The organism is Ferrimonas balearica, assembly GCF_019802055.1.
GTDB lineage: Bacteria > Pseudomonadota > Gammaproteobacteria > Enterobacterales > Shewanellaceae > Ferrimonas > Ferrimonas balearica_A.
Genome location: NZ_JAHVHW010000007.1, coordinates 975403 through 1032159 on the forward strand (window position 1 = coordinate 975403; position 56757 = coordinate 1032159).

At 56.5% G+C, this 56757-nt stretch carries 54 protein-coding genes (1 of these 54 only partly in view); 36 read left to right on the forward strand and 18 right to left on the reverse strand.

Annotated elements, in window-relative coordinates; translation table 11 throughout:
* From KUV52_RS12030 to KUV52_RS12050, 5 genes are all read right to left on the reverse strand, one after another.
* Positions 1 to 996, reverse strand: the beginning of a protein-coding gene (locus KUV52_RS12030; protein WP_222526176.1) for a response regulator. Its footprint begins 1377 nt before the window's first position; only the first 996 of its 2373 coding nucleotides appear in the window; the start codon lies at positions 994 to 996; its stop codon lies off the left edge, out of view.
* Positions 993 to 1715 (reverse strand): response regulator transcription factor, encoded by a 723-nt coding sequence (locus KUV52_RS12035; RefSeq protein ID WP_222526177.1) that lies wholly within the window; start codon positions 1713 to 1715, stop codon positions 993 to 995. Before KUV52_RS12035 ends, KUV52_RS12030 begins: the two co-directional genes overlap by 4 nt.
* Before the next feature lie 20 nt (positions 1716 to 1735).
* On the reverse strand, positions 1736 to 2893 hold the full coding sequence (locus KUV52_RS12040; RefSeq protein ID WP_222526178.1) for an EAL domain-containing protein: 1158 nt from the start codon (positions 2891 to 2893) through the stop codon (positions 1736 to 1738).
* Positions 2890 to 3264, reverse strand: a complete 375-nt coding sequence (locus KUV52_RS12045) for an Hpt domain-containing protein (RefSeq protein ID WP_222526179.1) — start codon at positions 3262 to 3264, stop codon at positions 2890 to 2892. Before KUV52_RS12045 ends, KUV52_RS12040 begins: the two co-directional genes overlap by 4 nt.
* Before the next feature lie 486 nt (positions 3265 to 3750).
* Positions 3751 to 4677 carry an alpha/beta fold hydrolase gene (locus KUV52_RS12050; RefSeq protein ID WP_222526180.1) on the reverse strand — a complete coding sequence of 309 codons (927 nt, stop codon included), beginning with the start codon at positions 4675 to 4677 and terminating at the stop codon, positions 3751 to 3753.
* 337 nt (positions 4678 to 5014) lie between these two features.
* Between KUV52_RS12050 and KUV52_RS12055 the strand changes: the two genes are divergently transcribed.
* The gene (locus tag KUV52_RS12055) at positions 5015 to 5845 is read left to right on the forward strand and encodes a pirin family protein (RefSeq protein ID WP_222526181.1); all 831 of its coding nucleotides are present in this window, start codon (positions 5015 to 5017) and stop codon (positions 5843 to 5845) included.
* Here the strand turns inward: KUV52_RS12055 and KUV52_RS12060 are convergent.
* Complete coding sequence (locus KUV52_RS12060) at positions 5830 to 6711, reverse strand: LysR family transcriptional regulator (protein WP_222526182.1); 882 nt, start codon at positions 6709 to 6711, stop codon at positions 5830 to 5832. The two genes, KUV52_RS12055 and KUV52_RS12060, sit on opposite strands and share 16 nt — an antisense overlap.
* A gap of 202 nt (positions 6712 to 6913) precedes the next feature.
* Here KUV52_RS12060 and KUV52_RS12065 point away from each other — a divergent pair, with 202 nt between their 5' ends.
* The 3 genes from KUV52_RS12065 to KUV52_RS12075 all read left to right on the forward strand — a co-directional run bounded on the left by KUV52_RS12065 (position 6914) and on the right by KUV52_RS12075 (position 10399).
* Positions 6914 to 7414, forward strand: coding sequence for a lactoylglutathione lyase family protein (locus tag KUV52_RS12065; RefSeq protein ID WP_222526183.1), 501 nt, complete (start codon positions 6914 to 6916; stop codon positions 7412 to 7414).
* Positions 7415 to 7555: 141 nt separating this feature from the next.
* Positions 7556 to 9475 carry a DNA topoisomerase III gene (locus KUV52_RS12070; RefSeq protein ID WP_222526184.1) on the forward strand — a complete coding sequence of 640 codons (1920 nt, stop codon included), beginning with the start codon at positions 7556 to 7558 and terminating at the stop codon, positions 9473 to 9475.
* Positions 9476 to 9958: 483 nt separating this feature from the next.
* Positions 9959 to 10399, forward strand: coding sequence for a SixA phosphatase family protein (locus tag KUV52_RS12075; RefSeq protein WP_222526185.1), 441 nt, complete (start codon positions 9959 to 9961; stop codon positions 10397 to 10399).
* Here the strand turns inward: KUV52_RS12075 and pdxY are convergent.
* Positions 10396 to 11250: a pyridoxal kinase PdxY gene (gene pdxY / locus KUV52_RS12080; RefSeq protein WP_222526186.1), complete on the reverse strand. Its 855-nt coding sequence runs from the start codon at positions 11248 to 11250 to the stop codon at positions 10396 to 10398. The genes KUV52_RS12075 and pdxY overlap by 4 nt on opposite strands.
* Before the next feature lie 570 nt (positions 11251 to 11820).
* Here pdxY and KUV52_RS12085 point away from each other — a divergent pair.
* Positions 11821 to 12780, forward strand: coding sequence for an endonuclease/exonuclease/phosphatase family protein (locus KUV52_RS12085; protein ID WP_222526187.1), 960 nt, complete (start codon positions 11821 to 11823; stop codon positions 12778 to 12780).
* 169 nt (positions 12781 to 12949) lie between these two features.
* Positions 12950 to 14215 (forward strand): transcriptional regulator, encoded by a 1266-nt coding sequence (locus KUV52_RS12090; protein WP_222526188.1) that lies wholly within the window; start codon positions 12950 to 12952, stop codon positions 14213 to 14215.
* A 267-nt stretch (positions 14216 to 14482) separates the two neighbouring features.
* Here KUV52_RS12090 and KUV52_RS12095 read toward each other — a convergent pair whose 3' ends face one another.
* The 3 genes from KUV52_RS12095 to KUV52_RS12105 are packed head-to-tail and all read right to left on the reverse strand — an operon-like array spanning position 14483 to position 17227.
* Complete coding sequence (locus KUV52_RS12095) at positions 14483 to 15079, reverse strand: TlpA disulfide reductase family protein (RefSeq protein WP_222526189.1); 597 nt, start codon at positions 15077 to 15079, stop codon at positions 14483 to 14485.
* A gap of 3 nt (positions 15080 to 15082) precedes the next feature.
* Complete coding sequence (locus KUV52_RS12100; protein WP_222526190.1) at positions 15083 to 15460, reverse strand: cytochrome c-type biogenesis protein CcmH; 378 nt, start codon at positions 15458 to 15460, stop codon at positions 15083 to 15085.
* 3 nt (positions 15461 to 15463) lie between these two features.
* Positions 15464 to 17227, reverse strand: a complete 1764-nt coding sequence (locus KUV52_RS12105; protein WP_222526191.1) for a heme lyase CcmF/NrfE family subunit — start codon at positions 17225 to 17227, stop codon at positions 15464 to 15466.
* Positions 17228 to 17841: 614 nt separating this feature from the next.
* On the opposite strand from KUV52_RS12105, the gene KUV52_RS12110 reads away from it, so the two are divergent.
* The 23 genes from KUV52_RS12110 (at position 17842) to KUV52_RS12220 (ending at position 38039) form a co-directional block, all read left to right on the forward strand.
* The gene (locus tag KUV52_RS12110) at positions 17842 to 19860 is read left to right on the forward strand and encodes a cytochrome c3 family protein (RefSeq protein ID WP_222526192.1); all 2019 of its coding nucleotides are present in this window, start codon (positions 17842 to 17844) and stop codon (positions 19858 to 19860) included.
* A 48-nt stretch (positions 19861 to 19908) separates the two neighbouring features.
* The gene (locus KUV52_RS12115; RefSeq protein WP_222526193.1) at positions 19909 to 20331 is read left to right on the forward strand and encodes a rhodanese-like domain-containing protein; all 423 of its coding nucleotides are present in this window, start codon (positions 19909 to 19911) and stop codon (positions 20329 to 20331) included.
* Between the two features lie 28 nt (positions 20332 to 20359).
* Complete coding sequence (locus tag KUV52_RS12120; protein ID WP_222526194.1) at positions 20360 to 21112, forward strand: FKBP-type peptidyl-prolyl cis-trans isomerase; 753 nt, start codon at positions 20360 to 20362, stop codon at positions 21110 to 21112.
* Between the two features lie 45 nt (positions 21113 to 21157).
* Entirely contained in the window at positions 21158 to 21814 is a 657-nt protein-coding gene (locus KUV52_RS12125; RefSeq protein ID WP_222526195.1) for a tetratricopeptide repeat protein, read from the forward strand.
* A gap of 36 nt (positions 21815 to 21850) precedes the next feature.
* Positions 21851 to 22561, forward strand: coding sequence for a 4Fe-4S dicluster domain-containing protein (locus tag KUV52_RS12130; RefSeq protein ID WP_222526196.1), 711 nt, complete (start codon positions 21851 to 21853; stop codon positions 22559 to 22561).
* A gap of 2 nt (positions 22562 to 22563) precedes the next feature.
* A complete protein-coding gene (nrfD, locus tag KUV52_RS12135) occupies positions 22564 to 23508 on the forward strand; it encodes an NrfD/PsrC family molybdoenzyme membrane anchor subunit (protein ID WP_222526197.1) in 945 nt (314 codons plus the stop codon).
* 53 nt (positions 23509 to 23561) lie between these two features.
* On the forward strand, positions 23562 to 24062 hold the full coding sequence (locus tag KUV52_RS12140; protein ID WP_222526198.1) for a nitrous oxide reductase accessory protein NosL: 501 nt from the start codon (positions 23562 to 23564) through the stop codon (positions 24060 to 24062).
* Positions 24063 to 24541: 479 nt separating this feature from the next.
* Positions 24542 to 26560 (forward strand): multiheme c-type cytochrome, encoded by a 2019-nt coding sequence (locus tag KUV52_RS12145; RefSeq protein ID WP_222526199.1) that lies wholly within the window; start codon positions 24542 to 24544, stop codon positions 26558 to 26560.
* A gap of 48 nt (positions 26561 to 26608) precedes the next feature.
* Entirely contained in the window at positions 26609 to 27031 is a 423-nt protein-coding gene (locus KUV52_RS12150) for a rhodanese-like domain-containing protein (protein WP_222526200.1), read from the forward strand.
* 28 nt (positions 27032 to 27059) lie between these two features.
* Entirely contained in the window at positions 27060 to 27839 is a 780-nt protein-coding gene (locus KUV52_RS12155; protein ID WP_222526201.1) for an FKBP-type peptidyl-prolyl cis-trans isomerase, read from the forward strand.
* A 45-nt stretch (positions 27840 to 27884) separates the two neighbouring features.
* Positions 27885 to 28541 carry a tetratricopeptide repeat protein gene (locus KUV52_RS12160; protein WP_222526202.1) on the forward strand — a complete coding sequence of 219 codons (657 nt, stop codon included), beginning with the start codon at positions 27885 to 27887 and terminating at the stop codon, positions 28539 to 28541.
* 36 nt (positions 28542 to 28577) lie between these two features.
* On the forward strand, positions 28578 to 29288 hold the full coding sequence (locus tag KUV52_RS12165; protein WP_222526203.1) for a 4Fe-4S dicluster domain-containing protein: 711 nt from the start codon (positions 28578 to 28580) through the stop codon (positions 29286 to 29288).
* A gap of 2 nt (positions 29289 to 29290) precedes the next feature.
* The gene (gene nrfD, locus KUV52_RS12170) at positions 29291 to 30235 is read left to right on the forward strand and encodes an NrfD/PsrC family molybdoenzyme membrane anchor subunit (protein WP_222526204.1); all 945 of its coding nucleotides are present in this window, start codon (positions 29291 to 29293) and stop codon (positions 30233 to 30235) included.
* A gap of 52 nt (positions 30236 to 30287) precedes the next feature.
* Positions 30288 to 30797, forward strand: a complete 510-nt coding sequence (locus tag KUV52_RS12175; RefSeq protein ID WP_222526205.1) for a nitrous oxide reductase accessory protein NosL — start codon at positions 30288 to 30290, stop codon at positions 30795 to 30797.
* A gap of 2 nt (positions 30798 to 30799) precedes the next feature.
* Positions 30800 to 32095 (forward strand): nitrous oxide reductase family maturation protein NosD, encoded by a 1296-nt coding sequence (nosD, locus tag KUV52_RS12180; RefSeq protein ID WP_222526206.1) that lies wholly within the window; start codon positions 30800 to 30802, stop codon positions 32093 to 32095.
* Positions 32092 to 32994: an ABC transporter ATP-binding protein gene (locus tag KUV52_RS12185; protein WP_222526207.1), complete on the forward strand. Its 903-nt coding sequence runs from the start codon at positions 32092 to 32094 to the stop codon at positions 32992 to 32994. The genes nosD and KUV52_RS12185 overlap by 4 nt, the downstream gene beginning before the upstream one ends.
* Complete coding sequence (locus KUV52_RS12190; RefSeq protein ID WP_222526208.1) at positions 32991 to 33803, forward strand: ABC transporter permease; 813 nt, start codon at positions 32991 to 32993, stop codon at positions 33801 to 33803. Before KUV52_RS12185 ends, KUV52_RS12190 begins: the two co-directional genes overlap by 4 nt.
* 131 nt (positions 33804 to 33934) lie before the next feature.
* Positions 33935 to 34465, forward strand: a complete 531-nt coding sequence (gene hemG / locus KUV52_RS12195; RefSeq protein ID WP_222526209.1) for a menaquinone-dependent protoporphyrinogen IX dehydrogenase — start codon at positions 33935 to 33937, stop codon at positions 34463 to 34465.
* Positions 34462 to 34968, forward strand: coding sequence for a cytochrome b/b6 domain-containing protein (locus KUV52_RS12200; protein ID WP_222526210.1), 507 nt, complete (start codon positions 34462 to 34464; stop codon positions 34966 to 34968). The genes hemG and KUV52_RS12200 overlap by 4 nt, the downstream gene beginning before the upstream one ends.
* Before the next feature lie 144 nt (positions 34969 to 35112).
* Positions 35113 to 35496, forward strand: a complete 384-nt coding sequence (locus KUV52_RS12205) for a cytochrome b562 (RefSeq protein ID WP_222526211.1) — start codon at positions 35113 to 35115, stop codon at positions 35494 to 35496.
* A gap of 98 nt (positions 35497 to 35594) precedes the next feature.
* A complete protein-coding gene (locus KUV52_RS12210; RefSeq protein WP_222526212.1) occupies positions 35595 to 36068 on the forward strand; it encodes an FKBP-type peptidyl-prolyl cis-trans isomerase in 474 nt (157 codons plus the stop codon).
* 465 nt (positions 36069 to 36533) lie between these two features.
* On the forward strand, positions 36534 to 36971 hold the full coding sequence (locus KUV52_RS12215) for an HNH endonuclease (RefSeq protein ID WP_222526213.1): 438 nt from the start codon (positions 36534 to 36536) through the stop codon (positions 36969 to 36971).
* 216 nt (positions 36972 to 37187) lie between these two features.
* A complete protein-coding gene (locus tag KUV52_RS12220) occupies positions 37188 to 38039 on the forward strand; it encodes a mechanosensitive ion channel family protein (protein WP_222526214.1) in 852 nt (283 codons plus the stop codon).
* A 47-nt stretch (positions 38040 to 38086) separates the two neighbouring features.
* On the opposite strand, the gene KUV52_RS12225 is transcribed toward KUV52_RS12220, so the two are convergent.
* The 4 genes from KUV52_RS12225 to KUV52_RS12240 all read right to left on the reverse strand — a co-directional run bounded on the left by KUV52_RS12225 (position 38087) and on the right by KUV52_RS12240 (position 43719).
* Positions 38087 to 40078 carry a methyl-accepting chemotaxis protein gene (locus KUV52_RS12225; protein ID WP_222526215.1) on the reverse strand — a complete coding sequence of 664 codons (1992 nt, stop codon included), beginning with the start codon at positions 40076 to 40078 and terminating at the stop codon, positions 38087 to 38089.
* Between the two features lie 526 nt (positions 40079 to 40604).
* Positions 40605 to 42521 carry a monovalent cation:proton antiporter-2 (CPA2) family protein gene (locus tag KUV52_RS12230; RefSeq protein ID WP_222526216.1) on the reverse strand — a complete coding sequence of 639 codons (1917 nt, stop codon included), beginning with the start codon at positions 42519 to 42521 and terminating at the stop codon, positions 40605 to 40607.
* On the reverse strand, positions 42518 to 43132 hold the full coding sequence (locus tag KUV52_RS12235) for an NAD(P)H-dependent oxidoreductase (protein WP_222526217.1): 615 nt from the start codon (positions 43130 to 43132) through the stop codon (positions 42518 to 42520). Before KUV52_RS12235 ends, KUV52_RS12230 begins: the two co-directional genes overlap by 4 nt.
* 146 nt (positions 43133 to 43278) lie before the next feature.
* Entirely contained in the window at positions 43279 to 43719 is a 441-nt protein-coding gene (locus KUV52_RS12240) for a hypothetical protein (RefSeq protein ID WP_222526218.1), read from the reverse strand.
* Positions 43720 to 43846: 127 nt separating this feature from the next.
* On the opposite strand from KUV52_RS12240, the gene KUV52_RS12245 reads away from it, so the two are divergent.
* Complete coding sequence (locus tag KUV52_RS12245; RefSeq protein ID WP_222526219.1) at positions 43847 to 45604, forward strand: mechanosensitive ion channel family protein; 1758 nt, start codon at positions 43847 to 43849, stop codon at positions 45602 to 45604.
* A gap of 33 nt (positions 45605 to 45637) precedes the next feature.
* Here KUV52_RS12245 and KUV52_RS12250 read toward each other — a convergent pair whose 3' ends face one another.
* From KUV52_RS12250 to KUV52_RS12260, 3 genes are all read right to left on the reverse strand, one after another.
* On the reverse strand, positions 45638 to 45946 hold the full coding sequence (locus tag KUV52_RS12250) for an antibiotic biosynthesis monooxygenase family protein (RefSeq protein WP_222526220.1): 309 nt from the start codon (positions 45944 to 45946) through the stop codon (positions 45638 to 45640).
* 1 nt (position 45947) lies between these two features.
* Positions 45948 to 46973 (reverse strand): acyltransferase, encoded by a 1026-nt coding sequence (locus KUV52_RS12255; RefSeq protein WP_222526221.1) that lies wholly within the window; start codon positions 46971 to 46973, stop codon positions 45948 to 45950.
* A gap of 428 nt (positions 46974 to 47401) precedes the next feature.
* Positions 47402 to 48871 carry a methyl-accepting chemotaxis protein gene (locus KUV52_RS12260; protein ID WP_222526222.1) on the reverse strand — a complete coding sequence of 490 codons (1470 nt, stop codon included), beginning with the start codon at positions 48869 to 48871 and terminating at the stop codon, positions 47402 to 47404.
* A 136-nt stretch (positions 48872 to 49007) separates the two neighbouring features.
* Between KUV52_RS12260 and KUV52_RS12265 the strand changes: the two genes are divergently transcribed.
* The 4 genes from KUV52_RS12265 to KUV52_RS12280 all read left to right on the forward strand — a co-directional run bounded on the left by KUV52_RS12265 (position 49008) and on the right by KUV52_RS12280 (position 53787).
* The gene (locus KUV52_RS12265; protein ID WP_261390045.1) at positions 49008 to 49961 is read left to right on the forward strand and encodes an NAD(P)H-quinone oxidoreductase; all 954 of its coding nucleotides are present in this window, start codon (positions 49008 to 49010) and stop codon (positions 49959 to 49961) included.
* Positions 49962 to 50094: 133 nt separating this feature from the next.
* A complete protein-coding gene (gene pheS / locus KUV52_RS12270) occupies positions 50095 to 51078 on the forward strand; it encodes a phenylalanine--tRNA ligase subunit alpha (protein ID WP_222526224.1) in 984 nt (327 codons plus the stop codon).
* Positions 51079 to 51088: 10 nt separating this feature from the next.
* Complete coding sequence (pheT, locus tag KUV52_RS12275; protein ID WP_222526225.1) at positions 51089 to 53476, forward strand: phenylalanine--tRNA ligase subunit beta; 2388 nt, start codon at positions 51089 to 51091, stop codon at positions 53474 to 53476.
* Between the two features lie 5 nt (positions 53477 to 53481).
* Positions 53482 to 53787: an integration host factor subunit alpha gene (locus KUV52_RS12280; protein WP_222526226.1), complete on the forward strand. Its 306-nt coding sequence runs from the start codon at positions 53482 to 53484 to the stop codon at positions 53785 to 53787.
* Between the two features lie 54 nt (positions 53788 to 53841).
* Here the strand turns inward: KUV52_RS12280 and KUV52_RS12285 are convergent, their stop codons facing one another.
* A complete protein-coding gene (locus KUV52_RS12285; protein WP_222526227.1) occupies positions 53842 to 54597 on the reverse strand; it encodes a hypothetical protein in 756 nt (251 codons plus the stop codon).
* A gap of 134 nt (positions 54598 to 54731) precedes the next feature.
* On the opposite strand from KUV52_RS12285, the gene KUV52_RS12290 reads away from it, so the two are divergent.
* Together KUV52_RS12290 and KUV52_RS12295 are read left to right on the forward strand one after the other, a co-directional pair.
* Positions 54732 to 55487, forward strand: a complete 756-nt coding sequence (locus KUV52_RS12290) for a hypothetical protein (RefSeq protein WP_222526228.1) — start codon at positions 54732 to 54734, stop codon at positions 55485 to 55487.
* Between the two features lie 128 nt (positions 55488 to 55615).
* Positions 55616 to 56722, forward strand: coding sequence for a M20/M25/M40 family metallo-hydrolase (locus KUV52_RS12295; protein ID WP_222526229.1), 1107 nt, complete (start codon positions 55616 to 55618; stop codon positions 56720 to 56722).
* Positions 56723 to 56757 lie beyond the last annotated feature (35 nt).

Sequence of the window (56757 nt, forward strand, 5' to 3'; positions counted from 1 at the left end):
TCCGTTAAGGGGAGTGCGGATTTCGTGACTCATGTTGGCGAGAAAGAGCGACTTTGCCCGATTGGCATTATTGGCTTTATCGGTCAGTCGCTCGTTCTTATCTCTTTGTTCCTTGATGCTGTTGATGAGGCTTTCGTTCGACATCAAGCCATACACCATGGAGGAACACAGGTAGTTCACCTCAATAAAGTTGCTTTTAATGCGCTTGATACGCTGCAACTTCTCTTTGCTATCGGTAACTTTAACTGCCTTGGATAAGTAGGAGATCGGCTTGCTCAGGTTTCTAACGATAAGGTAGCCACCTAGCCAAAATACGAAACTGGAGATGACGACAATGGTAAGAAATATGACGTTCACTATCTTGGATAGTGACTGATGTTCCTCAAGCTGCTTAGCAACTCTTGCGGTTGCAAGAGCATCAAACTTTGCGATGGTCTCGTCTAAATCCTCTTTGAGTGTTTGGTGCTCGCTAGATGAGAAGACCTGAAGCAACGCGATGTTATTGTCCTGCTGAAGATCCAATTGCTGAATCGCTTCGAGTTCGATGTTAATGATCTTGTGTTCAATATCGATAACCTGAGTCAGCAGTATCAGCTCCTCGCTAGAGAAGTGGTTCATATGGATCAGGTCAAGGTCAGAGAAGTTGCCGACAAGAAGATTTTCGATCTTTGAATCTTCATCGTGAACCAGAAATGCCGTTATCTGATTGAGCTCCCTGGTAGATTCACCAAGTTTTACCGACAATAGTGAGTTAAAGCGAGATTTGTATTCAGGTGACATTGTCGCCAAGTAAAAGAAGGCATACTTGGTCAACTTGGTTGAATCAGCACGTAGCTTCTCGGTCAGGTAAGGGATCTCGATGCTCTCTTCAATGAGGTTCGATGTCTGCTCTGAGACCTTGATTTCGAGAAGGTAAACAACAACCAACGCATACATTAGCAGAATGGATGTCGTAAAGACGGCAAACGTAAACTTCTCAATGCGCATCTTTTTCATGGCAACTCGGTCTTTTCAATCAGTTCAGAGCCGGACTTCAACTGGTAGCCGAGGGACTGTACCGTAATAATGATCTCGTCTTTCAGTCCGAGTGCGCGGATCTTGTTCCGTATCTTGCTGACGGTAAGATCGACACTGCGGCTGATGCCGTCGAAGTCACGGCCTGTGGTGCTTTTTGTCAGCACGTCGCGGCTCAGTGTGCGGTAGGCACTCGACGTCAGAACCGACAGCGTTCGTGCTTCGATTCGAGTGAGGCTGGCCAGGTTGCCCTCAAACTCTATCGTTCGATTCAGGTAGTCGAAAACCAGCCCGCTGCTGTAGTGCCAGATTTTGTTGGTGGCAATGATATTGTGATTTTCCCGTCCGTTGCTTATCTGTTTAACGGCATGAATCAAAGGGATAAGTCCGCGATCCTTCGAGATGTACTGATCACAACCTTTGCTGTAAGCGAGCGTTTCGATATCGAAGCGTCGGAAGGAGGAAAAGACAATTAGATAGGTAGATGAGAGCAAGCGGATCTTTGATATATTGTCTAACGGCGTTTCGCAGTCAAGGTCAAGATCCAAAATAATGCACCGTGGCTGGACATTATTTAGTTTCAGCATAGCGGAACTGATGTCGGTAAAGCTTGTTACGACATAGCCATGCTTCTTGAAATATCGGCTTATTAGGTTCGAAGACATGATGTCGTCTTCAATTAGAAAAACATCTTTGTCCATTTTGAAAATTCCATAAGCAGTTAAATGATAGCTAATGCTTGTTCGATGTTTAATGGTGCATGGTAGTAATAGCCTTGAACCTTATCTGCACCAAGTCGCTTGGCTTGAAATTCGTCGTCCAAACTTTCAATGCCTTCGACCACAATCGATATTCCAAGGCGCTTACAACTCTCGCAGAAGCTTAAAAGGAGTTGAAACAATTTTTCGTCACTACCACTTTTATATAATAGTGACTTGTCGAATTTTACTTCTCTAAATGGGAAAGCGAGAAATTCGTTGATGGTCGCTTGTTTTAAATCAAAATCGTCGATTGAGATATTGATTCCAGACAGCCGAAATCTAATAAGATTTTGATAAGTTGTTTCAGAGCGACTGAACCCTGTTTCAGTTACTTCAAGTGTGACCAGGTTAAAAGGATAGTTCAGGCGCTGTAACAGACTGACGATCTCCTCAGAGAAAGTGTCTTCTTCCAAACTTTGATAATCAATATTAAAGGAGAGCGATACCGGGATCTCAGTCTTTCCCGTTATCTCTGAAATAGCCTTGTGGATAAGCTTGTGCGTGAAGGATGTGATTTTTCCACTTTCTACAAGCTGTGAGATGAACTCTGATGGCGTGTGGATATCGCCAAATTCATCCGTCATACGACCCAGCACCTCAAAGCCACAGAGCACACCGGAGTGTGCATAAAATTGAGGCTGATAGCGAGGCGTTATTCTCAGATCATTACATTGCTCGAAGAGCGATTCGGAGCCCGCGTTGAGAAAACGCTCTTCGAAAATCTGGCTTGTCTGAGTGATTTCCTGAATTTGCGATATCAGTTCCGATAATGGCTTGGATTTATTCAGGTTGAAGACCTGTTTTATTCCCGCAGAGCAAAGCAGGTTGTATACGGAACGGGTAATGTCTTCAGGGTAAGCACTGTAGACGATGGCTCCCAATAGGTTTCCCAGTTTAGCCAGGGCAGGATAGCGCTCGTAGGCGTTCCCATCCCCCCCCAAGTCCACGTCCAGAACCGCGATGAGAGCATCACGTGACGCGTAACGCGACAGGTCGTCGATATCCTCAACACCAAAGCACTTTGAAAATCCCTTTTTCCTCAACGAATTAACCAAGGTAATTCGTTGAAACCGGTCATCATTGACGATAAATACGTGGTAAGGAAACGCCGAAGTCACCGCTTGTCCTTTGAGAACTTTATGGCGGCAAGGCATTGGTCCAGTTCGGCGTTAACTTCTCTGATGGTTTTGCACACTTGATTGTGGCGGGCTTCATCGTAACGTAGCTGCTCGTCACGGAGCTGATTCTCAATCTGGGAAAGCTGATTGGCGTAATCAGTGAAGCCCAGCAAGCCGATGCTGCCGCAGGCCATATGAATTAAGCGGATAGCCTGGCCACTATCTTTTTGGTTTTTTTCAGATTGTTCCCGAAGAGAGGACAAAATTGACAAAGAGTACTCTTCGAAGGCGTTGATGGTTTGAAGCATGAAGTCGAAGTCGGAATCACAAACTTCTTTGAAAAAGTAATCAACATTGACCCTGCCTACCATAAAACCCTCGGTTTACTTTCGATTTACACGAGACGGATGATAGATACTTTCGAATTACAGTTCAATTGAACTCAAGGGTGAAAAGACAGCAATGTGTAACGCGGCTGTATCTTTCTGTGCTCGTATCTGGCAGGTGTCCGGCCGAAAGGTAACTGAAGTGTTTCAAATGTAAAGGTTGTGGTTTCTCTGGTGGTGTGGGTCAATCGCACTTCCACTGACAAATATCTCTCTGTATTTCAACACGTTCCCTATCTGAGCTCGAAAAAATTAAGCGGAAATGAGAAATCACCAAATATCGTGAGCCCGTCCAACATTAATAGATATTAATGTATGTTAACTGGTCAAATATTGTCCGCCGCATGACTAATAATGGCGTTTACTATCAAATTGAACCGCCATTGTTCGATTGCGATGGATTTTATGCCTGGTGTCAGACGACACGAAGAACCAAAAAAGCAATGACAATAGTGTCTTAGGTGAACAACCTTAAGGTAACTGGTCGGCCAATTCCGCCCAAAAGGTGAGCATTGCCAGGTTTACCTCTTCGGCTCGCTGGTAGTGCAAGGCATGACCTGTATTGGCAAGGGGCAGAAACCGAGTGCCTTCCCCGAGTTCCGAAAGCACTAAGGGGGCCTGGTTAAAAGGGAAAACGGAGTCCTGTTCGCCCCAGATCAACAGAGTGGGTTTCTCATGCCGGGCAAGTGCTTGAATGTCCGGACCGGGATCCTGCTGTAGAAAGTGTTGCGCGGTAGCGATGATGGCGTCCTCAAAGCCGTCATAGCGCATCTGCTGGTGAAACCTTTTGATCCAGTAATCCCGGTTTTCCTGCTCAACAAAATCACCGAGCTGCTGCTCTGCTAACGTCGGCAGGTAGGCCACACGGGCCAGGTAGTCCCCAAGCAGGGGCCAGGCGATTGGCCCGATCTCGACCGGCTGGTTGAAGGGCGCTAACAGCGTGACGCTGGTGACGTGGTTTGGATGGTCCGCCGCGTAAGCCGCAACAATGCCGCCTCCCATCGACACCCCAACCAGATGAACGGGTGTACTCAGATCCAGCGCCATCAGCAACTCATGCAGTTGTGACACAAAGGTGGCTCTGTCATAGGGAAGGTCTGGGCGATCAGAGTAACCTCGGCCAAACAGGTCAAAAGTCAGTACCTGATACCCTTGTGAGGCTACCGGTTCTGCATTCCTCGTCCAGGTGTAGTGGGGGACCGCAAAGCCATGAACCATAACCACGGTGGCCCCGGTTTCAGGCCCCTGCAGCAGATAATGAGTCGTCCCCTGCGACAGCGTAACAAATTGGCCGGTCGCCTCCTTTCGGGCGTCATCACCCAGAGGCCCGGTTTCCAGGCTCAGTATGGCGGGCAGGGCGAGTGCGATGGCGAGCACTATCAGGAGCGGTAGCAGCAAGTTGTTCTGCCTCTGGATCGTCTTATTTCCCAGTGGTCTGTGGGATATAGCAGCAGACCGGCTCCTTCGCCAGTACGCCTCTGTTGTGAGTGCGGATCGCGGTTTGAAAACGGACGGCGCGCACAGGCAGTCGCCAATATGCGCCTGGTGACCCTTATGGGTTGCTCCTCCTGTTGAGAACCGGCGTTCTCTGATTCATGTGTCACGGTCTCTATGCTGTGGTCAAGTACTGAATGGACCCAAAGGATTCGAATTAGGTGGACTAATCACCCAATTAATTGCAATTAACTTTCGATTTAATCGTTCGTACTCTGTGTCGAAAGCGAAGGAGGCGAAAATGAAGACTCGTAAACTGATAGCCGTGCAGGCATCCCGCCCGACCAGTGATGGAGACGGGGTAAAGATCCGTCGTGTCGCCGGCTTCCAGGATGGCCGGATGGACCCGTTTTTGATGCTCGATGAACTGAAAGCCGACAATACCAAGGACTATGTGGGCGGTTTTCCTCCGCATCCTCATCGTGGCATTGAAACGCTGACCTACATGCTTAAGGGGCATTTCCGACATGAGGATCACCTCGGCAATGTTGGTGAGCTTAAAGACGGTGGCGCCCAGTGGATGAGCGCGGGGCGGGGCGTTATCCACTCGGAGATGCCGATTATGACCGATGGCCAACTGCACGGTTTCCAGATCTGGATAAACCTGCCGAGGGCGAAGAAGATGCAGCCAGCGGACTATCGCGATTTCCAGGCACAGAGCATCCCTACGGTGGCGCTGCAGGGGGAGGGGGATTTTCGCCTTATCAGCGGCACTCTGAATGGTGAAAAGGGGCCTTTGGACCAGCCTTCTGTACCGATGCTAGTGGGGGATCTTCGTGCAGAAGGCGAAGTGAAACTGCCCATTCCCTCAGAGTTCGGCGCGGTGGCTTATCTGTATCAGGGGGCCGTTACCCTATGTGGGCAACAGATTGAAGCGGGCCATATGCTCTACTTTGACCAAGGAGACGCCATCTCCCTCACGGCGGTACCCGGCACCTCCGCAGGACTGATTGTGCTGGCGGGCAAGCCAATCCGGGAACCGGTGGTCCACTGGGGGCCATTTGTTATGAACTCTATGGCGGAGATTGAGCAGGCGATCGCGGATTACCAGAATGGTCAACTGACGGCCTGAAGCAGTTGAGACATGGCCTGGTTCACCAGCGCAAAGCGCCTTGGCAGGGTGTGGTAACGGCGTTGGACAAGGTAAACCGTTTCGCTGACCGGGCGATCCAGCGCATGGGACTGGATCGCGTCGGGGCGGGCAAAGGCCGCCACCGCGTTGGCGGGCAGGACCGTAAAGCCCAACCCCCGGGCTACCGGCTCCAGAATCAGCCCGATCTGGTTTGAAAAGCCTCGCTTAGGCAGTTGGCCGAGTTGTTCAAATTCGCTGTAGTTGGCACTGAGAAGCAAGCCAGCGTGGTGTGCACCATCGGGGTGATCGATGTAACCCAACCGCTCCAGAGTTTGCCAGGTTGGTTGCTGTACCTTTGCCGGAGTCACCAGGTAAAGCGGTTCTTCGGCAAAAGTCTGGCTGGAGAGTTCCGGCAGTTGTGCCGGGCGGGTGATCAGCCCGATATCCAATTGTCGTGCAGCCAGTTGGCGTTCAATGCTGTCGTTGGGCGCGAAGGCGTACTCAATCTCCAAACCGGGATGTTGACGCTGAAGGTCCAACAGTCCGGGGTAGAGTCGTAAACCGACACTGCCCGGGCTGGCGATCCGGCAGCGCCCCTCCACCTCACTGTCTTCCAGCAGGCTGCGCTCTAGCCTGTCCAACTGGCCTAGCGTACGTTGGGCCTGCTGATACACCCGTTCTCCCGCTTCCGTCAGAGTGAAGGATTTCCCCTCTCGCCGCAGAAGTGACTGGCCAAAATGGGTTTCCAGTTTTCGAATCTGTTGGCTGACGCCCGGTTGGGTCATCGCCAGCTTTTCAGCGGTACGGGTAAAGTGGCGGGTTTCCACCAGGGTACAGTAGGTTTGTAGCCAATCCAGGTTCAGCATAATGCGCCAGTATCAAAGGGAGAGAAGGTGATAAAGCATGCTTCTGATTATTGGGCGGGATAGGCGCTGTCTGCAAGCGTTCTACCCCTCCCAAATAATTAGAACCCGTTATCAAAAGTATCAAGGAGGATAATTTCACGTTGTCGATAGGCGGGCGTACTCTGAGCGGCGTCAAGTTAATCACTTTTGAGAGGCATCGACCATGAGTCAGCAAACCTATCCCCGTACCTTCTCTCACATCGGCATCTCCGTACCGGATCTGGAAGCGGCGGTGACGTTCTATACCGAAGTAATGGGCTGGTATCTCATTATGGCGCCCACCACCATTGAGCAGGATGACAGCGCCATCGGCGTGATGTGTGATGACGTGTTTGGCCCGGGCTGGGGCAGCTTCCGCATTGCTCACCTGGCCACCGGTGACAAGATTGGCATCGAGCTGTTTGAGTTTCGCAATGCGGCCCAGCCGGAGAACAACTTCGAGTACTGGAAAACCGGTGTGTTCCACTTCTCGGTGCAGGACCCGGATCTGGAAGGACTGGTGGAGAAGATCCTGGCGGCCGGAGGCAAACAGCGGATGCCAGTGCGGGAATACTACCCCGGTGAGAAGCCCTACCGCATGGTCTATATGGAAGACCCCTTCGGCAACATCATCGAGATCTACAGCCACAGCTATGAGCTGACCTACAGCGCTGGCGCTTACTGAGAAAAGGCCTCCATCAGGAGGCCTTTTTTCCGTTTTAACGCCTGTCTGAATTCGGGGGTCTGTACAGATATACAGTTGTTTGTTGCCTGCGGCCGAACCCCTGCGTTACCCTTGATGCACTCTCCATTCCTCGAATCGTACATGCGCCTCTATATTGCTGAAAAACCAAGCCTGGGTCGTGCTATTGCCGCCGTCCTTCCTAAGCCCCACAAATCGGGAGAGGGACATATAGTGGTGGGCAATGGCGATGTGGTGACCTGGTGCATTGGACACCTGCTGGAGCAGGTTGAGCCCGACGCCTACGACGAACGCTATAAGCGTTGGAACCTGTCGGATCTGCCTATCCAGGTTTCGGAGTGGAAGCTGAAACCCCGCAAGGGGGGCGCCAAACAGTTGCAGGTGATCCGCAAGCTGCTGAAAGACGCCGGGGAGATCGTGCACGCCGGCGACCCGGACCGCGAGGGGCAACTGTTAGTGGATGAGGTGCTGGACCACCTGAAACTGGACGCCGGGCGAAAGCAGGCGGCCAAGCGGCTGCTGATCAGTGACCTCAACGCCTCGGCGGTCAAACGGGCTTTGGATAATCTGAAGCTCAACCGTGATTTTGCGCCACTGTCGGTGTCAGCGCTTGCCCGTTCACGAGCCGATTGGCTCTATGGCATGAACCTGTCTCGGGCCTACACGCTGCTGGGACAGCAGGCTGGCTATGGCGGTGTCTTGTCGGTTGGTCGGGTGCAGACGCCGGTACTGGGTCTGGTGGTGCGACGGGATGAAGCGATTGAGGCGTTTGAGCCGAAGCCCTTTTACCAGCTGGATGCATTGATTGAGCATGACACTGGCACGATTCGTGCCCGATGGCAGCCCAGTGACGCCTGTTCCCGCTGGCTGGACGAGGAGGGGCGGCTGCTCAGTCGAGGTTTGGCGGAAAATGTGGCGGGGCGCATCGCGGGCCAACCCGCCAAGGTGCTGACCTCGGATCACAAAGAGAAACCGCAGGGCGCCCCTTTGCCATACTCGCTTTCGGCGTTGCAGATCGACGCCAACAAAGCCTTTGGCTTGAACGCTCAGGAAGTGCTGAGTGTGGCGCAGTCGCTCTACGAGAAACACAAGGCGATCACCTATCCCCGTTCCGACTGTCGACACCTTCCGGTTGAGCATCACCAGGAGGCGGGGGCGGTTTGCCAGGCCATTGCCAACGCCTCGCCTGAACTGGCCCAATTCGTGTCTGGAGCGGACCTCACCCGGCGCTCCCGCGCCTGGAATGACAGTAAGATCAGCGCGCACCATGCCATCATTCCTACGCCCAAAGCGGTGAATCCTCAAAGCCTATCCGCCAAGGAGGCGAAGGTGTATGGCCTGGTGGCACGGCAATATCTGATGCAGTTCTATCCTGCAGCGGTGTTTGCCGAGTCCAAACTCCTGTTCCAGATTGGCACCGGTGAGTTTGTGGCCAAAGGCAAGGTGCTGAGACAGGCTGGGTGGCGAGCGTTGCTGCCCAAAAGCAAGGAATCGGATGAGGCTCTGGCACTGCCCGCGTTGCCGGTGGGCAGCGAATGGCCCTGCATGGGTGGCGATATTAAGGACTGCATGACGGAACCGCCGAAACCCTTTACCGAGGCGACCCTGTTGCAGGCGATGACGGGCATTGCCCGCTTTGTGCTGGACGACACCCTGAAGGGGATACTGCGGGATACCGATGGTCTTGGGACAGAAGCGACACGGGCAGGGATATTGGAACTGCTGTGTAAGCGGGGGCTGCTAAAGCGGGAGGGGAAAGCGTTGAGATCAACCCCATCGGGTCGGGGTCTCATCCATGCGTTACCTGAAGAAGCCAGCTACCCGGATATGACCGCCCACTGGGAGCGTCAGTTGGGAGACATCGCTGATCGTCAGCAGGGTTACGGCCCTTTTATGGGGGATCTGGACACCCGATTGGCTGCGCTGATTCAGCAGGCCCAGGAGGGTGGGGTACCCACTTCACTGCGCAATCTTCCGCCGGTGCAGCGTCGCAAGCCGATACGTCGCCGGGCCAAAAGCGCAAAAAAAACGCCATCTCAATGAGATGGCGGTGAAAACGATTCAATAAATGCAGGGAGATGATGATTTCCTTGCTTAGTCAGACCCGGCCTTTCTGAGTTGGTTCCCCGCCATCCCCAAAAATTTTGCATTTTTTCCGCAGGCGTTTCGATGAGTGCCTGGCACGCAAAAAAAAGCCACCCGTAAAACGGATGGCTGGCGAACTCGTCAAAATTTTGCAGGGAGATGATGATTTCCTTGCCTGTTCAGACCCGGTGGATCCGGGTTAGTTCCCCACTTTCCAAAAAAATTCTGAATCCGTTTGCCCGGATGCCTCCGAGGGGGGAGACAGGGGCAAAAAAAAGCCACCCGATGAGCGGATGGCTGGCGAATTCGTCAAAAATTTGCAGGGAGATGATGAATTACTTAATGCTTAGGACTGCCCTGTTGGTCGGAAGTTCACTGCCGAGGCAAAAAAATCCACTTTTCTAGAGCGCTTGTTAGCGCTGGGGAGGTCGTATCAAACAGTTGCTTCTGATCCGTCATGCCAAATCCAGTTGGCGCATTGAGGACCTGGCCGATCAATACCGGCCCTTGTCCAGCAAGGGATACCGGGATGCGCCCCTGATTTGGCAGAGGCGTCCTTTTGATCCCCAACTCTGGCTCTGTTCACCCGCTATTCGTGCCTACAGCACCGCTCGATTGATGCAAGCCGCTCCCCTTGAGTTGGTCGAGCGTCTCTATCCCGGATCGCCCGAGTCCATCCTTGCGGAGGTGGCGGCGCTTGATGAAACGCTGGATCAGGTTGCTCTGGTGGGGCACAACCCGGCACTGGCTCAGTTGGCGAGTCAACTGGCCGGTGAGGTGGTTGATCTGAAAACCGCTGATATGGTCTGGCTGCAGTGGGAAGGGAGTTGGAAGGATCTGGAGAACGGGGCCCATGTGACCCCCGTTCCCCGTCCGGATTAAACCGCGTACGCCTCGAACCGATGGGCCGGGTCGACCAGTTGGTCCTGTACGGCTACCAGCAGCAGCTCGCGGCTTTGTTGTTTATGGGTCTCGTTAAACAGCGCGAACATGGCGCCTGCCACGTGCTCGAGGGCGGCCTTGAGATCCCGCTTCTCCAGGTACTTGGCCAGGAACAGTGCGGTGGTGGCATCACCGGAACCGTTCATCGGTGTGGGGAAGGTCAGGCGAGGCGTCCGAACCAGATAAGCGGCTCCCTCACTGATGGCCAGCATCTCGATGCTTTCCTCCGGGGCGTCTTCACGCAGCAGTGAAGTGATCAGTACGACTTTGGGCCCCTGAGCCAGCAGCATGCGGCCTGCTTCCAGCGCATCTTCGAGGGTGCGCAGTGTCTTTCCGGTCAGAAATTCGGTCTCAAAGTGATTCGGAGTGAGAATGTCGGCGTGCTGGATTACCGCATCGCGGAAGTGCTCGGGTACGCCCGGGCGGACAAAGATCCCCCGGTCCACATCACCAATCACCGGGTCACAGCAGTAGAGGGCGTCAGGGTTGGCGGCCCGGACTTTGGCCACGGCATCCAGAATCACCTGCGCCATTTTGGGATCCCCAAGATAGCCGGACAGTACAGCGCTGCACTGAGGCAGCACACCACGATCCTCAATGCCCTGAATCACTTCTGATACGGTCTCCGGTGCAAACACCGGACCACGCCACTCACCGTGTCCGGTGTGGTTGGAGAACATCACGGTGTAGACGGGCCACACATTGAGTCCCATGCGTTGCAAAGGAAAGACGGCAGAGGCGTTGCCTGCGTGGCCGTAGGCCACATGGGACTGAATGGAAAGGATGTTCATGGAGCGGCCTTATCCCTGTAACGAACAAAACGCTGTTTTTACCACGATTGCCGCGGTGTGCCTATGGCGGGCCCACCGGAGGGTGAACTGACTGACAAAGAACCACCAAACTGCGCGGCTGAGTGAGGGCTCAGTTGCCTCAGCGCTTCTTGTTCCATCGGTATAGCCTTTCTAGTCAGTTGCCAGTCATGATGAGGTTACCTGGCGAGCACAAAATTCTGATTGCCAAAGCCATAGTCACTGCCATTGTTACTTCTTTTGAAATTCGCAATAGGTTACTCCCCCGGCGATGTGGCCCGGTTTACTATGCGGCCACTGAAAAGCGTTATTGGCGACCCGAGCTGAAAACGGTTGTCGGGTTGTCCAATTCAGCCTGGTAACTGATGAGCGATATCCCGAACTGGTCCCGACTCCCTAATGGCGGCAGTGCCGTGCCAGGAAGGGCAGGCAACCTCTGTTGGTTCGACATGCCACTTCTCAATATTGAGCTTTGGCTAAGGCTGGTGTTGGCTGAGGGAAGCCGTTAGTCTCGGAACATCGCAGATCCCGAATACGGAGTGCTGTTCGTCGATGAATCCCGCTTTCTCCATCGCCACCTTTAACCTGTTTAATTTCGTGGAGCCGCCGTTGGCTTTCTACGACGGCGAGAACATCTACGACGCTCAGCAATGGCGGCAAAAATGCGACTGGACCGAAGCGCGGCTGGAGGAGATGGCGGCGGATATTGTCGGTTTTCAGGAGGTGTTCAGCCCACAGCCTCTGGCGGCGATCTGTGAGCGCCAGGGCTTGATTCACTGGGCACTGGCTGAGGGAATGCCGGAGCGGGATTATGTTCGTCGCAAGCCCCGGGTCGCCTTGGCCAGTCGCTATCCCATTCTGTCTGTCGATACGGTGGCCCCCTGCCCGCAACTGGCGCAGGCGCTGGGGTTATCGGGCGACTTTGCCTTTTCCCGTTTACCCCTCAAGGCCCGCCTTCGCATTGAGGGTTTTTCCGATCTTCGCGTCGTGGTAGTGCACCTGAAGAGCCCCCGTCCGGCCTGGGAGGCCGGGGAGCATCTTTTGGTCCCCGATGAGGCTATCAATGCGCTGATTGCACAGCCCGTATTGGGGCGATGGGGCTCGGCGCTGCAGCGCAGTGCCGAAGCGGCAATGCTCTATCTGGATATTCTCCGTGACCAGATGGTGGAACCCCTGCCGACGGTACTGCTGGGCGATCTCAACGGCGATCTTGGCAGCGATCTGCTCACGCCACTTCTGGCTGGGGAACGGGAAGCGTTGCAGCTGTGGGATGCGCACGATCTGGCGCTCTACCAAGGGGATCGCGACCCGACCCATTACTGGGGAGGGCGGGGTAGTGTGCTGGATCATGTCATGCTTTCAGCCCACTTCAATGCGGGCTTTGGCCAGAGTCTGGCACAGGTGGATGAGGTGGTGGTTTGGGACCGTCACCTGCGCTTTAATGACGCGACGCTCGACCGGATGGGATCGGACCATGCACCGGTTCAGGCCAGGGTTTCGGTGCGCAGTTAACCGGAACCGAAACTCCTTACCCACCTTTGTGTCAGATTGCTAGCGCCTTATCAGTTGGCTCAAAGCACACTGAGAGAGGGGTCACAAGGCCGAATGTCACTTATTGTTACACTGTGATACGCCGGGATATACCCAAGGCGTTAACACACAGATAACAAGAACTGCCATCATGGTGAACCTCAGTAAGTCGCTCGACTATGATACTCAAGCCGGATCACTTATCGACAAGCGCACCGGCGATAGCATTCCTTTAACCTTCTCTGAAGCGGCGGTGTTGTCCGAGTTGCTAAAACATCGGGATGACATCTGCTCCAAAGAGGCTCTGCTTGAAGCCGGGTGGCCCGATCGCGTGGTCGCGGCGTCCTCCTTGCTGCAGTGCATCAGCTTGCTTCGTAAGAAGCTTCAGCCCTATCCCGAGATTGAACTGAAAACCCTGGCGCGCCGTGGTTATCAGCTAACGATCCGAGAGCTTGATAGCGAAGAGGGCGGTGAACAAAGCCCGATTCGTAACTGGCGCCCCCTGCTGGTAACGCTGGTTGCCATGGTTTCGATCTCTGGCTTGCTCGGCTGGTACGTCGGGGATTACCACAAGATGCTCCAAACCAGCCAGGTGTGGAGTGGCAGCATTACCAAGAGCCTGACCATCGGCAGTGCTCGAGGCGCTCTGCAGATCCTGACTCGTGATGACCAGGATAAGCCCCGTTCCACCAGTTGGCAGCGCCACTTTATTGAGACCGCAATTCCGCATCAGCACTTTAATCAGTTCAAAGCGTTTGGCCTGACCAGCGACTATGGGCACTCCCTGGCACTCTGTCCCGAGTTTCATCAGGGCGGGTGTTCCGGAAAGGGCCTGTTGAACATTACGTTCCCCGCGAATGAGAAGGTGAGTCTGAACCTCCCAGAGTTTCTTGCGCAAGCCGAGTTGATGGAGGAGCGGATCCGCTACAACCGGATTCAGTTGCCCAAGGCGCCGGAGTATCACGGCGAGGGGAAACTGGTGGAGGAGATCTACCAGGGCGACATCTATTATCCCGCCAACAATCGCTTGTTGATCCGAACTGATCACGCGCTCTCTCTGGTGTACCAGGACGCCAACAGCGGTGTACTGTCAGCCAGCTACTGCGTCACCGATGAGGATTGCATCACCTCCCCCATCAAGTACCGGATTGAGGGCCGCTTTAAGCGATACGAAAGGACCATGGGTTCTGACCGGTTCGAGGTGTTCCAGGTTGAGGTGACCCGCAAGAACCTGTTTACCCCGGAGCATGTCAGCCCCTCAGCGCTGGTCTTCTACCGTGAACTGCGCCGCCAGAGCCTGAGTAAAGACCCGATCTACTTCTATCGCCTGCACAGTGATAGCGAGTCCGGACTGTGGATTCTGCCCTATATGGGCAATACGGTGGCGTGGATGCCACGCAGTGAACTGAAGATGTAATCCCCGGACTGAATCCGACTGAAAAACGCCGCCGATTGTGCGGCGTTTTTTTGTGTCTGGGCATAGGGAGCCGGATAGCCTGAGTGGCACTGAGACGGTGAGCCGGAGAAGAGGGGGACGCTCAGTTAGGCGGATCGCTTCCGGTTGCTTTGGCTCGAGGCAGTGACGTTGCCACACACTCAACCGGTCAGGGGGGTCATCAAAAACGGGGGAGGGCGCCCCAAAAAAGCCCCCATAAAGGGGGCAAAGCGGAGGGATGGGGCGGCATCAGCTCTTTTGCGGCTGCGCGTATTTAGCGATGAATTTGTCCAGGTAGGGGATGATCCCCTTGGCTTCCCAATCCAGATAACCGCGGACAAAGCCGACCAGGTGACCTTCACCGTCAAACAGGTAGGTGGCGGGCACCACATTCACCGGAACCGTTGCACCGATGGTGTGCTCTGGATCATAGAGGGTGGGCAGGTCGGGCAGATCCAGCTTTTCCAGCAAGGCGCGGACGTCACCGGGCAGTTCGCCCTCCTGGTCGATATTCAGAGGCACCACGGTCAAGCCCTTGCCCTGATAGTGCGTTTTCAGTGCGTCCATTTCCGGCAACTCTTTGCGGCAAGGGCCGCACCAGGTCGCCCACAGGTTCAGCAACACCACCTGGCCGCGAAACTGGGACAGGCTGACGGGCTCACCAGCGTCATTATTGAAGGTCAAATCTGGCACTTTTCGGGCCTGAGAAAACTCGATCATGCGGGAGAGCACCATTGGCTTCTGAATGGGCTCCCCGGTGGCGTAGGCTTTTTCCAGTTGAGAGGTGGCATGAGCCGGCAGACTCAGTGACAGAGCCAGCCCAAGCGCCAAAGCGGAAATTCGCATTGTTCACTCCGATTTTGATGGGCGGCGGGCGGCAACGAACACACCCGCAGCAAGAAGACAAAACAGGCCCACAGGACCAAACCACAGCAGCCAGGTGCTGGCTTCCAGAGCGGGCCGATAGCGGATTTGAGGCCCATAACGGGCTTCCAGCTCTGCAATGATGGTGTCCCGACTTGCCCCCTCGATAACCCGTTCCGCGATGCGGGCTTTCAGCTCAAAGGCGATGGGGGCCTGGGATTCCTGTACCGTCAGGTTGACCGATGCCGGACAGCGTAACTCGGCGGCGATCGCCTCATATTGATGGCGCTGATTGGCGGACATCGGGGTTGCGGACAGAGTGAGGCTGGTCATCAGCAGCGTCAGCAGCAAAAACACTCTCATGAGTTATTGTCCTTTTCGGCGGGGCCACAGGCAGAGCAGGCCGCCCAGCATCATCAAGGCCGCACTGAGCCACAGGCCGTTGATGCCGGGTTTGTAACTGATGCGCATCAGGTATTCGCCCTGTTCCAACTCCGGCCCCATCGACAGATAGAGATCCCCCAGCGGCTGGCGGAGCAGCGCGGATTCGGTCAGCTCAGTCATATCGTCCATATAGGTGCGGCGCTGAGGCAGCAGAGTGGCGGTCTTCACGCCAGCGTCATCTTCAACGCGGATGCGGGCCTGAGTGGCGATAAAGCCCCGGCCGTTAACGGTTTCAGTGGCCTCATACACCACGGTGTGGTCGGCGACGATTCGGCCGGTGCCCGGTCCCATACGCACCATGGCGTTCTGCTCATAATTGGAGACAGCCGTCGCCCCCAGCATTGCAATAACCAGCCCGAAGTGGGCGAGCCACATTCCGACCTGACGAGGCTGACTCAGAAGATGGGGAGCCTGAATCAGCCTGACCACCAGGGTGATCAGCAGCGCCAGCGCGGTAAAGGCACCGGCACTGACCCACATCCATTTGTCGGTGGGCCAGGCCACCAGAATGGCCGCCGTCGCGATGGTGCTGGCGACCACCACTAGAGTGGGAATAAGCCAGCCGGAACCCCGCAGCAGAGCGATGGCGGCGAGCAGTGCACAGAGGCAGGTGATCGGCACAAACAGACTGTTGAAGTAGGGGGGACCCACGGAGATGGCGCCCAGATCCAGCATTTTGAACAGGATCGGGTAGCAGGTGCCCAGCAGTACCGCGAAAGCTGCCACCAACGTGAGCAGCGCGCCAAACAGCGTCATACCGCTGCGCCCCGCCAGGGGTGCTGGTTGACTGTCCGGCGTGCCGCGCCAGGCGATGATCAATAGTGCCGGACCTACGGTGGACAGTAACAAGCTAAGGATGGCGATGCCTCGGCTGGGATCGGAGGCAAAAGCGTGCACCGAATCGATCACACCGGAGCGCACCAAAAAGGTACCGATAAGCGCCAGCGTGTATCCGAGAATACAGAGGATCAGGCTGCTGGCAGCCAACGCCTTATGGCGCCGGTTCAGGTAAAGCAGGTGAAGCAGGGCGGTGGCCACAAGCCAGGGAATAAAGGAGGCGTTTTCCACCGGATCCCAGAACCACCATCCGCCCCAACCCAGTTCGTGGTAGGCCCACCAGGAGCCGAAAGCGTTGCCGCCGGTCAGCACGATCCAGGTCAGCAGCGTCCAGTGACGTAGCCACTGCGTCAGATCCGCAGAGTAGCGACGCTGCCAAAGGGCGGCAACGGCGCCGGCAAACAGTACGGTAAAGCCGATATAGCCGAGAAAGATCAGCGGGGGGTGCAGGATCAGACCGATATCCTGAAGCAAGGGGTTAAGGTCACGACCTTCAGCGGGTACATCCGGCAACAGTCTGGCAAAGGGATTTGAGGTGAGCAGAATCACCAGGTTAAATCCGGCATTGACCCCGGCCAGTATAGTGACCACGAGCCTTTGGAAGGCAGGCTCCAGGTGCTGCTTAAACGCAATGCACGCCAACGCCAATGTGATGCCCGCAGCCCAGAACAGGAATGAGCCCTCGTGACCGCCCCAAAGTGCCGCAATTTTATAGGGCCAGGCGAGTGAACTGTTGGAGTTGTTCGCTACGTAAGCAACCGAAAAGTCGTTGGTCAGGAAACTGATGGCCAGGCTGAGCACGGCAATCACGGTGCATCCCAACATCATTGCGACGCAGGTTTTCTGCATTTGCCATCGGTAAAGCGAATAGCGATTAAGCAGGGGCATCCCTAAGATCAGTATTGATAAGAAGGTGCCGACAATAAAAGCAAAGTGCCCAATTTCCGGGATCACAATTCACCTCGTAATCATTGGGTGAGGGTAAGTAAATAATGAAAGACCAATCGACTTAGCCTCATTATCGATACTCACTTTATCACTCCAAACCACTATCAAGACCTTCCTCTTCGGCAAAGTGTGAAGCGCCTCCCTCAAAAATAAGTGCGCAAAAAATGGGCGAAAAAGTAAAAAGTATTCACTACTTGATGTTCTCAATATTGCAACCCCATTCGATTAAAGAAGCTGCAACAATTAGCCTTTATCAGGGCTAAAAACGCCCCGTTTTAGGTCTGATTAAACCTAACGAATAGTTAGTTAGGGTGTTGTAATTAAAGGCTATTAGCTGCCATTTGGTGATGGGTGGTCCTTTGAGAACCCAAGGGAAAGCAAAATGTGACACAAGTTGGGTAATTTTGTGTTTTCTCGGTGTTTCAATAATTTCACCTTCCCGAGACAAGCCATGGGAACCGTAGATTTCATACGGGGCAAAGTCCGGGAGGGAAAAAAGAAATTAGGAGATGTTGATGAATACCTGGAAACTCCGGGCGACCGTTGCGGCCGTCATTGCCACCACCAGTGTAGCTGCCTACGCTGGTGATGCGGCAAAAGGTCCCAACCCGAAAATGTCGCCGCAAGCTCAATTGATTTTTGACAACCCCGATGGCACCGAAGCGGTGAAAGGGGTTAAAACCCTCCACGATTATATCGTTGACGAAAAAGAACTGTTCGATTTCCTCTTCGAAAATCACCCGATCTTCAAGACCTACGGTCCGGAAGGACGGATGCTGGGTAAACCGCACATCAGTGACCGCGGTGAAGAGTATCTGCATACCGGTAACTCAGAAGAGTACAGCGGTGTCGTGGGGCGTCCCTCGGCTGTCCAGTACCGTCTGGGCGCCAAGTCCATCCTGGATTACCCCAACAAGTTTGTTGGTCCCGAAAAATGCGGTGAGTGTCACGCGGTGCAGTATGAGAAGTGGAAGCGCTCTCGTCACGCCAACACCATCCGTTTCCCGGAGCACGTGGTTGAAGCACCGAACGGCGACCTGAACGCCGGCCTGTATGGCACCAAGGCCTCCATTCTGCCGATGGGGATCACCGAGGACGCCATCTACGCCGTTGTGGGAACACCCCGCACCAAGTACGGCTTCATCGACCCCTACCTGGTTCGTGGTTCCTACCATATCGTTGACGGTCTGTTGAAAGACGGCACCGGTACCCTGGTGGCCGGTGGTAACCAGTTCTCCCGGGTTTGGGCCGACTGGCTGACGCCGGAGATGGCCAAGAAGATCAACAAAGCCATCCCGGATTTCCCGGTTGATATGGCTGAACACGGGAAGATGGGCTCCAACGTATGGGGCATGAACTCCTACGGCTCCACTTACAAAGACAAACTGCTGTTCCAGCCGGCGTCCTCCTACTGCGAGGTGTGTCACACCTTTAAGTTTGATTTCCAGAGTGATGACGAGTTCTTTGCTGCCCTGGGTAACCCGGAAGAGCTGCGCAAGCACACCATCGCCCGTGGCGTAAGCTGCGAAGAGTGTCACGGCGCCGGTGCTCACCTCGACGGCGGTGTCGGTAAACTGCAGTCCAACTGTGAACGCTGCCACCAGCGCTTCGACTACAAGCCTCAGATCGCCACGGGTCCGGACTCCAAGCCGGAAGACGCCTTTGGCGTGAAGATGAAGGGGGCGTGTCCGTCCTGCGGTACCGAAGGTTCCCAGATGTTTGGCTCTGCCCACTATGACGCGGGTATGCGTTGTACCACCTGTCACGATCCGCACGAAGTGACCGACGGCAGCTACCTGACTGGTGTGACCAAGACCAATCAGAAAGTGGATTGTGCCAGCTGTCACGAGGCCCAGGCGGAGTTCCATGCCAAGTCTGAAGCCCACGGTGAATCCGATTGTACCTCTTGCCACATGCCCAATATGGGCTCCTGTGAGAAGTTCGCCTCCATTCAGTTCCCGGACCACGCAGGCTTCGATAACGTCCGCGCTTCCCACGTCTGGAACATCGACGTTCATCCGAACCGCAAGACCCTGAACCCGGCTGAAGGCCAGCCCCGTAACGGTTCCGGTAAAGGCTGGACCATGGCCAAGGATGAGGACGGTTACACCTACCTCGACCTGATGTGGTCTTGTGCCCGTACCTCCTCCTCCGACCGCAACGTGGTGAACGGCAAAGGCTGTCACAGCCAGTTCCAGTCTGAGCTGGATGAAGGCCTGCATTTCCAGGATCAGATGGAGATCTACGGCGAAGTGATGAAGTGGCAGGAGCCGGTGAAAGAGACCCATGCCAAGGTGGTTAAGTCTATCGAACGCATCGAGCAGTTGTTGAACGTGACCCGTCTGTCCACCACAGACAAGGCTCAGGTTCTGATGATGGTCGATAAGGCCCGCGATGCGGTTGCCAAGATCGAGAAAGACGGCTCCTGGGGTGTCCACGGCTTCGACTACTCCAAACGCATCATTGAAGACGCTTGGATCTACGTTCAGGAAGCCCAGTCCATGCTCGACAACGGTGACTACGTCGGCGAGTAAGGCATAAAGCGGCCCCGGCGAGAGCCGGGGCCGACTTGAGGGAACGTCATGAAAACACTTCTGAAAATCCTCGCCTTAGCCACTGCACTGGCGACGCCGGCGGCCCTAGCGGGCGCAGGTGGTGAGATGCGGCCCGCCCCCACCTATGACACTGAGATCACCTTTCTCAGTATGGCCCAGGCGGAACAGCGGCTGGGGCAGCCGGGGGTCCTCTTCTACGACGTCAATGTGCTGGAGATCTGGGCTGATGGATATATCCCGGGTGCCATCCACTTCTTCGTCGACAACTGGAAGGAACTGCTCCCCGAGAACAAAGACGCTGAGATGATTTTTTACTGCGCCAATCGCCTCTGCAACGCCAGTGAGATTGCCGCACACGCGGTCAAGGCCATGGGTTACACCAACGTGAGCCAGATGCCGGACGGCATTTTTGGCTGGAAGATGTCCGGCCGTGTGACTGAGAAACCCTGATGACTCGCTCAAACCAAGAGACAAGATTATGAAACGCTTCTGCAAACACGCTTTGGCCGCACTGGCTGTCAGTTCCGCCCTGTTTACTCTGCCGGCCCTGGCCGTCGACCTTGAGAACGAGTCCTACAGCATCGGCGCCTCTTTCGGAAAGTACCTGTCTGGTCAATTGGAAGGGCAGAAGGAGCTGGGTCAGGAGATCGATCTGGATGCACTCATGGATGGCCTGGAAGACGCCCTGAAAGGGGACACCAGGCTGGAACCGGAAGCGATGCTGGACCACCTGAACGCCCGTGCTGAACGGTTGAATGACGAGCTGAAGCAGAAGCAGCAAGCCGAGATGGACGCTGCCAAAGCGGCCAACGACGCCTACCTGGCAGAGAACGCTCAGAAAGCGGGTGTGACCATCACCAAGTCCGGCCTGCAGTATGAAGTGCTCACCCAAGGTGACGGTGAAAAACCCTCCAGAGAGGACGTGGTCACCGTGCATTTCAAAGGCTGGACCATCGATGGTTCCCAGTTTGAAAACACCTACACCAAGGGCGAACCGGCCCAGATGAGCCTGATCCACACCATCCCCGGCTGGGAGGAGGGCGTCCAACTGATGTCCCCTGGTGCGAAGTATCGTTTCGTCATGCCTTCCACGCTGGCTTACGACATCCAGGATCCCAAGGCCGCGATGGCCCCCCATTCCGCACTGATTTTCGAAATTGAGCTGCTCTCTTTTGAAGAGCCGAAGGCCGGCAACTTTGGCCATGGCGCTTCAATGGGGGGCGGTGAGTAATCCCTTATCAGCCAATCCGATCGATCGACGATGTGCGAGGTTCCCATGACCCCATTAGCCCTGCCCCTGACGGCTCTCCTGTTATGCGTCTGCGGGATCGTCCTGCTGCAGCACCAATGGTGTGCGGTTCGGATGCCGTCGCCGGGCAAGGTGTTCCCTGTGGTCCTGATGTCATCTCTCATCCTCCCTGCAATGACCCTCTACGGCCAGCTTGGGCGCTTTGGGGATTGGGACCAGGTCACCGTCGATCATCGGGTTGGCTACCTGCTGCAGAAAACCATCAACGAAGACCGCCTGGCGCTGGACGAGAACCCCGGCAATCCCGAGCGCTATCTGAAACTGGCCCGAAGTCACGCCGCTGGCGGTCAGTATGAGCAGGCGGTCTCCGTGATGGATCAGCTACTGGCACTGACCACGCCTCAGCCCGCGTGGCTGGGTCTTAAAGCCAGTTACCTCTACTACCGTGATGGCCGGGCGTTCGGCGAGGACGCCCGGGCTCTGGTGGAGCAGGCCCTGGCCCTGGACAACGCAGACGTAACCACACGGATGTTGCTGGCCAACCAGGCCTACTTAGTTGGCCGCTACGAGGAGGCCATCGGGCATTGGCAGGTGCTTCTGTCCAGTAACAAGGATGACGTCAACCGCACTGCCATCGGTAACGCCATCTCGCGGGCTCAGGCCCGTCTGGCTGAAGGGCATTGACAGCCCGACCCCATCAATAACAACGAGGATGATGATGTGAACCAACTGAAGCTACACCGACGCCAGTTCCTGCAGGGGATCGGTGTTGGTACTGCGGCGGTGACCCTGGCGGCGTGCAGCAGCACCGAGGAGGGCGCCGACGGCGAGAAGCGCCCTCACTATGTGATGTTGTTCGACCAGACCAAGTGCACCGGTTGTGGCCGCTGTAAAGACGCCTGCAACGAGGCCAACGATCTGCCGGAAGGGATGGCGCGCCTAAATCTGGAGCGCCAGAGCGACCGAGTAGAGGGCGCCACCTGTCCCACCTGTGGCAAAACCGAGTGCCACTGCGACCGGAAATACGTGCGCGTATCCTGCCAGCAGTGCCAGAAGGCGCCCTGTGTGATGGTGTGTCCGACGGGCGCGGCCTACCGCGATGAGAAAACCGGCATTGTTACCATGGACGGCAGCAAGTGTGCGGGTTGTAAGTACTGTATCGGCGCCTGCCCCTACAACGTACGGCAGATCAATCAAGACACCGATGTGGCAGACAACTGCGACTTCTGCCTGCACTCCAAGCTGGCTAAGGGCGAACTGCCCGCCTGTGTGCAAGCGTGCAAGCATAAGGCGCTGGTGTTCGGTGATGCCAATAACCCCAACAGCTATGTCAGCCGCTTGCTCGCCGTGAAGAACACCCAGCGGATCCGTCCACACCTGGGTACTGAGCCCAGCCTGCGCTACGTCGCCAAAATGAAGCCGGAGGTGTGAGCATGAACGGCATCGACTTTACCACTGGCCTGGGCGGCGCCATCGCCTGGCCCTGGCCCATCGCGGTCTACCTGTTCTTCGCCGGGATCTCCGGCGGTGCTCTTACCGTCGCCATGCTGATGCGGATCTACAAGCAGCAAACCGTGGACACACCTCTGCTTAAAGCGGCGGGGGTGGTCTCCGTGGTCACCATTCTGCTGGGGATGCTGTGTCTGGTGCTCGACCTGACCAATCCGCTGTTCTTCTGGAAGATCCTGGTCTTCTATAACTTCAACTCCGTGATGTCCCTGGGTGTGGTGGTGCTGTGTCTCTACATCCCCCTCACTATGGTGATTGCGGCCTTCGCGCTGCGGGATGAGTTGGCCAAAATCCCCCAGACCGCGTTCCTCGTACCGCTGCTGGATCGCTTCGTTGCGCTGCGCCGCCCCTGCGAATGGGTAGGGCTGTTGAGTGCCGTGGCGGTGTGTGCCTATACCGGCTTCCTGATCTCTGCGCTGGTGCGCTTCCCGATCATCAACTCCTCCATCCTGCCGGCTCTGTTTGTGGTGTCCGGTCTGTCTGCCGGTACCGCGGTGGCCAAAGCGGTGGCGGTGAAGTTCTTCGGTGAAAAGCTGCACAGCAAAGAGATGCACCTGCTGCATGGTGCCGAGTGGCCGATCATGGCGGTGGAAGCGATGTTCATCTTTATGCTGTTCTCCGGCCTGATCTTCGGTGATGCGGTGAGCAACGCCGCCATGGCCGCCTTCTCTGAAGGGGTGTGGGGGGCGCTGTTCTGGTTCGGTGTGGTTGGCCTGGGCTTTGTTCTTCCGCTGGCGTTCAACTTCGCCTTTGGCCAGAAGTTTGCCCACTCCGGCCGGGCGTTCTACGCCACCTGCTTCAGTGTGGTGTCCGCCATGATGTGTCTGCGTCTGTTCCTGCTGATGGGCGGCCAGATCTACGGCATGTAATGACCAATACGTCGGGGGTGAAAGCCCCCGACGGTGATACTCGGAGAGTTGTGATGCGCAAATTACTGGTTTTGAGTGCCGCATTTTTGCTGGCCGCCTGCTCCCAGCCACAGGCCCATGAAGCGGACCTCCATGCCCATGTGGAGAAGCAGGATCGCTGCCACCTGTGCGGCATGGTACTGGTGCGTTACCCCGGACCGAAAGGGGTGGCCAGTCTGGCCAACGAGCAGCAAATGAAGTTTTGCTCCACCCGTGATCTGTTTGAGTTTGTGCTGCAACCGGATAAGGGGCGGCAGGTGGTTCAGGCCCTGGTGCACGATATGAATGGCAACAACTGGGAGCATCCTAACGACCAGTTTGTGACCGCTCAGGATGCCTGGTTTGTTTACGGTTCGGATCGTCCGGCGGCGATGGGCCCGGCATTGGCCAGTTTCTCCACCGAAGCATCGGCACAGGCCTTTGCTGATGAATATGGGGGACGCCTGTTTCGCTTCGACGAGATCACCCTGGAGCTGTTGAACTCGCACAAGGGCGCTCACCATGGAGGCCACTGATCACTTTGGGTCATCTGCTGGCGCTGAAAAAATGGGCAGTGCCAGATGGCCCGGCGTCGGTTCCGAACGCGTTGGGGGAGGGGCAGGGCAGTGCCAGGAATTGAACCGGATTTGAGGCGGTAACACGGCTTTTACCGCAGATGAACCTCCTTCTAATACTGCGCAAAAATGAAACCGCAAAAAAACATCGATGAAATAAGCAGCAAATTTAGAGTCTTTGACCGCTGAATATCGCTAAAAATGACGCTAAAAAAAGCTCAAAAAACAAAGGCTAAGTATCTGAATAAAAAGGTTTATATGTTGATTTAGGGGTGTTCCTGGAATTGATGGAATCAACGCCAGGAAAAGTGTGAGGTCAGGCCGTTTCTGAGTCTCCTAGCGGTGTTTCAATGCGCTCACCTTCTCGAGGCGAGCCATGGGAACCGTAGATTTCATACGGGGCAAAGCCCGGGAGGTAAAAAAGAAATTAGGAGATGTTGATGAAAACCTGGAAACTCCGGGCGACCGTTGCGGCCATGATTGCCAGCACCAGCGTAGCGGCCTACGCCGCTGATGCGGCAAAAGGCCCAAGCCCGAAAATGTCGCCGCAAGCGCAAATGATCATGAACAACCCGGACGGCACCCTTGAAGAAAAAGGTGTTCGTACCCTGCACGATTACATCGTTCAGGAAAAGGAACTGTTCGAATTCCTGTTTGAAAATCACCCGATCTTCAAAACCTACGGCCCGGAAGGTCGCATGCTGGGTACCCCCCACATCAGTGACCGTGGCGAAGAGTACCTGCACACCGGTAACTCCGAGAAGTACTCTGCCGAGAAAGGCCGCCCCACTGCGGTTCAGTACCGCCTGGGCGCCAAATCCATCCTGGATTACCCCAACAAGTTTGTTGGCCCGGAGAAGTGTGGTGAGTGTCACGCGGTTCAGTACGAGAAGTGGAAGCGCTCTCGTCACGCCAACACCATCCGTTTCCCGGATGAAGTGGTAGAAGCGCCGAACGGCGACTTCCACGCTGGTATGTACGGCTCCAAGGCCTCCATTCTGCCGATGGGGATCACGCCGGATGCCATCTACGGTGTAATCGGTACTCCGCGTACCAAGTACGGCTTTATCGATTCCTACCTGGTACGTGGTACCTACCACGTAAAAGACGGTCTGCTGAAGGACGGCACCGGTACTCTGGTGGCCGGTGGTAACCAGTTCTCCCGTAACTGGGCCGAGTTCCTCACCCCTGAGATGGTGAAGAAGATCAACAAAGCCATCCCGGAATTCCCGGTGGTTATGGATGATTACGGCAAGATGGGCTCTGAAGTTTGGGGTGTGAACTCTTACGGTTCTACCTACAAGCAAAAGCTGCTGTTCCAGCCGGCGTCCTCCTACTGTGAGGTTTGCCACACCTTTAAGTTCGACTTCCAGAACGAAGACGAATTCTTCGCTGCCCTGGGCAACCCGGAAGAGCTGCGCAAGCACACCATCTCCAAGGGTGTTGCCTGTGAAGAGTGTCACGGCGCCGGTGCTCACCTCGACGGCGGTGTGGGCAACATGCAGTCCAACTGTGAACGCTGCCACCAGCGCTTCGACTACACCCCGCAAATCGCGACTGGCCCGGATGCCAAGCCGGAAGACGCGTTCGGCGTGAAGATGAAGGGTGCGTGTCCGTCCTGTGGTACCGAAGGTTCCCAGATGTTCGGCTCTGCCCACTACGACGCCGGTATGCGTTGTACCACCTGTCACGATCCTCACGAAGTGACCGATGGCAACTACCTGTCTGGCTTCACCAAGACCAAACAGAAAGTGGACTGTGCCTCCTGTCACGAAGCGCAGGCTGAGATCCACGCCAAGTCCAAGCCGCACGGTGACAAAGAGTGTTCCTCTTGCCACATGCCCAACATGGGCTCCTGTGAGAAGTTCACCTCCATCCAGTTCTCTGACCACGCTGGCTTCGACAACGTACGTGCTTCCCACGTATGGAACATCGATATCCACCCGACCCGTAAGACCCTGAACCCGGCTGAAGGTCAGCCCCGTGACGGTACTGGTAAAGACTGGACCATGGCCAAGGACGAAGAGGGTTACACCTACCTCGACCTGATGTGGTCCTGTGCCCGTACCTCTGCCTCCGACCGCAACGTGGTGAACGGCAAAGGCTGTCACAGCCAGTTCCAATCCGAGCTGGATGAAGGTCTGCACTTCCAGGATCAGATGGAGATCTACGGTGAAGTGATGAAGTGGCAGGAGCCGATCAAAGCGACTCACGCCAAGGTGCTGAAGTCTATCGAGCGTATCGAGCAACTGCTGAACGTGACCCGTCTGTCTAACTCCGACAAGGCTCAGATTCTGCTGATGGTCGACAAGGCCCGCGACGCAGCAGCCAAGATCGAGAAAGACGGCTCCTGGGGTGTTCACGGCTTCGACTACTCCAAGCGCATCATCGAAGACGCCTGGATCTATGTTCAGGAAGCCCAAGCCATGCTCGACAACGGCGACTACGTCGGCGAGTAAGGCACCATGCAGCCCCGGCGCAAGCCGGGGCTGATTTGAGGGACAGAGATGAACAAGTTCTTAAACGCCCTGGCTCTGGCCGCCTGTCTGCTCAGCCCCGCCGCATTCGCTGGCGCGGGTGGCGAGATGCGACCGGCTCCCGTGTATGAGACCGAGATCAACTACATGAGCCTGGCCCAGGCGGAGCAACGGCTGGGCAAACCGGGAGTGCTTTTCTACGACGTCAATGTGCTGGAGATCTGGGCTGATGGATACATCCCAGGCGCCATCCACTTTTTCGTCGACAACTGGAAGGAACTGCTGCCCGAGGACAAGGACGCCGAGATGATTTTTTACTGCGCCAATCGCCTCTGCAACGCCAGTGAGATTGCCGCACATGCCGTCAAAGCCATGGGCTACACCAACGTCAGCCAAATGCCCGACGGAATCTTTGGCTGGAAGATGTCTGGCCGCGTGACTGAGAAACCCTGATTACTGGTTCAAACCAAGAGACAAGATTATGAAATCCTTCTGCAAACGTTCTTTGGCTGCTCTGGCTGTCAGTTCCGCTCTGTTTACCCTGCCAGCCTTGGCCGCTGACCTGGAAAACGAGTCCTACAGTATCGGTGCGTCTTTCGGTAAGTACCTGTCCGGCCAGCTGGAAGGTCAGAAAGAGCTGGGTCAGGAGATTGACCTGAATTCGCTGATGGACGGTGTGGAAGATGCACTGAAGGGCGAAACCAAGCTGGAGCCGGAAGCGATGCTCGACTTCCTGAACGCTCGCGCTGAACGCCTGAACACCGAACTGAAAGCCAAGCAGCAAGCCGAGATGGACGCTGCCAAAGCCGCCAACGACGCCTACCTGGCAGAGAACGCCAAGAAAGCCGGTGTGGTTGTGACCGAGTCCGGTCTGCAGTACCAGGTACTGGCCGAAGGCAAAGGCGATAAGCCCTCTGCGGAAGACGTGGTCACCGTACATTTCAAAGGCTGGACCATCGACGGCTCCCAGTTTGAAAACACCTACACCAAGGGCGAACCGGCTCAGATGAGCCTGATCCACACCATCCCCGGCTGGGAAGAGGGTGTGCAGCTGATGGCTCCGGGCGCGAAATACCGCTTTGTTATGCCGTCCACTCTGGCCTACGACATCCAGGACCCGAAAGCGGCCATGGCGCCCCATTCCGCCCTGATTTTTGAAATTGAGCTGCTCTCTTTTGAAGAGCCGAAGGCCGGCAACTTTGGCCACGGTGCCTCCATGGGTGGCGGTGCCTCCATGGACGAGATGCTCAAAGGCGAATAAACCCGTTTCAGCCAACCCGATCGAGAGACGATGTACGAGGTTCCCATGACCCCATTAGCCCTGCCCCTGACGGTCCTCCTGTTATGCGTCTGCGGGATCTTCCTGCTGCAGCACCAGCGGTGCGCAGTTCGGATGCCGTCGCCGGGCAAGGTGTTCCCTGTGGTCCTGATGTCTACTCTCATCCTCCCTGCAATGACCCTCTACGGCCAGCTTGGACGTTATGGGGACTGGGACCAGGTCACCGTCGATCATCGGGTTGGCTACCTGCTGCAAAAAACCATCAACGAAGACCGCTTGGCGTTGGATGACAACCCTGGAAATCCCGAGCGCTATCTGAAACTGGCCCGCAGCCATGCTGCCGGTGGCCAATATGAGCAGGCGGTCTCCGTGATGGATCAGCTGCTGGCACTGACCACGCCTCAGCCCGCGTGGCTGGGTCTCAAAGCCAGCTACCTCTACTACCGTGATGACCGGGCGTTCGGCGAGGACGCGCGGGCTCTGGTGGAGCAGGCCCTGGCCCTGGACAACGCAGACGTGACCACACGGATGTTGCTGGCCAACCAGGCCTACTTAAGTGGCCGCTACGAGGAGGCCATCGGGCATTGGCAGGTACTTCTGGCCAGCGATAAGAGTGACGTTAATCGTGCTGCCATCGGTAACGCCATCTCACGGGCTCAATCCAGACTGGCGGAAGTGCTCTGACAACCCGACCCCATCGATAACAACGAGGATGATGATGTGAACCAACTGAAGCTACACCGACGCCAGTTCCTGCAAGGGATCGGTGTTGGTACTGCGGCGGTGACCCTGGCGGCTTGCAGCAGCACTGAAGAGGGCGCCGACGGCGAGAAACGCCCTCACTACGTGATGATGTTCGACCAGACCAAGTGCACCGGCTGTGGTCGCTGCAAAGACGCCTGCAACGAGGCCAACGATCTGCCGGAAGGGATGGCGCGCCTGACTCTGGAGCGCCAGAGTGACCGCGTAGAGGGTGCTGTGTGCCCCACCTGTGGCAAAACCGAGTGTCACTGTGACCGGAAATACGTGCGCGTATCCTGCCAGCAGTGTCAGAAGGCGCCCTGCGTGATGGTGTGCCCGACCGGCGCCGCTTACCGCGACGAGAAAACCGGCATTGTCACCATGGACGGCAGCAAGTGTGCGGGTTGTAAGTATTGCATCGGCGCTTGCCCCTACAACGCCCGTCAGATCAACGACAACACCGACGTGGCAGACAACTGCGACTTCTGTCTGCACTCCAAGCTGTCCAAAGGCGAATTGCCGGCGTGCGTTCAGGCCTGTCGTTATGACGCTCTGGTGTTTGGTGATGCGAACGATCCGAACAGCTACGTCAGCCGTCTGTTGGCGGTTAAAAATACCCAGCGGATCCGCCCGCATCTGGGCACTGAGCCCAGCCTGCGCTACGTCGCCAAAATGAAGCCGGAGGTGTGAGCATGAACGGCATCGACTTTACCACTGGCCTGGGCGGCGCCATCGCCTGGCCCTGGCCCATCGCGGTCTATCTGTTCTTCGCCGGGATCTCCGGCGGCGCCCTGACCGTCGCCATGCTGATGCGGATCTACAAACAGCAAACTGAGAATACGCCTTTGCTCAAATCTGCGGGTGTGGTCTCAGTAGTTGCCATCATGCTGGGTATGCTGTGTTTGGTACTCGACCTGACTAACCCGCTGTTCTTCTGGAAGATTCTGGTCTTTTACAACTTTAATTCTGTGATGTCTCTGGGTGTGGTGGTGCTGTGTCTCTACATCCCGTTGACCATGGTAATTGCGGCCTTCGCGCTGCGTGATGAGTTGGCCAAAATCCCCCAGATTGGCTTCCTGATCCCTTGGATCGATCGCTTTGTCGGCCTGCGTCGTCCCTGTGAGTGGATTGCGTTGATCAGTGCCGTAGCGGTGTGTGCCTACACCGGCTTCCTGATCTCCGCGCTGGTGCGTTTCCCGATCATCAACTCCTCCATCCTGCCGGCCCTGTTCGTAGTGTCCGGTCTGTCTGCCGGTACCGCAGTGGCAAAAGCGGTGGCGGTGAAGTTCTTTGGTGAGGACTTGCACAGCAAGGAGATGCACCTGCTGCATGGGGCCGAGTGGCCGATCATGGCGGTGGAAGCGATGTTCATCTTCATGCTGTTCTCCGGCCTGATCTTCGGTGATGCGGTGAGCAACGCCGCCATGGCCGCCTTCTCTGAAGGGGTGTGGGGTGCGCTGTTCTGGTTCGGTGTGGTTGGCCTGGGCTTTGTTTTGCCGCTGGCGTTTAACTTCGCCTTTGGCCAGAAGTTTGCCCATTCCGGCCGCGCGTTCTACGCCACCTGTTTCAGCGTGGTGTGCGGCATGATGTGTCTGCGTCTGTTCCTGCTGATGGGCGGCCAGATCTACGGCATGTAAGCCTGTTTTCGCCGGGGGAACTTCCCCCGGCGGTGTTGTACGGAGTTTTGTGATGCGCAAGTTACTGGTTTTGAGTGCCACGCTTTTGTTGGCCGCCTGTTCCCAACCCCAGGCACAGGTTTCTGAGATTCATGCTCAGGTTGAGCAAGAGGATCGCTGCCACCTGTGTGGCATGGTGCTGGTGCGCTACCCCGGCCCGAAAGGGGTGGCCAACCTGGCCAATGAGCAGCAGCTGAAGTTCTGCTCCACCCGTGACCTGTTTGAGTTTGTGCTGCAGCCGGATAAGGGTCGCCAGGTGGTTCAGGCGCTGGTGCACGACATGGCAGTGAATGACTGGCATATCCCGGCTGATGAGTTCGTTCTTGCCCAGGAAGCCTGGTACGTCTACGGCTCTGATCGTCCGGCGGCAATGGGCCCGGCACTGGCCAGCTTCTCCACCGAGGAGTCTGCGCAAGCGTTTGCCGATGCGTTTGGCGGCCGTTTGTTCCGTTTCGAGGAGATCACTTTGGAACTGCTGAACTCCCACAAAAATGGCCATCAGGGTGGTCATAAGGGCCACTGATAATGGGTTATCTGGCCAAGCGTCTGGCGGCACTGTGCTTGCTGGTCGCCCTGTTCCCAGCTCAGGCCAAAACGGTGGCCGTAGACAATGCGGAAGCGTTGACTGCGGCCCTGTCTCAGGCAGAAGCCGGGGACATCATTGATCTCGCACCAGGGCGCTACCCTGGTCAATTTACCGTCTCCACCTCCCTCACGCTGAAGGGTCAGAGCGGTGCCCACCTTGAAGGGCAGGGCAGCTCTGTTCTGATCATCAACGCCTCCAATGTCACGGTTCGTGGTCTCTATATCACCGGTTATGGTCAGGCCCTGTTTGGTAAAACGGCAGGCATTCAGGTGATGCCGGGCACGAAAAACCTGTTGATCGAGCACAACCGAATGTTGGGGCAGGGATTTGGTGTCCGGGCAGACAAAGCCCGTCACGTTACGGTGCGGCACAATCGCATCGAAGGCGACCCATCACTCTCCATGGTGTTGCGCGGAGACGGTATTCACTTTCACGAGGTCGAGGAGGGCTCGGTCTCCGGTAACCACATCACTGAAGTGCGGGATGGGGTCTATCTCGAATCCAGTCAGTCCATCCGGGTGTGGGACAACATTATGGGGCTGCAGCAGTACCCGCTGCACCTGATGTACTCAGAGCAGATCACCGCCTGGAACAACGAAGCCCGCGATGTGCTCGGCGGCTGGGCATTGATGGATTCCAAGGTGGTGGAACTGCACGACAACCGGGTCGAGAACGCCCGGGAGTTCGGCATTCTGCTCAATATGACCTTCGGGGCGCGCGTTTGGGGAAACTGGGTGGCTAATGTCCGTAACCCGGACAGCCAGGACCTGTTCGATGGGGAAGGTAAAGGGCTGTTTATCTATGGTGCCGCGGACAACGAGATCTTCCGCAATCACTTTAAGGACAGCGAGATCGGCATCATGATGGCGCTGGGCGGCGAGGACAACCGGCTCTACAGCAACGCCTTCGTCAACAACCAGATTCAGGTCAAATACCTGGGTGAGAACACCGTGACCTGGAACCACTGCGGCATGGGGAACTACTGGAGCGGTTACGACGGTTGGGATCTGGACAATGACGGCATCGGCGATCTGCCTTTTGTCCCCAATGATGACCTGGACCGCCTGTTCTGGATTTACCCCGAAGCCCGTTTCCTGCTCGACAGTCCCGTGGTGCAGGTGATTCGTTACCTGATTCGACAAAGCGGTGACCAGCCGGGCGGCGTGGTGGACCTCCATCCTATGATGGCGCCTCCCACCAGCGATCTGATCACCAAATACGAGACATCTCTATGAACGATGCCGCCATCTACGCACGAGACGTGCACAAGTCTTATCGCGGCCATCAGGCCCTGAAGGGCGTCAGCTTTGAGTTGGCGCCGGGAAGCATGATGGCGCTGCTCGGCCACAATGGCGCGGGCAAAACCACTTTGATGAAGCTGATATTGGGGTTGCTCAGCCCGGATGCCGGTACCCTATCGGTGCTGGGCCGGATCCCCTCTGAGCCACGCCAGCGCCAGCAGTTGGCGATTGGCTATTTGCCCGAACAGGTCAGCCTTTACCCGCACCTTACCGGTGAAGAGTTGCTGACCTACTTTGCTGATTTGCGTGGTGTGGATCGTCGCCGTGTGGGCGAATTGCTGGCTGAGTTGGATCTCGCCCCGTTCGCCTGTCGTCCGGTTGGGCAGTATTCCAAGGGGATGCGCCAGCGCCTGGGATTGGCGCAGGCCCTGCTGGGGGAACCAAAACTGCTGTTGATGGATGAACCTACCGTCGGGCTTGACCCCAACTCTTCGGCCTACCTCTACCACTGTTTGAACCAGCAGGTTGAGCGGGGATGTGCGGTGGTGGTGTGTACCCACGAGTTGACCCTGATTGAGCCCCACTTTGATCATGCACTGATCATGGCTCAGGGGCAGGTGCTTGCGTCCGGCGACCTGGCAACCCTGCGGCACGCCGCTGGGCTGAAAACCCGAATCACGGTGGCACAGGCCTCCGAACGGATCCGGCAGGATGACCAGTTGGCACAGCACTGGGATGAGGCGAGCCAAAGCTTGTGGGTGAGTGCAGAGCAGAAGCCCCGTGCCATTGCGCGACTCACCGGTGTCCACGGTTTGCTGGACTTCACCGTGACGGCACCGAGTCTGCCGGAGGTGTACCACCATCATCAATCCACTCTGGGAGCGCCCCTATGAACCCGACACTGGTGATCGCCCGTAAAGCGTTTCTCGATGGACTGCGCAACCGTTGGTTGTTGAGCCTGAGTGCCAGCTTCTTTGCTCTGTCACTGGTGCTGGCCCTGTTTGGGTCTGCGGCCAGTGGGCGGTTGGAGATGGGGCCCTGGCAGGATAGCCTGTCTGCGCTGGCCACACTGGCTGCGGTGCTGATCCCGCTCATTGCGATTCAGCTCTCCTATGACAGCTTTGTGGGGGAGCGGGAGGACGGCACTTTGTTGCTGATGCTCTCCTACCCCCTGTGTCGGCGTCAGATCCTGTTGGGCAAGTTCCTTGGGCAGGGCACCATTCTGGCGTTGACGGCCCTGTTGGGGTTTGGGCTGACCGGCCTTATCGTATTTGCCCTCTCCCCCCTGCGTGAAGGGCTGCTGCTGGGTTATCTGAACTTTATCGTCACTGCGGTACTGCTGGGCTGGGTATTTATTGCTCTGGGCTACTACGTCAGCCTGGGGGCACAGAGCAAGGGGCGGGCGGCAGCCAAGCTGTTTGCGCTGTGGTTCTTCCTGGTGCTGCTCTATGACCTGGTGCTGCTTGGCCTATTGGTGGGCCAGTGGGGCGGCGTTTGGGTACGCAGTCTGATACTGCTGAACCCGGTAGACCTGTTCCGCCTGACCAACCTGATTGCCATTGAGCATGTATCGGTGTCCGGTGTGCTGTCTCTGTTCCGAGATGCGGCCCTGGGCCCCGGTTGGATGGTGGTTGCGATGGTGGGGTGGTTGGTGCTGCTGCTCTGGCGCTGTCAGCGGCGGCTTGCTCGATTAACGCTCTAAAGTGACCCGGATCCCGAAACGTGCCACAGCGAAGGTTCAGGCCGAACTTTAACAAGGTGAGCTTGGTCATATCCGGCGTAAGCACACTGCTCTAAGATAGAGAACAACTTGAAATGGAAGCGAGGTGGCCTTTGAGCAAAACCCTCCTGATTTACGCCAGCCAATTTGGCCAAACCCACAAAATCTGCCAGCGAATTGCCGAGCATCTTGATGGCAGCGGCGAGACAGTGGAGATGAGGCCATTGAGCGAGGCCCCTCAATCCCTGGATGGGTACGACAAGGTGTTGCTGGCCTGCAGCATCTACCACGGCAAGTATCGCCCTGAGCTGTACCAGTGGATTGTTGATCATCAAGCGGAGTTGGACGCACGCCCCAACGCCTTCTTCTCCGTCAACCTGGTGGCGCGTAAACCCCACAAGAACACCCCGGATACCAATCCGTACGTGAAGCAGTTTTTGCAGAAGACCCCGTGGCAACCCAAATTGCTGGGCGTCTTTGGTGGGGTGATCAACTACCAGCGCTACAACTGGTTTGATCGCAACATCATCCGCTTCATCATGTGGCTGACCAAAGGGCCAACGGATCCCAACAGCCACATCGAGTACACCCAGTGGGACCGGGTAGACCAGTTTGCTAACGACTTCGCAGGATTGCGTCCATGAATAAGATTGAGCCCTGGCTACACCGGCTGGCGATCGTAGGGGTTATCTGGCTGTTTGCCACCGCAGATTGGGTGCGGATGGCCAATCGGATCCCCGTGTCGGCGACCGTTTGGGACTGGGCTCATATCGTGATAGGTGTCTTGACGACTCTGGTTGGGGCCGCCTTTCTTCGCCACTGCTGTCGTCACGGCCAGTGGCGTCAGTACTTTCCCTATCTGGTTGGTGATCTGAAGCCGACGTTGTCGGATCTGGCGGGTCTGTTCAGAGGACGTCTGCCTCGTGCCGGAGGCAGTGGTCTGCTGGCCTTTATCGAAGGGCTGGGTCTGCTTCTGCTGCTGGCGGTGGGCATTACCGGAATTGGCTGGTTGTTGACCCAGGGCAGCAGTGATGCCTTCTTCTGGCGCAAACAGCATCTGTTTGCCGCTTCGGGCTTGCTGGGTTTCCTGGTGGTTCACGCTGTGGCCGCACTGATCTCGGTTGTGGATCTGATCAGGGACGCCTGAGTCCGTCTTTATGCCGATGTTAATGCCGGGCTCTGTCCCGGCATTTTGGGTTTTAACGGCATGTAAAAATTCGCAAAACACGTTGAGAGTGAGACTTATTGTTCCTTAGACTCGCCGTGATCCAAGTCATAAGAGAGGGACATTATGCGAATTCAGGCTCTGTTGTTGAGTGCCACTCTGGGCCTCGGGGGCTGCTTTGGTGCACCGGAATCGGCTCCCGAAGGGGCCATTGACCTACAGCAAACCATGAAAGCGATGGGACGGGAGTGGAAAGCGATCAACGGCAGTGAGGACCCCTTGGTGGTGGCCAACCACCTGGCGACGCTTCACCAACTGGCCAGTGACGCCAGCCGTGCCATGGTGCGAAAAGGCGCTCAACCTGAGTATGAAGCGGCGATGAACGAATTTCTGGAAGCGGTAACCCAGGTGCAGGCCGCCATGGCCTCGGGTGAGGTGGAAGACCTGACGTCGCAACTGGAAGCCCTGGACGCTTTGCGAAAACAGCACCATAGAAGCTTTAAGCCCTGATCTCTGACGAAAGGGCCCGTTCGGCTTACTGGAGAGATCACCCTTTATGGGTCAGTGTGTTAGAGTTTCACCCATCATCTACATTGTGGAGTGTCATCGTGTCCAAGATTGTTCTTATCGTCATCGTCCTGGCTCTGGTGGGCCTGTTTCTGCAGCGCTCCATCGCCAATAAGAAGGTGGCATCTGAGAACGCGGGAGTTGGATCTGCCTTTCTGGCAGAGAACGCGAAGCAGGAGGGAGTAGAGACCACCGCTTCCGGCCTGCAGTATCAGGTACTGGTAAAAGGGGAGGGCACGGAGCACCCCGGGCCGACCTCCAAAGTCAAAGTGCACTATCACGGCACTCTGATTGACGGCACCGTCTTTGACAGCTCAGTTGAACGTGGTGAGCCGATCAGCTTTGGCCTGAACCAGGTGATCAAGGGCTGGACCGAAGGTTTGCAGTTGATGAGCGTGGGTGACAAATACCGCCTCTTTATCCCGGCTGAGCTTGGCTACGGCAATCGTGGTGTCGGTGCCATTCCTGCAGGCTCGGTACTGATCTTTGATGTGGAACTGCTTGGCGTCAATTGATCGTTAATTTCCGAAAGAAGGAGGCTAAAGCCTCCTTTTTTATTTTCGATTACTCAAACATATTTAATGTTTAGAAGACATTAAATAGTTAAAGCCAACATACACTGAAAATACAAAATGGCGAGGTTAATGACTTGGGTTTTTTATTTGAGCAACTACAATAAAATTGACTCTCCCAAAGGGTCTTTGTCGTTAAGCTAGATGTAACAAACTGCAACTCTCCTATATGCAGTAATTGGTAATATACAGGAATGGTGGGATATGGAAGTACCCCTGCACTGTTATACCCAACCCTCCTAGTCAAAGAGCCAAGGGGCACCGGATTGGTGTCCCGTTTTTTTATCCTGAAACCGCGGATCCCTGCACACTCAATGCTTGTCCGACAGTCATCCTAACTCCCTTTATTCAGATGGTTGATACAGGTTAATCTTCGTTAAAGCCTATTTACTCTTTCGGTGCAAGTACATGTATCAGGTCACCTACTCTCTATCTGGACGAGTCAAACGAAAACGGTACCAGTCTGAAACCGCGGCGAAACGCAGTATTGTTCGGTGGCTTGAGAATATGGGCCGTCAGGTAGGGGGACATGCCATACTTTATGCCCCCGGAGAAGCCCCAGCGATATTTCGGGCTGCTGATGAGGTGACCGGAATTCCAACCGCCAGAGCACCGGACTTTTATCAAAGCCAGCAGTGGTTGCGATTGCGCTATGAAGCATTGCAGAAGCACGGCAACTACTGCGCTTGTTGTGGCGCCCAGGGCGGGGCCGAGGTTCAACTGCATGTCGACCATATCAAGCCGCGCTCCACCCATCCTGAACTGGCACTCTGTCTTGAAAATCTACAGGTCCTTTGTGCCGCTTGTAATCGTGGCAAATCCAATCGTTCCTCCACCCGATGGTGAACGCCCTGAACTGATCAGGTCTGCTGAGTGCGCCGATGTGGAAGATAGGGTTCATGAACGAGCGAAAATCCGCTATGTCACATGTGGTAAAACGTCACGCTCTGGTTGAAAAGGGGCAGGATTGAACCTCGATCACAGAGGTGGCGGGGACGAAATTGAAGGCCATTGTCCGATCGGCTATGGTGGGACCTGTTGTTGAATCGCTGCAGGTAACCGATGGAAAACGCTCAAATAGTCTTCACCTTTTTGCTGGAAAATAAGCTGCTACTGAGCGCTCTTTTGGTCTTCGTTATCCTGCTGGTCCGTCGCCTGGTGTTGTCCGCGATTCGTGGTGACGCGATGTTTCTGTCAGAGGGGCAGCGCACGTGGATCTCTTTGACGAAAAACGGCGCCTTTACGATCCTTGTGCTCAGTATCTTCTTGATCTGGAAGTCGGAAATCAGTGAGTTTGCCCTGTCGGTAACCGCTATTGCAGTGGCGGTTGTGGTGGCCTCCAAAGAGATCATCCTCTGCTTCACCGGCTCAATTCAACGGGCCAGCTCCCGCTCCTTTCGTATTGGCGATTGGATTGAAGTCGGCAAGATCAGTGGTGAGGTGATTGAGCATAATCTGATGGCGACGGTGATCCAGGAGATCGATCTCCACCATGGGCAGTATCACTTCACCGGGAAAACCATCACACTGCCCAATAGCATGTTTTTTACCTATCCGGTGAAAAACCTCAATTTTATGAAGCGTTATGTCTACCACAACTTCTCCATCGTGGTGCCGGGCTTCAACAACCTGTACCCGCTGGTGCCCGCCTTGATTGAAAAGATTGAGCATCACTGTGAGGAGTTTATTGAGGTGGCACGGCGCTATAACGGCGTGATTGAGAAACACGCCGGTGTGGACCTGCCGGGACCGGATCCTCATATCCATATCACCAGCGGTGCCACTGGCGAGCAGATTGTCCATATCATGCTGTTCTGCCCCACAGAACAGGCGACCCATCTTGAACAGCATGTCCGTTCCGACTTTATGAGCGCGTACCACCTGGCATACCCTGAACCCTCTACTGCTGCGTAAAAAAAAGCCCCGCAAGTGCGGGGCAAATCGGTCGGCTCCGAGGAAAACTAAGGGGTGATGCGATAGCGCTTCACTTGTTGATTCAGGGCGGAAACGGCCTTCAGCATTTGGCTGACGGTGTGTTGGGTTTCATCTACCTTGGCGATGGTTTGGTCTGAGAGTTGAGTGACCGTGATGACATTGCCGTTGATCTCATTGACCACCACCGATTGCTGCTCCGAAGCCGTCGCGGTTTGTGCAATCAAGGTATTCAAGCGGCTGATGCCACTGAACAGGCTGTTGATCCGGTCGTTGTTTTCATTGATCTGTCCCGCCGCTTCCTGGGTCAGAGTGCGGCTGTTGCTCATGGCCGCGTGCGCTTGTTCGCTGCCCTGAAGCAGAGACGAAATCAACTGGTTGATCTCCTCCGTCGCCTCCGATGTGCGCTTGGCGAGGTTGCGCACCTCCTCGGCGACCACGGCGAATCCGCGGCCCTGCTCACCAGCGCGGGCGGCCTCAATGGCGGCGTTTAACGCCAACAGATTGGTCTGCTCGGCGATCCCCTCAATGGCAGAGAGAATGCCCTGGATCTGAGTGGTGCTGTCGACCAGAACCTGCACCCGCTCGAAACTCTGGGTTAACTCCTGCTCCATGTCGGCCATGGTCTCCTGCAGCAGCGACAGCTGACTTTGGCTGGTTAGGCAGAGCTGCTCAACACAGTCGGTCTCTTTCGAGGCAGACTGCATGGATGAGGCAATGGAGTGGCTGGCCAGATGCATCTCTTTTATTGCCGCTGCGATACATTCGGTTTGTTCATGTTGCTGCGTGGCTTGCTTCTGCGCCGTTGCCGAGGCTTGGGTGATGGCATCCAATTGAGCCAGGCTGGCGTCCATCTGCTCCCGGGTATGGATAAACTGCTGTTGCATCTGACCCATATGGCTATCCAGTGCCTGAGCGATCTCCCCAAGCTCATTTGAGGCGTGCTGGTTCACCCTGATGGTCAAATCATGCTCAACGCTGACCTGCTTGAGGGCATCCTGAATGTCCCGAACTTGCGAGATGGTCAGGCGGTTGAAACGCCTCACCAGTGCCAGCGTGATGATAATAAGCAGGCCCAGAGAAGAGGTGCCGATAATCATGCGCAGCTCAGCGTCACGCACCTCCTGTTTGGCGATCGCCTCACTCTCTCTATCCAGCTGGATCACCAGCTCCTTCATATCGTTGATGCGTTGCGATGCCAATTCAAACCAATTGGCCGGCCCACTGACCTTGTCCAGACTTTGTTGGCTGGTAAAGCTCTGCAGGGTCTGCCTGACCTGTTGCCAGTGGGGCAGGCGCTTCAACTGTGCCATGGTGTCGCTCCAGCGAGCGGGCGCGAGTCTGGCAAATTCCTGCAACTGCTTTTGCTCGAAGTCGTAGTAACGAACCACCTTGCTGTGCTGAACAGTGGTGCTGCTACCCCTGGCAAAGAGTCCATTGAGCATGCCGCGATATTGACCTGCACGCTCCTTGGCCATCATCAAGTGCCAGCTTGCTCTGAGCTGATGTCGCAGCTCAGTGTTGTGCATGGTGAGAATCAAGCGGTTGACGCTTTCCAGTGCATCCTGATTCAACGCGGAGTAGTAGCCGAATGCCGATTGCCCCTCTCTCATATCGACTGACTGGCGGATAGCGGCTTTCTGACTTAATGCTTCGCCGACTTCAGCCAGAAGTTGCTCTATCTGATGGGTGTTCAGTGCGGGGTAAGCGTTGAGATCGAGACTGAGAAGCGCGTCGGCGGCGGCATCGGCGTTGGTCCTTTGCTTATCCATCGCCAGGCGGCTTTCTGGTGTTGGTGCGCCCAGAAAGCCCGCGGTCAGTCCGCGCTCTACCGCATGTTGATGAGCCACTTCGTCCAGCAATGCCATCAGCACCAGCCTTTCCTCATCGCGCTGTGCATGCTGCTTCTCTTCGTGGAGATGCGTAAACAGGAAGTAGATCATGATGAGACAGGTGGCCAGGGGCAGGAGAGAGATCAGCCCGAACGCCTGTGTCAGCTTGATTTGGTTAAAGTGGTTCATCGTGCATTCCTTGGTTTAGCCGACATGCTCTGCGACAGCTATCCATGCCGCTTTTCGCCCCCAACACCCAGGGATAACAGTGAGTTACCAGAGGCATAAGGCTGCAAGTCAGGCGTCACACTAACAATGGAAACCGGGCAAGGAAATGCGTGGGACGGACCAAGGTGTAAGGTGAGTGTAATTACTCTAATTGTGTCATTTCACCGGTTTGGCACATCTGACTAGAGTTTGAGCTCCAATGTTTTACATGTGCTGATATTGGATTCTATTCAGTGAGTTACTTCTGACTTTTATGCTCCGCGTAAAGCAGGTTCAACGGCTCACTTCCATGAGGTGAGGGGGGTGCTGAGCGGGCGAAACTGCCTCTATTCCGCTAGGCTGAACGGCAATCTGAGTGCGCCACCTGGGGCAATCCACTTTCGGTGTGGCCAATATTTGTCCTGCACCGAATGGCCGGTGAATCGGGGAAAGTTTCCAAATGGGGGGCGAGGAAACCGCACAGCGGCCCCGAAGGGCCGCTCAGGATTCAATGAGCGATGTCCGGATCGGACGCGATGTCCTCGGTGTAGCCTTTGGGGGGCGGACACCAGGCTCGATCGCTACTTTCATGGCCCTTCAATCGGTGATGACCCACCCGACTGCTGGCTTCCTGCACCATGGCAATAAAGGTGGCACGGTAGGCGGCGTTGGAGAATACGTCGTTGTCTTTTTGCCAGTGGGTATACAGCTCATCCAGTGTGGATTTCTCATACTGTCGGAACTGGCGGGTGTGCTGCTCGGCAGTAAAGGGGTGCTCTCCCAAGCTGACCAGTGCTTCCCGCGCCAGCAGTAACGCACCCTCGAAGTACTCCCGGGTGATGAAGTCGGCCCCGGCCTGACGCAGACGATAGAAGTGACCGCGGTCAAACGCCCTGGCCAGCACTTTGACCTGGGGAAAGTGGCGCTTGGCCAACTCCACCAGTTCGGTGGCCTGATCCACATTGTCGATGGCCACCACCAACAGATTGGCCTCACTGATGCCGGCGCTAAGCAACAGATCCATCCGGGTCGCATCGCCGTAGTAGGCTCGGATCTTCACCTGCCGCATCGCTTCAATCTGAGTGGGCGAGAGGTCCAGCACCACAGGGTGCACCTCATTGGCAACCAGCATCCGGCTGACCACCTGTCCGAACCGCCCCATGCCCGCGATGATCACCTTGCCAGGTGCGTCGATTTTGTCTGCTTCGCGCGATTCGGAGCGGCTGAAGCGGGGCTGGATCACCCGTTCATAAAGAATGAACAGCAGTGGCGTCAGCAGCATGGAGAGCGCCACCACCAGAGAGAGTGTGGGCACGATATCGGGAGGCAGCACCGCGTTCTGGCTTGAAAACGCCAGCAGTACGAAGCCGAACTCACCGGCCTGGGCCAAAGAGAGGCTGAACAGCCAGCGGTCGCCAAGTCGGATTTTGAACAGCCAGGTGAGGGCGAGCAACACCAAGGCCTTCAGCGCCATCACGCCCAGTGTCAGCCCCATCACCAGGGCAAAGTCGCCGAACAGGACACCAAAGTCGATGCCGGCACCGACGGTAATAAAGAACAGGCCCAGCAACAGCCCCTTAAAGGGCTCGATATCGGATTCCAGTTCGTGGCGGAATTCGCTGGTGGCCAATACGACGCCCGCGAGAAATGTGCCCAGGGCAGGGGAGAGTCCTACCAGAGACATCAGTGCGGCGATGCCGATCACCAGCATCAGTGCGGCGGCCGTGAAGATCTCCCGCAGCCGCGCCTCGGCAATCATGCGAAACAGCGGACGGGTCAGGTAGTGCCCACCAAGCACTACGATGGCGATGGCACCGGCAACCGCCAGGGCTTGTCCCCAACCGGGCAGACCGGCAACCAGACTCAGCTCCTCATGGTGCTCGCTGGCTGCGGCTCCCGCTTGCTGAAACTCCGGCAACGCCAACAGGGGGATCAGTGCCAGCATCGGGATCACCGCGATGTCCTGAAACAACAGCACAGAAAAGCCCGCACGGCCCCCTTCGGTTTTGGTCAGCCCTTTTTCGTTCAGGGTTTGCAGCACAATCGCGGTGGAAGAGAGAGCGAGGATCAGGCCGATGGTCAGTGCCACAGACCAGTACAGATCAAACATCAGCCCAACACCAAAGATGGCAGCGGTGGTCAGCCCGACCTGAAGCCCGCCCAGACCAAGGAGCTTGCCGCGCATCTGCCACAACATCCGTGGCTCCAGTTCGAGCCCCACCAGGAACAGCATCATCACCACACCGAACTCCGCGAAGTGCTGAAGGGTGGCGGTTTCTGAACCCACAAGGCCCATCAGAGGCCCCAGTACCACTCCGGCTATCAGGTAGCCGAGCACCGACCCGAGACCAAAGCGATTGGCCAGGGGAACGGCGATGACCGCCGCCACCAGATAGATAAAGGCGTAAAGGAGGATCCCGGTCATGACTGCGCCTCCAGAATTTCATTGAGAGTATCCGCCTGGCTTGCACTGCTGATATCCAGCCGGTGTTCGGACAGCCGTTTCATCAATTCCACAAATTGTTGTCTGTGGGGCTCTAAACGCTGCTCCTCCACGGCGGTTCTTGCCCCGTAAAGCGCAAAGGGAGGCAGGTAGTGCATATGGCAGAGATTGGCGGTCATCTCCAGAGGGCGCAGCAACTCCCGTAAGGTGTATCGGTTATAGCCCTGAGCATCATAGGCCCCCGCTTTGGCGCCGGTACTGACGGCACAGAAGAACAGTTTGTCCTTGAGCGCCAGCCCTTTGTGGCCGTAAGCAAAGTTGTACTCCAGCACCAGATCCTGCCACTCCTTCAGGATGGCGGGCGTCGAATACCAGTAGATAGGGTGAAGAAACACGATGACATCGTGATCCATCAGTCGCTGCTGCTCGCGGGCGGTGTTGATCTCCAGCGTTGGGTACTCGGCATAGAGATCCACAAGGGTGACATTGGGCAGGGTCATGATCGCCCTGGCCAGTGACAGGGTGACCTCTGAGTGTTGCTGTGCCGGGTGGGCAAACAGCACCAGTATTCGGCGGGGAGTGGGAGTGTCCATGGCGCACTTTGTGGTTGGATGGTTGGGGTGCTGCCCCAATAGGGACGGCGCTAATAAGTCATTAAAAAGTAGCGGTAAAACAAATTGGGTCCCTTGAGTATCGTCACAAAGTTGGGGCCAGCAAAGTGGCTGGCCCCGAAAAAGTGTTAACCGGCTTGCTGTTGCCAGTACGCCAGTCGAGCGGTGGGGTCGCTCATCAGGGATTGGCAGGGGCCTTTATAACGTCCCATCAGGGTGCCCAGTGAGCGGGCATCCGGCATCTCGGCCCTCATGGAGGATTGTGCGGCAAGGATCCGCTGCGTCACGCTGTCAGCATCGAGTCGACTCTGGGCCAGAGTGCGGGCCTGTTCGGCAGATTCTGCAAGGCGACCGGCGACCGCTGCCATTTGCGGGACATCCATCCCCGCCAGAGTTTGGGCGCTGAGATCGTAATACGCGGCGCACTGAATGGCCTCGTCGACCCAACGGCTTTCCGCCGTTTGCGCCTGAGGCGCGTTTTGTTGAGGACTCATGCCTCGCAATACCACAAAGCTGATGGCCAGCGCGGCAACGACAAATACGAGAGTGAACAGAGTAGTTTTGGACATATGGCCTTCCTGGGCGTGATTTATGTCACAAAGTTAAACAAGCCAACGGAGGAGATCAAACACTGGTATTCAGACAGGGCTGCCGCCTACACTGAATCGATGTAGATCAGGGACTTTGGGGGCTGAAATGTGGCGCAGTGTATTGTTCGCATTATCGTTTTTCTGTGTGGCGGCCACAGCGGAGGAAGCGGCACCCGCAGCGCCGCCCTCCTACGACTTTGCGGCCGAGAGAGCAGCGGTACTGGCGGACATCGAGAGCACCAGTAAACGGGTCGACCGCATCGAGGCGAACTGGAAGAAAACCGAGTCGGAGATGGGGCGGGATCTGCTTCAGCAGCAGGTGGTGGCGGATACCCTTTCTATGAGCCGGCGGGTGGATGCCTTTCTTGATGAGGTCAACAAAGCGAACATCCCCGAGGTTCAGAAGGATGGTGTCGCCGTACTCAGGGCAGAGAACGAGTTTCTTCAATCCCGTCTGGAGCTGGCGGCCTCGGATCTTCGCAGTCTTTATGAGTTGTACGAACAAGCACAACCGGACAAGCAACTGCTGGTGCTGCTCAATATCAATGACTTCTACTCCTACATGAACTGGCTGCTTGGCGAGCGTCAACAAAATCTGGCGATGATGGCGGGGTGGGGGGTCGATATCAAAGCGGAGCGACGCAAGTTGAATCGGGAGATCACCCGTTACGCCGAATTTATGGCCTCTTACCTGCGAGCCAGCGCGCGGCAGAAAGAGCTGCTCAAACTGGAGCTGAAAACTCTGCCCGCCGACGCCCGAAGCGCCTTTGAAAGCCAGGTGGCCACACAGGACCGATTGGTAAAAAGCGCCGTTGGTAACCTCAAAGAGTTGCTGGTTCTGATGGAAGCGCAACAGCTTCCGGTTGAGCAGTACAACGAACTGATCTTCAAGGCCACCGGGAACCTGGCGGAAGCGGTCGTCAGTGTGGGGGCGATGCGTACCGTGCTGATCGGGATGTGGGAAGATGCGGGAAATTGGTTCAAAACCAACATCGGCGGCATCCTGTCCCGCATCGTATTGTTTTTCGCGCTAATGGGGGCTGCCGTGCTGTTGGGGCGTCTGGTGCGCCGGGGCATCTCCCGGGCGGTAACCCATAAGAAGGCCCGGTTCAGTGCGCTGGTGCAAGACTTTTTTATCACCATCGGTGGCAACCTGGTGGTGGTGATTGGTCTGCTGTTTGCCCTGGCTCAGGTAGGGTGGGATCTTACGCCAGTACTGACCGGTCTGGGTGTGGCCGGCATCGTGATCGGCTTTGCCCTGCAGGATACCCTCTCCAACTTTGCCTCTGGGATGATGATTCTGATCTACCGGCCCTTTGATGTGGGGGACTACATTGAAGCCGGTGGGGTGGCGGGTAAGGTGGGCAAGATGAGTCTGGTCAACACCACCATCCGCACCTTCGATAACCAGGTCTTTATGGTGCCCAACGCGAAGATCTGGGGGGAAACCATAAAGAACATCACCTCAGAGCGGATCCGCCGGGTCGATATGGTGTTTGGGGTGGCCTACACCGACAACGTGGAGCAGGTTGAGGAGATTCTCAATGAGATCGTGACCCATCACCCCAGTGTGCTGAAAGCCCCGGAGCACGTCATCCGTCTGCACGTTCTCAATGAGTCCTCGGTGGACTTCATTGTTCGCCCTTGGGTGAAGACCGACGACTACTGGGATGTGTACTGGGACATTACGCGGGAAGTGAAGGTACGATTCGACCGGGAGGGGATTACCATTCCATTCCCGCAGCGGGAACTTCACGTGCACACCATTACGCCCCCTCCGACGCTCCCCGAAGAGCCGGTGTCGCTGCAGCGCTCAGACACGGGTCTGCGAGCGGCAGGCGAGGGAGAGGATGGACTTCCCTAAACCAAAAAAGGCGGTGCATTGGCACCGCCTTTTTTATCGCTGATATCCCCGAATGATCTCGGTGACCTCAACGGAGTAGTGCTTATACCACCGGTCTTTGCCCATCGATTGGGCCACCCGGTGCTCGGCATCCTCTCGCCAGGCCAGGATGTCGGATTTGCTGTCCCAGTAGGAGAGGGCGATCTCCTCGTCCCCTTCCGTCAGCGCAACAAACTGTCGGCAACCAAACTGGCTCAGAGCACGCTCCCTCAGGGCGGCGGCAACAGCGACATACTCCGGGTCCAGTTGGGCCACCTTTGCGCGGAATATTACGACGTATCGGGCTTCGGGTTGCGGTTTCATATCAGGGCACCAGACGATTGATCAGCGGCAACCTGGTCAGTGCCGCAGTGAGTGCCCAAGCCACCAGCAGGGTGACCAGTGTGATCACCGGAATGGCGATAAGTGTGTGTCCGAACCACTGATAAACGCCGTTATCCAGGTTCCTGACCGGGATCAGCAGAAGCGGATGGATAAGGTAGATCCCCAGGCTGTAGGTGGAGATGGAGGTGATCACCGTTTTGGCCTTGGCGCCGATGCGATCCGCATAGCACTGGGCCAGCACAAACAGCATGCCGCCAATCAACACGGTGTTCAGCGACTTGTAGCCCATAAATAGGGAGCTGTAGGCCCCCTTGGCCTCTGATGCGTACCAGCTGCCTACCAGGTTCAGGAATACCGAACCGAGCCCCAGTCCCAGCCATAACTTGAGCTGAGGTCGGTTGTCCCGGTTAAACAGATACCAGCCAAGCACTAGGTAGCCGGAGTAGAGCAGGATGTTCTGCCTTAGCGGCGTTTCTACCTTGAGCAGATGCATCAGAGTCAGCAGTAGCCAGGCGGCGATCAGCAGTTTGATGCGCTCCGGCTCCATCCGGTGAAGCAGTGGCGCCAGCAGCGGAATCACGAAATAGAGCGGGATAAAGTCGTAGAAGAACCAGAGGTGATACCACACCGGCTGATTCGGGGACGCTTCCAGAATCGCCAGGGTCTTTTCCGGTTGCCAGTGACCCAGCGCGAAGCCGCCTACAACGGCGTAGATGAGGGTCCAGCCAATAAAGGGGATCGCCACTTTACCCAAACGCCGTTGCAGGTAATGTCGGTTGTCAAAAGGGCGGGTGTCGGACAGCAGAAGGGCACCGCTGATCATCATAAATACCGGCACTGCCCAGCGGCTTATCGCATTGATGCTGACGGCACCAAACCATTGGCCCATTGGGATCTGACCATACAGCTCGCGCAGCGGGCCCAGAACATGAATAGCGATAACGGCGATGGCGGCGATAAACCGTAAAAGATGGATATAGAAGATGTCAGGGCGGCGAGCGCTCATGCTGTCTTCCTTGAGCGATTAGGGGGGGTTCTATCCTACTGGCTGATAGAGCAAAAGGCGACCGGGGGAACCCACGGGGCATAAAAAAACGCCACCTAGGGGAAAGGCGGCGCCAAAAGGGAATAATGACTCAAGGATAAATCGATTGCAGGGATGTGACTTATCTGTTTTCTGAGACCCGAGCTCTGAGAGAAAAGTTCATCGTTGGCAGAAAAAAATTGAGCTCATGCACTAACTGGCTGTATATCCATCGATTAGCTGGCAACAGGCCCAAAAAAAAACCGCCCTGAGACAGAGCGGTAAACAAGAACGATGATTGGTTCCCAAGCACGCATTGCTGCTTGCGTAACCTTTGAGACCGGGCTTTGAAGGGCAGGTTCAATGCCGTTCCGGCATTTGTCCCACCCCGTGATCCGGATCACGCGTTCTCAGATTTTCAGGCCCATCAGCTGCTGCTGCATGCCGTTAGCGGTGGTGAGTACGCTCTGACTGGCCTGTACCGATTCCACTGCCGACTGCTCCAACTCATGGGACTGGTTGCGGATCTGCATCAGGTTGCCCGCGATCTCATTGGCTACGCTGCTCTGTTGCTCTGCGGCCGTCGCAATCTGGCTGCTCATGGCAAACACCTTGTCGGAGTGCTGAGCGATCTGCATCAGGTCCTGACCGGCGCGACTGACCAGAGTCTGACCCTGTTCCGCACGTTCGACCGTACGGCCCATCAGGGTCTCCAAGTTGCGGGTGCCCCCCTGCAACTCTTCGATCATCTTCTGGATCTCGACGGTGGCGGCCTGAGTCCGGCCGGCGAGGGAGCGAACTTCGTCCGCCACAACCGCAAAGCCGCGGCCCTGATGTCCGGCACGGGCTGCCTCGATGGCGGCGTTGAGGGCCAGCAGGTTGGTTTGTTCGGAGATGCCGTTGATGGTGGTGACTACCGCATCGATGCGATCCGCATTGGTGTTGACCTGGCTGACCGCACTGGAGGCGCTGTGTACCTCTGACACCAGTTGTTCAATGGTGGCGATGGTGGTTTGGATCTGGCTATGGCCGCTCTCCGCGTCCTTGCTCGCCTGCCGGGTTTCCACCGAGGTCTGCTCGGCATGATTGGCCACTTCACGCACCGTTGCCGTCATCTCCTCCATGGCGGACGCAAGGGTGTCCAGATGCAGCCGCTGATCCACAGCGAGTTCCTTACTGGTGCTGGCCTGATTCTCCAGGGAGCGGGAGGCGGATTGCATCTTTTCCGAAACCACACGAAGGTCACGCACTACCGTCTGGCGCGTGGCGATCAAGGCATCGATGTGGTGCGCCAGCGGGCGGAGGTCATCACGCCCCGGGTGAAAGTTCATCCGGACCGTCAAATCGTTGTTGACCGCCTTACCCATGATCTCCTGCATAAAGTGCAGGCTGCCGGTGATAAAGCAGCGCACGGTATAGGAGACATACAGGGTGAGAAGTACCACGGCGAAGATGGCGACCAACAACACCCGGTGCTCTGCGATCACCCCTTCGGCGTTTGATCTTGGATGGCTGTACTGCAGATAGAGTCCGGGGACGATCTCAGCACTGTAGTGCTGAAGTCCGTTTCGGGTTACCAGTTGACCCGGAGGAACCAGGCTTGGATCCCCCTGCTTCAGGATCTGCCCGTTTTGCAGGCTGGCAACCAGTCGGTCCCGGTTATCACTGTCCAGATGGGCAAAGAGGGCAGCCTGATCCCGGGTTTTTCCAACCAGGGATTGTTCCTGGCTGGCATAGGTGGCGTCGATGTCCGCCTGAATAAACAGGGCGGTAAACACCAGCAGCGCGACGATGGGGGTGACCGAGATCAGCAGCAGCTTCTCTTTGATGGTCAGGCGGATAAGATAGGGGTCCCAGATACCGGGTTTGCTTTGCTTCATGCGGTGCTCGATGCGGGAAAATCGGTTCAGCGTCCTAAGTCGGCGTTGGCCAAAAAAACTTTAAATACGCTTGGATGCTGAAGGTAAAACTGAGGAGAACATCACAATGCCGCACGCTTCTGATGAAATGGTCAGTATGAAGGTTTGGTACGGGGAGGGTGGGATGCTGAAAACCCAACACTGCCCAATACCAGAGCCAGAGCCTGGCCAGGTACGTATCCGGGTGGCGGCGTGTGGAGTTAACCGGGCTGATTTGCTTCAGGTGGCCGGTCACTATCCGCCACCTCCCGGTGCGCCGGAACATTTGGGCCTCGAAGTGTCGGGGGTCGTGGAGCACGGTGCCGGGGCCTTTCAGGCAGGTGACCGGGTGATGGCCTTGCTTGCCGGCGGCGGATACGCCGAGTATGTGTGCGTGGATGCGGGGTCGGTTCTGCCCATCCCCAACGGGATGAGTTTTGCCGAGGCGGCGGCGATTCCGGAGGCCTTTGTCACGGCCTATCAGTGCCTGTTTGAGGTGGGCCAACTTAAGACCCAAGAGCGGGTGTTGATCCACGCTGGCGCATCCGGGGTAGGCACGGCGGCCATACAGCTGGCGAAAGCGAGTGGCGCTTGGGTGGCGGTAACCTGCGGTACTGAAGAGAAAGCCGAGTTGTGCCAAAGCCTGGGGGCGGATGAGGTCATCCTCTATCGGAACCAGGATTTTACCGAGGTGTTTAAGGGCATTGATCTGGTGCTGGACCCGGTAGGCGGTGATTACCTCAATCGTAACCTGAAAGTGATGGCGACCGACGGACGGCTTGTGCAGATCGCGATGATGGGCGGACGGCGTACTGAGATCGATCTGGCGCTGCTGCTCGCGAAACGATTAACGCTGCGTGGCTCAACCCTGAGAAGCCAGAGCCAGCCGGTCAAAACCCGATTGGTACAAGGGTTCTGGCAGCGCTTTGGTAACGGGTTTGCGCAGGGGCGGATCGCCCCGGTTCTGGACAGCCGCTATGATTTTGAATCGGCGCCTCAAGCGCATCAGCGCATGAGTGGCAACGCCAACTCGGGGAAGTTGGTGCTTGAACGTGCTTCAGAAAGTGGGTGATATTACGCGCAAACTTTGCCCGCTTGTGCGTTAGCTGGTCTATACGGGTTTTTCTAATGGCCACAATGCAGTAAAATTCCCCCCCTTTATCAGTCGATTGATTTTCGAACGGATCGGACCCGAGAAGAGAAAGATGCAGCAACTAGCAGAGATTGTCGCGCAGGCGTTGGCCGCCATCGAGGCGACCGACGATCTGAAAGCGCTCGATGACATCCGGGTGAACTACCTGGGTAAAAAGGGTGAAATCACCGCCCTGATGAAATCCTTGGGACAGCTGTCCGCCGAGGAGCGCCCCGCCGCGGGCCAACAGATCAACGCCGGCAAGCAGCAGGTCCAGCAGGCTCTGAATGCCCGCATCGAGGCGCTGCAAACCGCTGCCCTGAACGCCAAGCTGGCTGAGGAAGCGGTGGATGTGACCCTGCCTGGCCGCAAGCTGGCCACCGGCGGTCTGCACCCGGTTAACCGTACCATTGAGCGTATCGAAGCTTTCTTTGCCGATCTGGGCTTTGATGTGGCATCGGGTCCGGAAGTGGAAGACGGCTTCCACAACTTTGATGCCTTGAACATCCCGCCGCATCACCCGGCGCGAACCGATCACGACACCTTCTTCTTCAATCCCGATCTGATGCTGCGTACTCACACCAGTGGTGTGCAGATCCGGACCATGGAGGCGACTCAGCCGCCGATCCGCGTGATCTGTCCCGGCCGCGTGTACCGCAACGACTACGATCAGACCCACACCCCGATGTTCCATCAGGTGGAAGGTCTGCTGGTGGCGGAGAAGGTCTCCTTTGCTGAGCTGAAAGGCGTTCTGTACGACTTCCTGCGTAACTTCTTCGAGGAAGATCTGGACGTGCGTTTCCGCCCCTCCTACTTCCCCTTCACTGAGCCCTCTGCTGAAGTGGACGTTCGCCGTAAAGATGGCAAATGGCTGGAAGTACTGGGTTGCGGCATGGTTCACCCGAAAGTACTGCAGTCTGTTGGCATCGATCCAGAGAAGTACTCCGGTTTCGCCTTTGGTATGGGCGTAGAGCGCCTGACCATGCTGCGCTACGGTGTGAACGACCTGCGTGCGTTCTTCGAAAACGATCTGCGTTTCCTGAAACAGTTCCAGTAAGGGGTGAACGATGAAATTTAGTGAATCCTGGTTGCGGGAGTGGGTAAACCCTGCCATCTCCACTGAGGAACTGTCCGAACAGATCTCCATGGCTGGCCTGGAAGTGGACGGTGTGGACCCGGTTGCGGCTCAATTCCACGGTGTTTACGTGGGTGAAGTGGTGGAGTGCGGTCAGCACCCGGACGCGGACAAGCTGCGCGTGACCAAAGTGAATGTTGGCGGTGAAGAGCTGCTCGACATCGTATGTGGCGCCGCAAACTGCCGTTTGGGCCTGAAAGTGGCGGTAGCCACCGTGGGTGCTGAACTGCCCGGCGGTTTCAAGATCAAGAAAGCCAAGCTGCGTGGCCAACCCTCTCACGGCATGCTCTGCTCCTTCACTGAGCTGGGCATCGATGTGGAAGCCGACGGCATCATTGAGCTGCCGGCAGATGCCCCCATCGGCACCGACATCCGCGAGTACCTGGCGCTGAACGACAACGCCATTGAAGTGGACCTGACCCCGAACCGCGCTGACTGTCTGGGTCTGGCCGGTCTGGCCCGCGAAGTGGGCGTACTGAATCGCCTGCCGGTTAACGAGCCAGAAGTGGCGGCAGTGGCCCCGGCCATTGATGCAGCCCACGGCATCCGCGTTGAAGCGCCTGAGCACTGCCCCCGTTACCTGGGTCGTGTGGTTAAGGGCATCAACGTCCAGGCCGAAACCCCGCTTTGGATGCAGGAGAAGCTGCGTCGCGGTGGTATCCGCAGCATCGATGCGGTGGTGGACATCACCAACTTCCTGCTGCTGGAGTACGGCCAGCCGATGCACGCCTTTGACCTGGCCAAACTGAACGGTGATATCCAGGTTCGTCTGGCCAAGGCCGGCGACAAGCTGACCCTGCTGGACGGCAACGAGGTGGAGCCTCGCGAAGACACCCTGTTGATCGCTGACGATAATGGCCCGCTGGCGCTGGCTGGTATCTTTGGTGGTGAGCACAGCGGCGTCACCGGTGAAACCACCGATGTGCTGCTGGAGTGCGCTTTCTTTAACCCGCTTTCCATCATTGGTAAAGCCCGCTCCTACGGCCTGCACACCGACTCCTCCCACCGCTTCGAGCGCGGCGTTGACCCGCAACTGCAAGCCAAGGTGATGGAGCGTGCCACCGCGCTGCTGCTGTCCATCTGTGGCGGCGAAGCCGGTCCGGTTGTTGAAGTGAAGTCCGATGCGCACCTGCCGCAGCCGGCCACCATTACCCTGCGTCGCGCCAAACTGGACGCGCTGCTGGGCCATGTGATCAGCGATGAAGACGTATCGGAAATCCTGACTCGCCTCGGCTGTGAAGTGAGCCTGGTTGACGGCGGCTGGCAGGCGAAAGCCCCGAGCTGGCGCTTCGACATGGCGATCGAGCAAGACCTGATTGAGGAAGTGGCCCGCATCTACGGCTACAACAACATCCCCAACCTGGCGCCGGTTGCTGAACTGACCATGACCGACCACACCGAAGCCAAGCTGCCGCTCAAGCGCGTTCGCAGCCTGCTGGTAGACCGTGGTTATCAGGAAGCGATCACCTACAGCTTCGTTGACCCGAAACAGCAGGTTCGCCTGCATCCGGGCATCGAGCCGATGGTCCTGCCGAACCCGATCTCCTCCGAGATGTCCGCTATGCGTCTGTCTCTGTGGACCGGTCTTCTGGGCGCGGTTGCCCACAACCAGGCTCGCCAGCAGAACCGCGTACGTCTGTTTGAAAGCGGCCTGCGCTTTATCCCGGACGCCAACGAGGCGATGGGTGTGCGTCAGGAGCCGGTGCTGGCTGCGGTTATCGGCGGCACTCAGAGCGACGAGCACTGGGACATGGCCGCCAAAACCGTCGATTTCTTCGACCTGAAAGGCGATCTGGAAGCGGTACTGGCTCTGACCAATACTCCATACGAGTTCAGCTTCCGTGCTGCCCAGCATCCGGCGCTGCATCCTGGTCAGTGTGCTGAGATCCTCAAGGGCGATAAGGTGGTGGGCCTGATTGGCGCCATTCACCCGCAGCATGAGAAGAAATTGGGCCTGAATGGCCGCACCATTGTGTTTGAAATTGAGCAGTCCGCGATCCTGGATCGTCAGCTGCCCGAAGCCAAACCGGTTTCCCGTTTCCCGGCAAACCGCCGCGACATCGCCATTGTGGTGGACGAAAATGTTGGCGCTGGGGACGTTGAAAAAGTGATACGAAAAGTTGGCGGAAATCAGTTGGTTGCCGTAAACTTGTTTGACGTATATCGTGGGAAAGGTGTCAACGAGGGGCAGAAGAGCCTGGCGATTGCGCTGACTCTTCAGGATGTGGAACGCACCCTGGAGGAGAAAGAGATTGCGCAAGCGGTTGAACATATCGTTGCCACTTTGAAGTCAGAGTTCAACGCACAGTTGAGGGACTGAGACACATGGCGCTGACCAAAGCCGAAATGGCAGAACACCTCATCGAAACCTTGGGCCTGCACAAGCGGGACGCTAAGGATATGGTTGAGGCGTTCTTCGAAGAGATCCGCCTGGCCCTGGAAACTGGGGAACAGGTTAAGCTGTCGGGTTTTGGGAACTTCGAACTCAGGGATAAGAATGAACGTCCGGGACGGAACCCCAAGACCGGCGAAGACATCCCAATCACCGCCCGACGGGTAGTGACCTTCCGGCCCGGCCAAAAGCTGAAATGCCGGATTGAGGAATCGGATCACCTGGGTGACGAAGGTTAAGCGTCACGATAATAAAAACGCCGTCAATGACGGCGTTTTTTTATGCCTGTTTGGCTACTCCTTCAGAAGCGACAGGTCGGTACGCAGCCGATACAGTTGGTACTCCGTGCCTTTGAAATGCCCACTCCAGCTCTCCAGCAGGGCCTTGGCTTTCGCTTCGTCACCCAGGTGCCGGGCCAGTGCAGCGGCGAATCCGGTTTCGGGGTCTGCCATTCCGGCGTAGTTGGTGTAAGGGATAATCAGGTTCAGGGTGGGTTTACCGCCCACGTTCCAGCTCCAGGCCCAGGAATAGGGCCAGTTCATCGCTTTGGCGTTGTCGCTGAGCGCCTTCTTGTCCGCTTCCGTCCCCGCAGCTTCCCCCGGTTTTACCTGGTAACTGGTCACACCGAAGTAGCGGAAGCCAGGGTCTCCCTCAGGCCAGTGACTGTTGGCCATATCCACTTCAGCAAAGTTGTGGCCCACCTGAGCGATCAACTGGGAGACATTGTCGCGCCAGTGCTCTCCGGTTTTGTGCTCACTCTGCCAGGCCAGGTAGGTGTCCACTTCCGCCCAATTGCCGCAGCAACTGCGGATGATGTACTGGTTCAGATTGGGCCCCAGGGTCGGAACATAGACTCGCCACTCCCTTGGATCGCCTTTCTCCTTTCGATACGCCACGTGGCGCTTGAGAGCAGCTTCAAATTTGGCGGCTTCGCCTACTTTCGGCGTGATGACCCACATTTCCGCCAGATTATCGGGCTTCTCAGCGGCCAGCACTGAGAGGGGGAGCAGCAGTAGTGGAAGGATAAAACGACGCCATAGCAACTTCATGGAGTTCTCCTTTTGTCGAGAATGCGCCGGACAGTAACCATAGCTGAGAGAGTGCCATTATGCCTTGCTGGCGGCGCTGGCTGACCTATGCTTTGGCTTTGCCTGAGTGCTGTGAACTCTGCAGGAGGAGCCCCATGTTGCGTCAGTGTGTTTTGGTCGTCGTGTTGCTTGCTGGCTTGTATTGCTCTCCCTGGGCGCGGGCCGATGTGATGTTGATGGATACCTATATCGTCACGCCGCTGCCGGGCCAGCGCGGTCCGCTGGAACAAGCCATTAATGACCACATTAACCATCGCCTGGCCAATGGCGAGACTCGTGGCTGGCAGATCTACACGCCAACACTTGGACAGAACATCGGACGCTTTTTACTGTTTCATTGCTGCCTGAACTGGGAGGAGTTGGAGCGTTACCAGAATTGGGAGTTGGAGCAGGAAACCATGTCCCATTGGATGACGTTTGTAGAGCCTTTTGTTCAGCAACTCGATCACTTCATCAGCGAGGTGGATATCGATAACAGCAATTGGGAAAGCTATTCCCTTGCCAGCCCGTTCCTCAATGTGACTGAACTGCATATTCGTGCAGGCCATAGGGAGCAGGCGATGGAAGATGTTTCTGCCATCAGCAACTACGTCAAGGCAATGAACTGGCTACCCAATTGGATGTGGAGTTGGCAGTTGGGTGGTGACCCTGTGCTGAATCTGGTGATACCGCAGGAACGCATCTCCGATATGTCTGCCCGTTTGCCGGGATTTGAGCATGCGTTGGGTGAACATTTGGGCGATAAGGCGAAAGCGAGTGCATTGCTCGAAAACTGGAATGGTCATTTTGAGGACAGCAGTTTTCAGTTGTTCAGGTTGCTCAGGAATGCAGAGCCCAAGCAGGAAGACTAGATCGTGCTGTAAAAGTTGATCCATCTCGGAACTTGGGCCCGTGGCTTTGAACTGGCTGCGACATCTCGACTAAGGTGAACGCCTTTACTAGAGCCTTCAGCAGTCGCCAAGGCGGCGTGAGAGTCCCGATGTCCAAAATTCAATCCGAGCGCCTGATCCAGCATTTTATTGAGCTGGTGAAGATCGACAGCGAATCCCGAAATGAAAAGGCGATCAGCGAAACCCTGGCCGAGCAACTTGGCAATCTGGGTTTTGATGTTCATAAGCAGAGCGTTGATCCCTCCATCTCCAATGGCCACAACCTGTTTGCCCGCCTTAACGGCTCCCTGCCCGGCACCGTGCTGCTGAGCTGCCACATGGATACGGTGACCCCCGGCAACGGCATCGAACCGGTGATTGAAGAGGGCATCATCCGCTCCAAGGGCGACACCATTCTTGGTGGTGACGATAAGTCCGGTATTGCCGCCATTATGGAAGCGGTCCGCAGCATTCAGGAGCAGGGACTGGCTCACCAAACCATTGAACTGGCCTTTACCGTCAACGAAGAGTGCGGTCTTCACGGCTCTAAGCTGTTTGATATGGCGATGGTTCAGGCACAGCACGCTATCGTTCTGGATTCCGGTGGCCCCATCGGTACCGTTATCACCACGGCTCCGGGGGCGGAAAGCCTCAAGATCACCATTGAGGGTAAGCCCGCTCACGCCGGTCTGGCCCCGGAAACCGGCATCAATGCCCTGACCGTTGCAGCGGATGCCATCAGCAAGATGAAGCTCTCCCGCATCGATGAAGAGACCACCGCCAACATCGGCGTTGTGAAAGGTGGCAGCGCCACCAATATCGTGATGCCCAGTCTGTATATGGAAGCGGAAGCCCGCTCTCTGGATGATGGGAAACTGGAAGCGCAGGTTGCCCATATGGTGGAGACCTTTGAGGCAGCAGCAACGCGTCACGGCGCCCAGGTCAGGATTGATCGCAGCCGCGAATACAACGCCTACCGCCTGAGCGATGATGAGCCGTTGGTACAGGGCATTGTGGCCGCGTTTGCTGCCAATGGCATTGAGGCGGTAACCAAGCCCACTGGTGGCGGCTCTGACGCTAACGTCTTTAACGCGAAGGGGCTGAAAACCGTCAACCTCTCTACCGGTATGGCCAAGGTGCATACCTGCGAAGAGGAGATCGCGGTGGCGGATCTGGAAGCGATCTCCGAGTTCCTGTTTACCTACCTGAGCCGCTGAGCATTATCGGCGTCAAAAAAGCCACCCAGATGGGT

Excerpts from the sequence above, each read along its gene's own strand:
- KUV52_RS12035 (WP_222526177.1), bottom strand. The coding sequence starts at position 1,715 with ATGGACAAAGATGTTTTTCTAATTGAAGACGACATCATGTCTTCGAAC.
- KUV52_RS12045 (WP_222526179.1), bottom strand. The coding sequence starts at position 3,264 with ATGGTAGGCAGGGTCAATGTTGATTACTTTTTCAAAGAAGTTTGTGAT.
- KUV52_RS12055 (WP_222526181.1), top strand. The coding sequence starts at position 5,015 with ATGAAGACTCGTAAACTGATAGCCGTGCAGGCATCCCGCCCGACCAGT.
- KUV52_RS12060 (WP_222526182.1), bottom strand. The coding sequence starts at position 6,711 with ATGCTGAACCTGGATTGGCTACAAACCTACTGTACCCTGGTGGAAACC.
- KUV52_RS12065 (WP_222526183.1), top strand. The coding sequence starts at position 6,914 with ATGAGTCAGCAAACCTATCCCCGTACCTTCTCTCACATCGGCATCTCC.
- KUV52_RS12070 (WP_222526184.1), top strand. The coding sequence starts at position 7,556 with ATGCGCCTCTATATTGCTGAAAAACCAAGCCTGGGTCGTGCTATTGCC.
- pdxY (WP_222526186.1), bottom strand. The coding sequence starts at position 11,250 with ATGAACATCCTTTCCATTCAGTCCCATGTGGCCTACGGCCACGCAGGC.
- KUV52_RS12085 (WP_222526187.1), top strand. The coding sequence starts at position 11,821 with ATGAATCCCGCTTTCTCCATCGCCACCTTTAACCTGTTTAATTTCGTG.
- KUV52_RS12090 (WP_222526188.1), top strand. The coding sequence starts at position 12,950 with ATGGTGAACCTCAGTAAGTCGCTCGACTATGATACTCAAGCCGGATCA.
- KUV52_RS12095 (WP_222526189.1), bottom strand. The coding sequence starts at position 15,079 with ATGCGAATTTCCGCTTTGGCGCTTGGGCTGGCTCTGTCACTGAGTCTG.
- KUV52_RS12100 (WP_222526190.1), bottom strand. The coding sequence starts at position 15,460 with ATGAGAGTGTTTTTGCTGCTGACGCTGCTGATGACCAGCCTCACTCTG.
- KUV52_RS12105 (WP_222526191.1), bottom strand. The coding sequence starts at position 17,227 with ATGCAGAAAACCTGCGTCGCAATGATGTTGGGATGCACCGTGATTGCC.
- KUV52_RS12110 (WP_222526192.1), top strand. The coding sequence starts at position 17,842 with ATGAATACCTGGAAACTCCGGGCGACCGTTGCGGCCGTCATTGCCACC.
- KUV52_RS12115 (WP_222526193.1), top strand. The coding sequence starts at position 19,909 with ATGAAAACACTTCTGAAAATCCTCGCCTTAGCCACTGCACTGGCGACG.
- KUV52_RS12120 (WP_222526194.1), top strand. The coding sequence starts at position 20,360 with ATGAAACGCTTCTGCAAACACGCTTTGGCCGCACTGGCTGTCAGTTCC.
- KUV52_RS12125 (WP_222526195.1), top strand. The coding sequence starts at position 21,158 with ATGACCCCATTAGCCCTGCCCCTGACGGCTCTCCTGTTATGCGTCTGC.
- nrfD (WP_222526197.1), top strand. The coding sequence starts at position 22,564 with ATGAACGGCATCGACTTTACCACTGGCCTGGGCGGCGCCATCGCCTGG.
- KUV52_RS12140 (WP_222526198.1), top strand. The coding sequence starts at position 23,562 with ATGCGCAAATTACTGGTTTTGAGTGCCGCATTTTTGCTGGCCGCCTGC.
- KUV52_RS12145 (WP_222526199.1), top strand. The coding sequence starts at position 24,542 with ATGAAAACCTGGAAACTCCGGGCGACCGTTGCGGCCATGATTGCCAGC.
- KUV52_RS12150 (WP_222526200.1), top strand. The coding sequence starts at position 26,609 with ATGAACAAGTTCTTAAACGCCCTGGCTCTGGCCGCCTGTCTGCTCAGC.
- KUV52_RS12155 (WP_222526201.1), top strand. The coding sequence starts at position 27,060 with ATGAAATCCTTCTGCAAACGTTCTTTGGCTGCTCTGGCTGTCAGTTCC.
- KUV52_RS12160 (WP_222526202.1), top strand. The coding sequence starts at position 27,885 with ATGACCCCATTAGCCCTGCCCCTGACGGTCCTCCTGTTATGCGTCTGC.
- nrfD (WP_222526204.1), top strand. The coding sequence starts at position 29,291 with ATGAACGGCATCGACTTTACCACTGGCCTGGGCGGCGCCATCGCCTGG.
- KUV52_RS12175 (WP_222526205.1), top strand. The coding sequence starts at position 30,288 with ATGCGCAAGTTACTGGTTTTGAGTGCCACGCTTTTGTTGGCCGCCTGT.
- nosD (WP_222526206.1), top strand. The coding sequence starts at position 30,800 with ATGGGTTATCTGGCCAAGCGTCTGGCGGCACTGTGCTTGCTGGTCGCC.
- KUV52_RS12185 (WP_222526207.1), top strand. The coding sequence starts at position 32,092 with ATGAACGATGCCGCCATCTACGCACGAGACGTGCACAAGTCTTATCGC.
- KUV52_RS12190 (WP_222526208.1), top strand. The coding sequence starts at position 32,991 with ATGAACCCGACACTGGTGATCGCCCGTAAAGCGTTTCTCGATGGACTG.
- KUV52_RS12200 (WP_222526210.1), top strand. The coding sequence starts at position 34,462 with ATGAATAAGATTGAGCCCTGGCTACACCGGCTGGCGATCGTAGGGGTT.
- KUV52_RS12205 (WP_222526211.1), top strand. The coding sequence starts at position 35,113 with ATGCGAATTCAGGCTCTGTTGTTGAGTGCCACTCTGGGCCTCGGGGGC.
- KUV52_RS12215 (WP_222526213.1), top strand. The coding sequence starts at position 36,534 with ATGTATCAGGTCACCTACTCTCTATCTGGACGAGTCAAACGAAAACGG.
- KUV52_RS12220 (WP_222526214.1), top strand. The coding sequence starts at position 37,188 with ATGGAAAACGCTCAAATAGTCTTCACCTTTTTGCTGGAAAATAAGCTG.
- KUV52_RS12225 (WP_222526215.1), bottom strand. The coding sequence starts at position 40,078 with ATGAACCACTTTAACCAAATCAAGCTGACACAGGCGTTCGGGCTGATC.
- KUV52_RS12230 (WP_222526216.1), bottom strand. The coding sequence starts at position 42,521 with ATGACCGGGATCCTCCTTTACGCCTTTATCTATCTGGTGGCGGCGGTC.
- KUV52_RS12235 (WP_222526217.1), bottom strand. The coding sequence starts at position 43,132 with ATGGACACTCCCACTCCCCGCCGAATACTGGTGCTGTTTGCCCACCCG.
- KUV52_RS12240 (WP_222526218.1), bottom strand. The coding sequence starts at position 43,719 with ATGTCCAAAACTACTCTGTTCACTCTCGTATTTGTCGTTGCCGCGCTG.
- KUV52_RS12245 (WP_222526219.1), top strand. The coding sequence starts at position 43,847 with ATGTGGCGCAGTGTATTGTTCGCATTATCGTTTTTCTGTGTGGCGGCC.
- KUV52_RS12250 (WP_222526220.1), bottom strand. The coding sequence starts at position 45,946 with ATGAAACCGCAACCCGAAGCCCGATACGTCGTAATATTCCGCGCAAAG.
- KUV52_RS12255 (WP_222526221.1), bottom strand. The coding sequence starts at position 46,973 with ATGAGCGCTCGCCGCCCTGACATCTTCTATATCCATCTTTTACGGTTT.
- KUV52_RS12260 (WP_222526222.1), bottom strand. The coding sequence starts at position 48,871 with ATGAAGCAAAGCAAACCCGGTATCTGGGACCCCTATCTTATCCGCCTG.
- KUV52_RS12265 (WP_261390045.1), top strand. The coding sequence starts at position 49,008 with ATGAAGGTTTGGTACGGGGAGGGTGGGATGCTGAAAACCCAACACTGC.
- pheS (WP_222526224.1), top strand. The coding sequence starts at position 50,095 with ATGCAGCAACTAGCAGAGATTGTCGCGCAGGCGTTGGCCGCCATCGAG.
- pheT (WP_222526225.1), top strand. The coding sequence starts at position 51,089 with ATGAAATTTAGTGAATCCTGGTTGCGGGAGTGGGTAAACCCTGCCATC.
- KUV52_RS12280 (WP_222526226.1), top strand. The coding sequence starts at position 53,482 with ATGGCGCTGACCAAAGCCGAAATGGCAGAACACCTCATCGAAACCTTG.
- KUV52_RS12285 (WP_222526227.1), bottom strand. The coding sequence starts at position 54,597 with ATGAAGTTGCTATGGCGTCGTTTTATCCTTCCACTACTGCTGCTCCCC.
- KUV52_RS12290 (WP_222526228.1), top strand. The coding sequence starts at position 54,732 with ATGTTGCGTCAGTGTGTTTTGGTCGTCGTGTTGCTTGCTGGCTTGTAT.
- KUV52_RS12295 (WP_222526229.1), top strand. The coding sequence starts at position 55,616 with ATGTCCAAAATTCAATCCGAGCGCCTGATCCAGCATTTTATTGAGCTG.